Consider the following 57671-nt stretch of genomic DNA (forward strand, 5'->3'; position numbering starts at 1 on the left):
CCCCAGCCACTCTTCGCGCGGTATTCTGCGAATGGCTTGTCTCCTTTTAGCTGCTTCTCCAGGCGTAAAAGGAAGTGTTGGTCCCTGCGGTTCTGGAGCTTGCGGCATCCCGCCATTTGGGATACCCATCTCCTTGAACAAACGGCCCTGATCCCTGCCCACAGGGTTTGACTTGGGAACGTAGCGAGGGTTTTTGGCAAGCTCACTATATAGCGAAGCTAACAAGTGAACATACTCTATCAATCCTGCACCATCACTGCATAAATGATTCAATTTGATGCAAATGATATCTTTGGTCGAGGTCCGTAGAATACAAATTTTGACCATCGCATCAGCATCGATGTCTATTGGGCTCGACAGCCACTCCTGTATGGCTTTCTCTTCGGAATCGGATTCACTGAGAAGTTGCAAGGAACACCAACCGCTTGACTCCAAATCGCTGCGTCGCTCCCAATAGGGGCGGACTGGATCTTTTATAAAGCGGCAACCAATAATAGGTTCCGCAATGGTGCTTGCCTCCATCGCTTGAAGCAATCGCTGTTGCTTCACATGTCCGTCCATTTCCAGCACCATTTGAAGTTGGCAATCGGAAAGATAGCTGACCATGTAATTAAACCTGTCACTTCCGTTTGCAGGCAGTCGTTGTGGGATTGCCATATTCTGATTGACCTCACTGATATTCATTTACTACACATCCCTTCAACTACAATTTTTGAAAGAAAAACAGTCAGGAAAAAAACATCCTGACTGTCCTTTTTATCAGCAAATCTTAGGGCTTCTATCGAATGGAAACCTTGTATTCCTCTAACCACATATTTATCTGGACAAGGTATTCGATCAGCTTCGTTGATTGAGCTAGATTCATAGGTGCTTTTCCATCCAGTACAAATTGGATCACAGACTTATTAATCAATGGTAGTAGAGGCGAGCTAGGGTTCGCTAAAATTTGTTTCATATGGTCCAAAATCGCATGGTAATACTCTGGGTGATAGGTCATCGGATATGCGCTTTTGTTGCGGTACAATACTTCATGCGGCAAATATCCTTTGTACGCTCTGCGAAGCAAGCCTTTTTCGATTTGATCAATATTTTTTACTTTCCATGGAACATTCCATAAATATTCAACCAGACGGTAATCACAATAAGGAACACGTACTTCAAACCCCGTATACATGCTCATTCGATCCTTGCGATCCAATAGCAACGGAAGAAAACGCGTGATAAAGAGGTACGACATTTTGCGCTGTTGAGCTTCCAATGCTGTCTCCCCTTCCAAAGGGTGTACCTCAGCAATCCCTTCTTCATACCGCCTGCGAAGATATTCTTGTGGGCGAATCTTTTCGATGGCTTCTTCGTTTAAAAAGGAACTCCACCCGTCATGCTCCATCCAAGGGAATTTTCCTGAATTCAAGAATTTCTCCTTCTGAAACCAAGGATACCCGTTAAACACTTCGTCTGCCGATTCACCTGATAGCGAGACAGTCGCTTTTTTCTTCATTTCCCGGCAGAACAAATAGAGCGAGGTATCCGTCTCCCCTAATCCCGGTAGATCACGCGCTCTCAACGGCATATGAAAATGAGTAATCAGATCTTGAGCGTTGAAGGTAATCTCTTGATGCCTCGTTTGTACATGCTCTGAGACTGATTTTGCCCATGGCGCATCCAAGCTAATATGCAGCAACCCTTCTTCAAAATGCTGATCATTGTCAACAAAATCAACCGAATAGGTTTGCAACGTCTTCCCTTTTTTACGAAGCTCTTCAGCAGCTAAAGCCACCAAGCCACTAGAGTCCAAACCGCCAGACAGCATACTAACCAGCGGCAGGTCAGAGATTAACTGGCGTTGTACCGTGTCATGTAACAGGGCGCGTATTCTTTCTGTCGTTGTATCCATATCATCGGTATGCACCTTGCTCTCAAGTTTCCAGTATGGCCTTGTCCTGATTTGATCCTTCGTGACTGTTGCACAATGTCCAGCTCGAACCTCATTTACATTGCGGAAAATGCCAAATCCAGGCGTTCTCGCCGGACCGAGTCCGATAATATCTGCTAACCCATCCGCTTCTACTTCAGGCTTCACTTTTGGATGGGCAAGCAAGGCTTTCAGTTCGGAGCCAAATAAGAACGAGCTCCCTCGTTGGCAATAAAATAATGGTTTTACACCTAAGTGGTCACGCGCTAAAAACAAGCGATGATTTTTTTCGTCCCAAATAGCGAATGCAAAAATTCCATTGAGATGACGGACACATTCCTCTCTCCATTCCAAAAATGCGTGCAGTAATACTTCCGTGTCAGAATTGCTTTGGAAGGAGTGTCCAAGCATCTCTAACTGGCGGCGCAGTTCCAAATAATTGTAGATTTCACCATTAAACGATAAGACACACGTCTGATCTCCTTCTCGGTAGATCATTGGCTGCTTGCCGCCTTCTGGGTCGATCACGATCAGGCGCCGATGCGCAATCGCTGCACGAGGTGACAACCAATATCCCTCTTCGTCTGGCCCTCGGTGTTGGATCGCTTGAGCCATTTTGTGCAAAATAGCATGCTGGGATGACAAATCGTCATCCCAGTCAAGCCATCCCACAATTCCACACATAGTAACCTCTCCTCTTGTTCGCAAATTTAGTGTTGGGGATGAAACGTTATCGCATTGACTAACTCGCTTACCTTTTGCTCAGGGTTCGCTACCAATCCTTCTAAAAGAGCATTCAAGTGCTGCAGCATACTGCTAATCTCCTTATCGTTGAAGAAACGTCGATAGTAGTTGATATGCAGGACCAGCACTTGTTCATAGAAAAGGATTTCCACTCGTAATGGATGCTCCGTCTGAGCGATTGAATCATAAATGGTAGCGCCGAGGACATCATTAAATCCTCTAAATACGGAAGAGAAATCTGGAAGCTGTTCGCTTACCAGATAACTGTCAAATAAAAGCCGATCTCGTGGAATATCGCACCACTCGTATATATTTTTCAGCGGTGTGTATTCGTACTGACTCGTCTCTACTACCTTGGATTGCATGTTTTGGAGCCAAGACAAGAACCTCATGTTTTGCTCGATGCTCACGCGAATGGGCAGAATATTGAAGAAAAGCCCGACAGAATGCTCGACTTCCATCATCGCTATGCTGCGGCCGGAGAAGATCGTACCAAAAACAACGTCTTCCTTGCCGCTGTAATGATGGAGCAGCAATGCCCAAGCCCCTTGTACCAATGTATATGGCGTCAGATGGTACTTCTTGGACAAGGATAACAGCGCCGAGGAGACTTCTGGCGATACGATGAACCTTTCTTGAGAATAGGGAGGCTCTTCGGCAGAAATATTCTTCCTGCTCGCTTGCGCCCATTCAAGAGTGGAGCTGGTCAATCCTTTCAGATTCTTCTTCCAAAACAGCTCAGCATCCGTTAAGTCCTGCTGTTTTTGTAGCGCAACATAATCCCGATAAGGATATACAGGCACAATATCAATCGCCTTCCCTTGGGAAAACGCTTGATAATATTCGAATAGTCTTTTAACGATCAACGTATAACTCCAGCCATCCTGCAACATCAGGTTGAAGACATAAATAAAGTAGTAGACATCCTCTCCTACTTGAAGCAGAGCAAGATGCGCATGTGGTGCTTGGCCCATCTCAAATCCTTGTTGTCTCAGCTTTTGAATATAGGATTGCAATTGTTCATGTTGATTTTCTTCCGGAATGCCACGCCAATCTTCCTGTTTGATGTGGATATCCACTTTCTCATGCACGATCTGCATCGGTTCATCCAGCTCTTCCCAGATAAAGGAGGTTCGCAAGGCAGGGAATTGTTGGATGAGATGCTGCCATGCCTGCGCAAAAGCAGATACATGGAAAGGACCACCCTCTATGCGAAAAGCATGATGAACCACATTCAAACCAGGCTCTGGATGATGTTTGTATCGATAAAGCATATTCTCTTGCATAATCGTCAGCGGATATACATCCTCCATGTATGGGTTGTCTACTTTTATCCTTTCCAGCTGATGTTTCTCAAGAGTTGGTAACTCTACTACTGTTGCCGTTCGCTTCGCACTTTGCGTGGAAGCCTCACCTGCAACCTCTGCCAGTTCAGCTATGGTCTGGAATTGGAAAATTTGCTGTGGAGTCAATTCCAAACCGTGTTGTTTTGCTCTTGCAACCACTCGAATAGTATGAATGGAGTCGCCACCCAATCCGAAGAAGCTATTATGTATGCCAACCTTATCCAAGCCCAATATTTCAGCCCAGACATCGGCAAGAATTTTTTCCGTCTCCGTCTTCGGTGGTACAAAATCTCCTTCCATCTCTGGCACTTCCATAAGCGGAGCTGGAAGCGCTTTGCGATCCAATTTTCCATTCATGTTCACTGGCATTTCCCTGATAAACTCAAAGATAGACGGAACCATGTAATCTGGCAGCTTATCCCGTAAATAACTGCGCAGCTCTGGAATGAACTGGCGAGCAACTCTGTCTGTCAAAGGATCGTTCGCATACGTTTCGATCGGCTGGTTGTTTTTCGCTGGACGGTGCCACGCGGTGACCACTGTGTTACGCTGTCTTTTTTCTAGTAAATGCTCAGGTCTGAGCACAGCTTCATAGCTGCCATCCTCTCTATCACCCATCCAAGCGATATCCACACTGTATCGTAACTCAGCGCCCAACTTCCAAAGCTCCTCAGGGTCTATTCCAGTACCTGGATGGTACTGATCTGTTCTCAGTTCTTCCACCGTTTTGAGAACATCTCTGTCAGCAAGCAATGACTGGTATCGATTCGCCCTGTCCAACCGCAGATTAGGGATATTCGTAAGACCTAAGATTTGCGGTTTATACTTGGTCATGATTTGACGAAGTCCATCAATATTTTGGAATCGCTCCTCATGCCAATCCAGCCATGAAAAATCCTCAATCGGCTGCACTTTTTTGCCGAGATGAAGAATCACATCATAGCGATAGCGAGTTAATTCATTATGATGACTTCCACGCTTCAACTTGATTTCTACATGGCTGATCTGATGCAGCTGCGCTTGAAGCGCATAGAAAAAGGCAGGATCTATAACCAGCTCCTGCTCTTGTCTCATTCGCTTCTGCACGCGGCGCCGCAATTGATCGGTGGTCAACGTCGCCGGTGACTTTTCCATCTCTACCTCAGTGAGGAAGGTTTGCAGTAAAGAAAGATTACGAACATCACCGACAAAAATTGATCCTTTGTCATTCATGGAGTGTATGGCCTTTTTCAGCACATCCAACAAGTAGTTCGCATCTGGGAAATACTGCACCACAGAGTTGAGCACGATCACATCGAACTTCTGTCCCTTTAGTCCACTAAAATCATCCGCATAGCTCTTACGCAGGGTGACATTGGATAAATCCTCTCTTTGGTTGATCAGATTCGCAGTAATATAATCCAACGCCATCGACGAAAAATCCGTTCCCCAATATTGTTCACAATGAGGCGCAATTCGGGATAACAACAGGCCTGTTCCGCACCCGATTTCGAGTACCTTTTTCGGTTGCAAGGCAAGGATACGATCAACCGTCGAATTGACCCATTCACGCATTTCTTCCGCTAAAAGAGGCTGACCCGTATAACTGCTGTTCCAGCTGGTAATGTTGAAATCGGCCTCATATTTATTTTCATCATCATAGGCTTTATCAAAGACATCCTGCCATTCTGATACCTGTTCCGCAGGAAGTGCTTCTTCTTCTGGTGCCTTTTTCAGTTTTTCCTTGGACTGTGAATCTGGCACGATATAAGATACCAACTGCTTATGCCCTGGTCTCTGCTCAGATTCATGAACGATCACAGCCGCTTTTTGTACATGTGGATGTTCATCTAATACAGCTTCAATCTCACCCAGCTCGATACGGAACCCTCTTAATTTGACCATAAAATCAATGCGGCCCAAATACTCGATTGTTCCATCCGACATGTAACGTGCCAAGTCACCTGTTTTATAAAGGCGTGCTCCCTCTTTATTGCTGAATGGATCAGGGATGAATTTTTCTTCTGTCAGCTCAGGTCGGTTATAGTATCCGCGAGCCAGTTGCACACCACCGATGTGCAGTTCTCCAGCAACACCGACGGGAACAGGATTTAGGTGCTCGTCTAACAGATAAATTTGGGTGTTCGCCACAGGGCGTCCAATCGGCACGGATCTAAGCTTACTTCCTTTTTGACATGCCCAGTACGTGACATCAATCGCCGCTTCTGTAGGGCCATAGAGGTTGTGCAATTCCGCATCGAGACACTCGAAGAAGCGCTCCTGTGTTGAATAAGATAAGGCTTCCCCACTGCAAATGACTCGTCGCAGCGTATCGCAGCCGCTAATTTCCGTCTCCTCCAGGAATACTTGAAGCATCGAAGGAACAAAGTGCATGGTGGTGATTTTCTCTTTTTTAATCAGGCGTGCCAGATAGGTCGTATCTTTGTGACCTTCTGGACGAGCTACTACCATGCAGGCGCCCGTCATTAACGGCCAGAAAAATTCCCACACCGACACATCAAAGCTGAAAGGTGTCTTTTGCATTACCCGATCGGTTTCATTCAATTGATATTGTTCCTGCATCCATAAAAGTCGGTTGACGATACCGCGATGGGCATTCATCGCACCTTTTGGCTTACCAGTAGAACCTGAGGTGTAAATCATGTACGCCAAATTATCGCTGTTGACTCCACTTGCAGGCGCCACATGGCTCTCCATGCTGATTGTCTCCCAATCTGAATCGAGGCAAATTAGTTGTCCATCGTATTCAGGGAGTGTGTTCTTCAGCCCCTCCGCAGTCAAGAGGAAAGAAGGATTCGCATCCGTGATCATAAAGGCAACCCGATCTTGCGGATAGCTTGGATCTAGGGGAACGTAGGCGCCGCCTGCTTTGAGGATACCTAACAGCCCAATGATCATCTCAAAGGAGCGCTCCATATAAATGCCCACAAGCGTTTCCGCTCTTACGCCCTGTTTTCGGAGATAGTTAGCCAGTTGATTCGCCCGTTGATCCAATTCCTTGTAAGTGAGTGGCGCCTCTTCAAAAATAACGGCTGGCGCATCTGGAGTTTTTGCAGCCTGCGCTTCAATAATTTCATGAAGGCACCTATCTTGCTGTGGGTAGTACGTCTTCGTATCGTTCCATTCAACCAACAGCTTTTGCTCTTCAGCAGCGGTCAAAATCGGCAAATCTGAAATCGGCTGGTTCGGATTCGTGACAATACCTGCCAGCACGATTGTAAAGCTTTCTAACATACGACTGATTGTCGATTCATTAAAAATATCCGAATTGAACTCAACGTCTAAGTCAAGGATATCCCCTTTTTCTACGACCTGAATCCAGAGGTCAAACTTGGATGTGTTGTTACGGAACTCTTCAAATTTGACCAAGGAAAAGCCTAATGCAGACATGTCCGATTTTTTCGGCATAGGAAAGTTCTGCAATACAAAGCAGACTTCAAACAGTGGGTTTTGACTCATATTACGCTCAGGCTGCAATTCATCCACCAGTCGTTCAAACGGTACATCTTGATGCCTGTATGCGCTGTTCGCTGTTTCTCTCACACGTGACAACAGCTCTCTAAAGCTACGATTGCCGGAAACATCTGTTTTGAGGACCAACGTATTTACAAAAAAGCCGACCAGATTCTCCATTTCCACGCGGTTGCGGTTCGCTACGGGCACACCCACCCGGATATCATTTTGCCCGCTGTAACGGTGCAGCAATATCTTTAACGCGGTGATCATGACCATATACAATGTGGCATTTTCTTGCTCGCTCAGCGCTTTTATAGCATGTGAAAGGGAAGAGGGAATTTGTAGTTTTAGGCTCCCTCCTTGAAACGTTTGGATAGGCGGTCTTGTACGGTCTACTGGCAGCTCTAGCACGCTGCTATCTTTTCCAAGGGTTTCTCTCCAGTAAGAAAGCTGTTTCTCCAGCACTTCTCCTTGAAGCCACTCCCGCTGCCAGCTTGAAAAATCAGCGTACTGGATCGGAAGCTCAGGCAATGGTGAGGGCTTGTCCGCAAGATAGGCCTGATAAAGCAGAACCATTTCTCTGAAGAAAACCCCGACTGACCATCCGTCAATGATGATATGGTGAACGTTCAAAAGTAGAATATTCAAATCCTCGCCGAGTTTGAATAAAGTAACACGCAACAAGGGTCCCTTGGTTAGATCGAAAACATACATGCTTTCCTCTTTAGCGAGTCGGCGAAACTCATCCTCCCTCTCCGCCTCGGGATGTCCTGTAAGATCGACGATGGGAAAAGGAATTTGCAAGGCAGGAGCAATTAGCTGATACGGCTCTCCATTTGCGACTTGAAAGGTGGTTCGCAGGGCTTCATGGCGCTTCACTATCTCATTTACGCACCGCTCCATGATGTTTGTGTGAAGCTCACCCGATAGATGGAAGGCTGCCACCACATTATAAGCAGGACTGTTTGGTACCAACTGGTCTAAAAACCATAGTCTCTGCTGGGCAAAAGAGAGGGGCACGTAGCCCTCTCTTGAACGCGGCGGAATCCCAGTCTTTTTCGTCTCCTGTTTTGAGCCTTTCAGCTTCTCCAGCAATGCCAGTTTCTTCTCGGAAAGCTTCGATCTGCTCTCGGCAAGTATCTCATCTCTTGATTTAGCTGATTCCTTATCATTGATCATCGGATTGCTCCTTCCCACATGTTGATTCTGCTCCCTTTCTTCTAGATGAATTCATCAGCTTAATAGCTCCAAAATCGCCTCTTCTGGAAGTTCATCAATAACAGCAATCAGTTCCTCTTCAATCAACTCCGCCATTCCTGCAACGGTTGGTGCCGAAAAGAGATTGTCTAGATTCAGATCAACCGGGAAGCTATTCTTCAATCTGGAAATAATCTGAGTGGCCATGATTGAATCGCCGCCCAAGTCTTGGAAGTTTTTGTGGATATCAACCTTTTTCACGCCAAGTACCTCTTCCCAAGCAGCAGCAATTTTTCGGACTAGTTCGTTACGTGGTGTATCGTCTTCGTCAGCATGTATGACATTATGATGGTTAATGGAGTTTTGGATTTCTGTCTCCCTCACATCAGCTTCTTCCGCCTGAACAGGGGTTACCTCAGTTGGTTTGGCTATGTCTGCTACTCTCTGTTCGTGCTTTTCTGCTGTCTGTTCGGAGGTGGCTGCTGCTTCTTGATGGGTACGGCTGCCTACGACAACTTTAGGTAAACGGTATCGTTCCTTGGCAAAAGGATAGCTTGGCAGCCCTGATAGACGGCTCACGATTCCTTTTGGATAGAGAGCTCCCCACTCTATTTCGTTACCATGAACCCATAGCTCCGCCAGCTTTTTGATCTTCTTGTTCAGAGCGAGATTGCGGATAAATTCCCTTCCCTCATCGGTATCGCCGATCTTGATTCCGCCCGTTTTGTTTATTTCTCCGAAAAACAGATCAGACGTTTTCGCCCCATTACTTTGTATGAATTGCTCTAACTGCGCAATCAGCTGTTCTTTACTGTTGACCACGACTGCTACTCGATGAGACATGGATTCCTTTGCAGTCTGATAGGTATAAAGAAAATCTGCCAGTTTCACATCATGATGCCTTTCTATAAATGCCTTTGTTTTCTTGGCATAGGCCACTAATTGTTCACGTGATTCAGCTGACAGCACGAAGACTCCCGTCGCTATCTCTTGACCCTCAACAGGAGCAGCGGATCTGGCCTTGCTTCTATTAAACTCTTCGATCACCAGATGAGCATTGGTGCCGCTGAAGCCAAAAGAGCTGACCGCTGCCAAGCGAGAGCCTTTGGAATTGGTCTGCCAATCTTGCAGCTTGGTATTCACATAAACAGGACTGTTTTCAAAATCAATGTGTTCATTCTCTTTGACAAAATTGATCGACGGAGCCATTTTCTTGTTTTTCATGCTGAGTAACACCTTGATGACACTCAACACCCCAGCCGCTGCTGTGGTATGCCCGATATTGGCTTTCAAAGAACCAATTGCGCAAAATCGTTTCTTCGGTGTGAACTGGCGGAAAGATTCACTCAGTGCATGAATCTCAACAGGGTCCCCTAATTTGGTCGCGGTTCCGTGTCCCTCGATATATTGAATGTCTTCCACATCAATCTGTTTTTTTGCGTAAATGGATTTTTGCAGGTCGCTTTGCGCTTGGAAGCTAGGCACGGTAATGCCCAATGTCCGTCCATCCTGATTGGTTCCACTGCCACGGATGACACCATAGATGCTGTCGTTATCCCGTAGTGCATCTTGCAGTCTTTTTAAAATCACAACGCCAACGCCATCCCCAACGACAATGCCATTGGCTCCATTGTCAAACGGGCGGCACTCCCCTGTAGGAGATAGCATCCTTGCGTTACTCATCGAGATAAACGGAGCGGGATGGGAATAAATCGTAATTCCTCCTGCGATAGCAAGATCGACCTCTTCCGTCTTCAGCTTTTGGCTAGCAATATCGATTGCAACCAAAGAGGATGAGCAAGCTGTGTTCACAGCCAAAGCTGGTCCTTTTAGGTCAAGGAAATAAGCAATGCGCGAGGCGAGTATACTCGTATCCGATCCGAGCATGCCAAAATGAGAGAAATCTTGTTCTACTGTCATTCCCGCCATTGCGCCAATGACGGTTCCAACGGGTTGTCCCCGCAGCATGGACGGGGTATAACCTGCGTCCTCTAGCGCTTTGTAGCTCTCTTGTAAAAGGATGCGCTGTGTGACATCCATCGATTGGGCTTCGGTAGGAGAAATTTTGAAAAACGCTGGATCAAAATATTCAATATCCTCCATCGCCCCGTATTTAATCGGAATATCGCCGAGTGCATTTTCTTTGAAAAAGGCGCGCCAGTCTGGATTGGTCACTTCTCTGATGCAATCTTTGCCCTGACTGACGAGCTCCCAGAACTCATCTTGACCCTTTGCACCCGCTGTGCGGCAGGAAATCCCAATGATCGCAATATCATCGGAAGCTGCTTTAAGCGGCTCGTAGGCAATATTTCGCGTCGAGACTCTCTCTGAATAAGCAGGCTTCTCTTCAAGATTTCCATGATTTTGGATAAACGATTCTGTCTGCGCTGATTGGCGCTCTGGTAGATGAGTCGAGATGTAGTTCGCCAATGCTTCTAGCGTATTATGTTCAAACACTACACTTGTCGGTAGTTTTAGATGAAACTTGCTATTGATAGCTTCGGATAATTGAACGGCATTGAGCGAGCCGATTCCCAATTCCTTTAGGGATTCCACATCTTCCAGATCTTCTTGTTTCAAGCCTAAAACGGTCGAAAAGACCTCGATCAGGCTCGCTTTGATTTTTGTCCGATCTGGAATGGACTGATCTGTCGACAAATTGCGTTTTTGTCCAGAATATTCAGATGCTATTGGTTGATTTTGAGCATCCGACACGAATGGTTTATAGGAATGGAGCTGGCTAGGCTCGTCTTGCTGCAAATGGCTAGCAATATAGCTTGCCAAAGAATCTAACGTATTATGTTCAAACACAACGCTGGTCGGTAGCTTCAGATTAAATTTACTGTTAATCATTTCGGATAAGGCAACAGCGTTAAGAGAGCCAATTCCTATGTCCTTCAAGGTCTCTCCTTCTTCCAGTTCTTCTGGTTGAAGACCTAAAACGGCGGCAAAAGCCTCAACCAACGATTCTTTGATTGTTTCCCTATTCCAATGAAAGCTGTGGTCATGCTGATTTGGATGAGGGAGAGTTCTCATTTGCTGTTTCGGATAAGGAATATACCCGCTGTTTACCATTTCCGCTAATGCTTCTGGATAAGGTCTTTTCTTCGATATTTTGCTGGCATTCCATTCGCAACGCTTCGTGTACGAAAGATGTGGAGCCTTTTTCAGCTTAAACAAGCAATAGCTGATCCACCCTCTTTCAAGAGAGATGGATTGATTCACCGTGTTGATATACAAATCTTGAACAGCTTTAGGCAGATGCTTGATGTACTGTTCCACGTCAGGATCATGCAAGGCGTTAGCAATCTGCGGCGATACGTCAATGATTTCATCGATCACTAACTGATGCTCCGCTAAAAGCTCAATCCATTCTTGCACGGTGGGAATGCTGACTTCGACGTTCTGGTCTACGATCGGTCCTCGCGTATTGGCTATGTAATCGATCAACAGAACAGTTCCCTCTTCGTTCAGAGAAGAGGAGATATTTTGAAATAGTCCATGTTTATTTCGAATATGGAAGCTCACTTCAATCCCGACAATGATGTCGTAGTGATCGGGAAAGGCATCCTTGGAGCTGTCTTTATTGAATATTTTCGCACGAGCTCCCAGATTTTTCTGCACGATTCGTTGATTGCCCAGCTCCGCTTGCGCCTTGGTAATCGTAAATCCATGGGTTTCTATATGCGGATAGAGCTCTGCTATTTGAATCACATCTGTCCCGTGACCGCATCCGAAGTCCAACACTTTTTGCACACGAGAGAAATTTTCTTTGCAAAAAAGCACCTGGCGCATCTCTACTTGCTTCTCTCTTACCATTTCTCTTTCTAACGGATATTTTTCCGGGTTCAAAATGACACGACTCATTGAAAAGCCTGGAATCTTCCTTTCAAATGGACATACAGTCAAGTAATCCTCCGAAAACTCCGCTTCGCTGTTGTTGGCGCTATATGTGTAAATTTCAACGGCCTTGTTTTCGAATTCTGGCTGAGCGGATGTCATGCTCGTCTCCCTCCTAGAGCGATTCGTTTGATTGCGTTCTATCCAGCATGTTCTCCTCTTAAATGGATAGGTTGGGAGCTTAGCTACTCGGGATAACTCCTTCCCTTCATGCAGCTTCTGCCAAGGAATAGGATTGCCCAGAACCCACAATTTTGCCAGTTCTCCTACATCTCTTGGGCCGATTGCCTGAGCAACTCGGTCTGGCATCATTTCTTTGTTTTCCTTGAGATCTCCAAAAAAGCAATGTTCCGTCTCTGCTTGATGTTCTAACCAGCGTTCCAGTTGCTGGTAAAGTTCGGTTTGACTATTTGTGATGACAGCCAAACGGCAAGGCATTTCTTCTCTTCCGATTTGAAGGGTGTAAGCTGTATTCGCTATATCGAAATGCTGGTTCTTTTGCAAATAACCAATCCAGCGGTGAATGTATTCTTGCAATCTCTCTTTATTCTTAGCCGAAAAGACAAACAACTCAGGTTCTGAATCGTTTACTCTCCTTGATAATGATAGAGTCTGTGCTTGAGGATTGTGGTTGTATTCCTCAACGATAAGATGGGCATTCACTCCACCGCCGCCAAAGCTGGTAATGCCTGCTCGCCGGGGGACTGTCTGCCCATCTACAGTGACCTGCTTCCATTCCGATACCTCTCGCTGCAATTGAAATGGGAGTTGATCAAAATGAATATTCGGATTCAATTCGTCAGGCATCAAGGTTGGAACTAGCGTCTGATGCTGTAAGGACAATATCACTTTCATCAGCTGCGACATGCCGGAAGCCGATTCACAATGCCCGATATTCGGTTTGACCGAACCGAGTCGATAATCCCCTTCTGTTCCTTGACGGTTGTGAAAAGCTTTCGTCACCGCTGTCATTTCGACGGCATCGACTATGTCTGATCCATAGGCAGAAGCTTCCAGATAACTAATGGATCGAGGATCCAGTCCGCTTTCTTGCAACGCCTCTTCCATCACATCTGCAATTGGGATGGGGCTTGGTGTCATGTAGCTATTGGCTTTTCCCTTATGGTTGACAGCGGTTCCGCGTATCACGGCATAGATATGGTCACGATCCTGTACAGCCTGATCGTAATCCTTGAGAACGACAGCCCCTACTCCCTCGCCAGGCACAAAACCTATTCCGCCGTTCCCAAAGGCAGCACTGTCAGAAGTATGCGAGATGAGCTGTCCCACAGTCAGGCCGAAGTACGTAAGCGGATGGGTGTACAGATTCACCCCACCAGCAATCGCCATGTTTCCCTTCCCGTTTCGGATGTATTCACATGCTTCATGAATCGCAACTAACGCTGAGGAACACATCGTATCGACCGGCATACTCGGACCCTGTAAGTTTAGATAGTAGGAAGCCCGATTGACCATCGATGAATACGAGGTTGTCGGAAAGTGACGAGTGGTTTCCGTGCTATACAGATGAAATCCTTGTTTCGTAATGCCACCAAAAACCCCTGTTCGCTTGCGGAGCTCCGCAGACATTTTCGATGAGGCATATCCTGCATCTTCTAACGCCTTCCAACACTCTTCTAAATAGAGGCGCTCTTGAGGGTCTATATTTTCTGCTTCTCGCGGAGTCATCTGAAAGAATAACGGATCAAACTGATCAAATTCTTCTAAGAAGGCACCCCATTTGCTATAACTTTTTCCTTGGGAAATGGCTTCCTCCCGATTTGGATGATAATATTCTGCCCAATCCCAACGCTTTGCTGGGATTTCTGAGATAGACTTTTTCGCATGCAGTAAATTCTCCCAAAACTCGTCCAAGTTATTAGCTTGAGCAAAACGCCCGCTCATGCCAATAATCGCAATTTTACCGGAGGGCGCAGGCTTGGACACCGTCATTTGCGAATGAGAAGATGGCGCAAATGCTCTCGTTTTTCTTAGGTTTCGTTTCCCTTCGGTTTTCGGTAATGGAGCAAACTCAACATGATCTTCCGTTCGATTTAACTCCTGCTCCTGCTTATGATCATCCAATCCTGTTAGCGAAATCAGCGCTTCTCTTTGTGTCTCTAGTAAATGCTCAACTAAGTCATCTACCGTCTGATATTCAAAAAACAAAGTACCGCTGATGGTTTCGCCGAATATTTTCCGAAATTGATTGATCAGTTGTACAGATAAAATGGAATCCATACCGTATGCCTCTAAAGGCTCGGAAGCATCCATTCGGTTATTCGGCATCTTCAGTGTTTCAGCGATTAGCAGTTTGATGTATTCCGTACTTTTTTCGCGCAGGACATCCTCGATTTCCCTTCCTTTAGGAGCGGAAGGTATATTCACTCTCTTTGCTTTTGGCTGTTCAGCATGTATGTTTGGCTTCGGTTTAGGCTGTTGTCTTTGCTGTTTGCGAATCACGCCGTCGCTTTCGGTAACAATAATCTGCTGTCCTATAGCGTGCGCCTCTTCTGTTGGGAAAAAGACCGACTGAAATCCTTCTTCCTCCAATACTCTCTGCCACGTTGACGAAGATAACCCAGGGCATCCTGAAAGACGCAGCTCTGGGTCTTCGTACAGCCACCATCCCTCCAACAAACCAAAGGTAAGATGGAGGAAGATGGTGTTCTTACTCATTTCATTTAGAAGAAGCAAGCCGTTCTTCTTTAGAACGGCTTTCGCGTTACGCACGGTTTGGCGAATATTTTTAGTGGCGTGCAGGACATTTGCTGCGATGACAATATCATACGCGCCCAGATCCATTCCTTGTCCCGTCACTGACTCTTCTACGTTTAAAATCTGATAGGTCAAATAAGGATTGCTTGGGCCATACTCTTTTTCTGCATGCATGAAAAAGGCTTTGGAGAGGTCTGTGTAGCAATATTCCTGGATATGCTCTTCATACGCCTTTAGTTTTTGGAAAACGACGGCACTCGTTCCCCCCGTACCCGCACCAATCTCGAGAATGCGAATTCGGGCCGCAGAATCTTGGTTCAGCCGTTCCTCAACAAAAGCAACCACTGTATCAGCAAGCACTTCATTGAAGTAATCGGAAACCGTGTTATTTTTGTATACCTTCTCTACTAATTCCATCGACGAATTGGGAAAGATGACCTCTGTGGCCCGCACTTTTCCAGTGAGAATTTGTGGTAAAGCACGCAAGGTTGCCTCGACTAGCTTAACTTGCGCATTCGTATCCGAATTTTTTAGCCAGACTTCTTTTTCTTGCTCCCATTCTTGCCAGACAGCCGTACTGGAAATGGGAGCAGTATCAATCACGGTAGATGTTGCGCTATCGTAAACGAGATAATCATTCCGGGCCAAAACAGAAGCCGTTTCTTCGAGCCACATGTCGTATAAGTCAAGCAGACCGCTTTTTCTTTTGAGATCGCTAAGTGCTTGATTCTTTTCCGTAAAGCAGCCAAGCGACTGCATTTGACCCCACAATAACTTTAAGAGAAGCTCGTCCATTTTGTTCATTCTAGGCACTCCTTCGGCTTACACGTATAGAACCGGGTTGTCCTGTTCTCTTTCCGATTGAGATTTCAGCGTGGTATTGACTAGAAATTCAGTGATGTGCTTAAGCGTTGGATAGTCCATCATCACAGCAGGTGTCAGTTCAAGCTTGTACTTTTGATTGATTTTAGTAGAAAACTCGGTGAGCTTGACTGGATCGAATCCGTACTCCTTCAGTTCAATATCCGAATCTATTTCTTCGCTCTCTACCTTCAGGATTAGAGAGGCGAGTTGAATGATCGTTGCTTGTACGTCATCAAACAAGCTGTCCGTATCCATTTCTGATGTAAAATAGGCTGCTCTCGGCATCTCTTTTACTTTTAACTTGTTTTTAATGTTTGCCATGCTGGAGGAAATTTTGTTTGAAACGACTGCAACAGCTTCGCTTGTATTGATTCCCTCCATATCGAATGGCTTGGTCGTTTTCATCAGCGCCAATTGATTCATCGGACCTGAAAGCAAGACTTCCAATGCCTCCATCCCTTCTGAAGGTTCAATCGAGCCAATGCCGATCTGTTCCATTCGTTCCTGATAGCCCTTGGACGCAACGATTCCAACACTGCCCCAGTATCCCCAGTTCATTACCTTCACCGCACACGTCCATTCCTCGGCAAGCTGATGGGCGAAAGCATCTTTGAAGGCGCAGCCCGAAGCATAATTGCTTTGTCCAGGCGATTTCGTAAACGAGTTAATCGAGGAGAAAAACAGGACAAAATCCAACGGCTCCTCGCCAAACACTTGGCTCATCCGCACACTTACCTCTACTTTTGGTACCAGTCCAGCGCGGAAGGTTGTCTCATCCATATTCGCCAGACTTCTATCAAGGAGAACAATAGCGGAATGAATTACCCCGTTAATCTTGCCATATTCCTTCTTGATCTCTTCGTAAGCAGATTGCAGCGACACGCGATCCGTAGCATCGGCATCGATGTAGAGCGGTGCAGGTCCTAGGGCAGCAAGTTGATTTATTTTGTTCTGAATCGACTCATCTTTCTTGCGGCGACCGATCCAAATGATCTGTGCTTGATAGGTGCGGATCATGTATTCGCTCCACGCTTGTCCAATACCGCCTGCGCCTCCAATCACAACATAGACTCCATGCTGTCTGTAGACGGTTTGGTTGATGGAAGGACTCTGCACGGGCATCAACTCCTGGCGATACCACGCGTGTCCACGATATGCCCAAGCGTTTCCATGAGCATCGGCAGGCAAAGCAAAAATATCACATAGCGGCCAATCGGCATGCGCTTCCAAATCAACTAGTCTTACCTTCCAGTTCGGATATTCCTTCGCCATCGATCCGATCAATCCGTGGATGCTGGCATGCGTTGGATGGACCGTATCTTTCTTGTAGATAGCCTGCGCCTGAACAGTAATGATCGTCCAGCCCAAGTCTCTCGTCTGATACCCCAACGCAAGCAAAGCCTTGATCAAGCGGAAAACTTGAATAACACCCCGCTCCTGATCGGTCATCAAGGACTCCTCTTTTACGGATTCCACAGAGCTATCAGGAGCAACCCACATGATATGATCAATCACACCCTGCTCTTCCAGCTTACTTGCGATAACCTCAATAGAGTCATCTGACTGAAGCGGTAAAACAGTAGCTTGAGGGTAATGACGTTGTAGGAGACTTCCGTCCTTTTCTTCGCCGCAAACGATGACTACTTGCTCACTTGTTGCTGGAATGACTTCACCTTTTTCTACAGACACAGCGTTCCATACTGGAGTGAGCATCGTGGTTCCCATCAGCGGTGGAGCGGAAGTCACTGTTTCCTGAGTCTCTCTCAACGTCGCAACCCATTTTTCACTCCCAGTTGAAAAGCCTCTCATCCTCACGCCTATTCTGCCTGCCTCATCGCATAAATTAATGTCTATTGTCGCGGTCTCATTCTCCGCTTGGACATCATCACTGAATCGAATGAGAGCAAACATCACAGCAGGATGATTCTCGAAGAACTCCAGCTCTTCAAGGGTAAAAGTACCATCTGGCTGGATGGAGCTGATGTTGTCAGATGATGTAGCCTCCGTGATGAGATAAAGAGATGACTGCAACAGAGACTCTAACAAGCTAGGATGGAGCACGAATTGTCCTGCTGTCTCCATCGCAATGGAAGGCAAGGAGAGTTTTACCAGTACTTGTCCCCGCGTCCTGTATACATGGTCAATCCCTTGAAATTTCGGTAGATCAGCCATTCCACGTTCTTTTAACAGCTCGTAGCATTGTCGGGCAGTAAGCATCTCGCTGCTCTCGGCTTGCAAGGCAGTTAGATTCACAGTTGGTGCTTCCACGAGCGAAGTGAATTCGACCATACCTTGGCTATGTACCACAGACCTGGTATCATCTTCTTTCGATTCGCTGTAGATTTCATAAGCAAGCACTCCAGTGTCCTCTGGATATATACCCACGTGTACCTGAACTAGATCATCGCCCACCAATAGTGGATCATCTGTGGCAACATGAGTCATTCGGATTCCAGATAAAGTCCCCGCTCTACCTCCTGCTGCCTGTTTCACTGCCGCCCGTGCCATTTCCAGATAAGCAGTGAGTGGAAAGAGACGCTGCCCGTTTACAAGATGATCTGCCAAGAACGGCTCCTGCCCTGTAAAGCTGGAACTGTATCTCAGCTCATAGAGGTCAGAGGTGTTTTTATGAAGCAATGGATGGAGGATATCCCCACTAGCCGAAGATGCTTCGGGCATACCTGTTGCTATTGGCTTTTGAACGTCTATCCAATAACGCTCTCTGGCAAAAGGATAGGTAGGCAAACTGACGCGGCGCGGCTTATCTTCGCTATATAGCTTATTCCAGTCAAGAGAGACGCCCTTGACCCAAAGATTCATCAGTTTTGCGTATTTCCCCTTGGCAATCCATGTCTCCACTGTTTGCTTCATATCTTCATCAGCAAAAAGAGCTACCGTGTCATGGTTGCGTTTCACTCGCCCACGATACAAATCGGCGATATTATCTGCGCCTTCTGCAAAATGTGTTAGTTTTTCCGCAAGCTCATCAACTGATCTGACGATAACAGCCAAGCGTTCTTCCAGCGCTTCCCGTCCTACTTGAAGGGTAAAAGCGATATCAGCCAAATGGGCATCGGTGAATAATTCTTCTTTGATCGTCTTTAATAATTGATTCACTTGAACGAACAGTCTCTCTTCGTTCTTCGCTGAGAGCACGATCATTTTTGGTTGCTGTGACTGTATGCTGCTCCCGGGCTGTCTATCTTTTTCGAGATACTCTTCGATGACAATATGGACATTGGCCCCTCCCGCCCCGAATGACGATAGCCCAGCGATTCTCGGATACTCCTCGGTTACTCCGTTGATTTCAATGGTTGGTCGTTTCCATTCTGTCAGCTTTTGCTGAACCGCAAATGGTGTATCACTGAAATCAATGTTTGGATTCATTACCTCAGCGTGCAGAGATGGTACGATTTGACCGTATTTCATCTGAAGCAATATTTTGGTCAATCCTGCAATTCCTGCCGCGCTCTCCGTATGTCCAATGTTCGACTTCGCCGAGCCGATGGCGCAGAATTGTTTGTCTTTCGTGTATTGTCCGAATGCGCGAGTCAGTCCCGCAATCTCGATTGGATCGCCCAAAGCGGTACCTGTACCGTGCGCTTCGATATAGCTGACGGCACGAGCATCCACTCCTGCCCGCTGCAATGCCTCATCGATTACTTGCGACTGCGCAATGGGGTTTGGAACCGTATATCCATTTGTTTTGCCGCCTGCATTGAGCATGCTTCCCTTGATCACGCCATATATGTGGTCTCCGTCGGCAATCGCCTTTTGCAGAGGCTTCAATACAATAGCTCCCACACCTTCTCCATCTACAAAGCCGTCTGCTTGGTCGCCAAACGACTTGCAGCGGTCACCAGCAGATAGCATAGTCGCTCCAGACAGTCGAATATAGTGAAACGGATCAACGATTAAATTGACCCCGCCAGCGATGGCACATTCACTTGTACCGCTATACAGGCTTTCCAAGGCTAAATGGATCGCCGTCAAAGAAGAGGAGCACGCCGTATCCACTGCTAGACTTGGTCCTTGGAAATTGAAGAAGTAGGAAAGGCGATTCGCAATCGACCAGTAGCTCGTTCCTGCTGGGTAATTTCCATTCATGACACCAACAAACACACCAATTTTTCTGCTTTCTCCTAACGTGGCAGGAGTGTAGCCCGCATCTTCTAAACTGGCGTATGCCGTTTGCAAAAATAAGCGCTCCTGAGGGTCCATCTGCTCTGCTTCGTTAGGCGAAATTTGGAAAAATAGCGGGTCGAATTTATCCATATCCTTGATGAAACCGCCCCATTTGGTGTACATGTATCCTCTTTTTCCTTTTTCTTCGCTGAAATATTCTTGCCAATTCCAACGATCCTCCGGCACTTCCGTGATGCAATTCTTCCCTTCTTTCAGGCGAGTCCAAAATTCCCAGACATCCTCTGCTTGGGGATAACGACCTGAAAGACCAATGATCGCCACATCCTGTCTGGACGGCGTTGTTGGTTTTTCCGCTTCCGTATCAAGAACTTGCAGGAAACGGCGAGACTTTGCCTTTCGAAATGTCGAGCCAGCCTGCTCTCTGGCTGGCTTTGCAGCAACTGCTGAGTTGGTTATTTGCTTTTGAACAGGCTGCTGTTCATCTATTCCTACTAATGCTTGTAATTCATCCGTTTGTGTTGTCATGAAATGCCCGACCAGCGCATCAATCGTTTGATATTCAAAAAAGAGGGTCGTGCTGATCTGATGCATTTTTTTCCGTAAGACATTCGTCATCTGCACAATCATAATCGAATCAATGCCATACTCCTCCAGGGCAGCAGAAGAGTCGATCTGGTCGAATGGAATTTTCAGTGTCTCTCCGACCAATTGCTTGAAATAGGCTATGCTTTTCTCTCGAAGCATATCCTCTGTGCTCGTTTCTCTGTCTGCATGTGAAGGAATGGGTAGAGTGGAAGCTGTGGTCCCCATTGATTTCTGCTGTTGTTTCGACTTGCGGACAACGCCGTCACTTTCAGCAATTATCAACTGTGGATAGGAGACAACTCGGTAGCCCTCATCTCTCCATACTTTCTGCCAAGCTTCCAGAGGTAGTGAAAGACCTGCTGCGAGGTCTTTACGTACGTTTTGATCGGTCATCTCTTGTACTAGAAGCAGACCATTCCTTTTTAAGAGATTCTTGCAATTACGCAGGGTTTGGCGAATTTGTTGAGCTGTGTGCAGTTTATCAGCTGTGATAATCAGGTCGTATTCACCAGCATTCATTCCTTGTTCACTTAACGCCGTTTCTGGATCAAAAACTTGGAAGCTCATAAAGGATTGATAGGCATGTAATTTTTGTGAAATCAAGGAACTGGTAGATTCCGTACCTGCTCCGATTTCGAGAATCCGCATTCGCGCTGATGGATCCTGCTTCACTCTCTCCTTGATAAAGGCAGCCACCACATCAGCAAGTCCTTCATTTTCATGGGCAGACAGCTGTAGCATGGATGGATAAAGTGCAGAGTGAACATCCACCCATTCTTCTACCTTCATCCCTTCAATAACAATAGGCTTTATGATCTTCATGAAAGCAACTTGATCCATGGCTCCTGCGAGAAGTGTCTCTATAGCTTGCATGGCTTCTTGCGGCTGAATAAGACCAATGCCGATTTGCTCCAAACGACGATAGGTCTCTACCATCTCTTGATGAGATTCTTCCATTTGCCCACTGCTCCAATAGCCCCAATTGATCAGTTTCACCGCACATGGCCATGCTTGGGTCAATTGATGAGCATAGGCATCCTTAAAGGTACATCCAGCCGCGTAGTTGCTTTGCCTCGGAGCTTTCGTAACTGCCATGAGCGAAGAGAAGAATAATACGAAATCCAAAGGCTCCTTCTCAAACACCAAAGCGATGTTCACACTCACATCAACCTTAGACGATAGGACTGCTCGGAAACCTTCCTCCTGCATGTTTTCCAAGCTTTCCTCAACCAAGACCATGGCAGAATGAACAACTCCGTCAATCCGTTTATACGTTTGCTTTATCTGTTCATAAGCTTCTTGCAAAGCATTCTGCTGCGTTGCATCCGCTGCTATATAGTCTGGTGCTGGTCCAAAAGTGGCAAGCCTATCCATCTGCGCTTGAATCTCTTCATTTTTTTGACGACGACCAATCCATATGATCTGGGCTTGATAGGTACGAATCATATATTCGGTCCACGCTTCGCCGATGCCACCAGCACCGCCAATCACCAAATAAATGCCACCTTGCTTCATACGTGTCTGATCGATCGGAGGATGTTCGACGGTAAGCAACTGCTGGCGATACCATTCACCCTGACGATAAACCCACGGACGCCCTTGACGATCTCTTGGCAGCCTCAACATATGATCCAACGGCCATTCAGATTCGGCCTCTACATCCATGAGTCGAATCTTCCAGTTTGGATATTCCTTTGCCATCGAACCAATTAACCCATGAATACTGGCGTGGCAAGGATTCACAACATCTGTATGTCGAATGGGCTGGGATTGAACCGTGATGACGCTCCACCCCAACTCCTTACTTCCGTATCCCAAGCGAAGCAAGGCTTTAATCGTTCGGAAGCATAGAATCACTCCCTGATCTTGCCCCGCGATTAATCGATGATCCGCCAAGGAATCTATCGCATCAAAAGGAGCGATCCACACCAGATGATCAATGGAACCAAGCTCTTCCAGTTGGTGTACGATTTCCTCAATCGTATTCTCAGCCTGAATGGATGACACTTTTGCTAGAGGAAAGTATTGTTGAATGGAGCGTGCATTCTCTTCATTTCCCCCCACAATGACAATCTGCTCATCAGCAGTTGGGAAAAGCTGTCCCTTTTCAACTGGAGTCACATCCCACACAGCAGACAGCATGAGATTCCCCACAGGAGGCTCCAGTGAGGTTGCGGAAGAAGCTAGGCTCGAAGAAATATGGTTCGCCTGCTTCCCGTCCTCCAGCACTCGCATGGAATATCCCTTTATTCGTACACAAACGGTTCCTTGGTCATCGCATAAGTCAATATCCAGCTTCTGCACCTTGTCATCTGGGCTGCTGTTGGCACTGTAGCGAACATACGCCCACATCGAGGATGTGCACTTGTTGTGAATGTCGACCTCCTCCATGGCAAAAGGCAAGGAGGGCTTGCGACTAGAATGACCATTCGCTGATGGGTTCTCTTCCCCAACCATCATGAGCCCGATAGATGCCTGTAAGGCAGAATCCATTAGGCTTGGATGCAGTACAAAAGGATTCTCCATTTCGGAGATGGAGGCTGGCAAGGACAGCTTGGCTAATACTTTGCCCTCTCCTACATACAAAGTGTCGATCCCTTGATGAGCCGAACCATAATCCATTCCGATTGAATGAAAAATGCTGTAGCATTGTTCGGATGAAAACTCACGTTGACCGCACTCCGCTTGTAAGGACGGCAGATCCAAGGCATGTTTCTCAGCAACAGAATGAAGCATGACGCTGCCTTGACTGTGTACGACGGGTTCTGCATCCATAGCCTCCAACTCGCTATAGATTTCAAAAGTAACCTCACCATTCTCTTCGGGAACAAGACCGATATGTATCTGTGCAGGTTGGTCCCCCACAATAATTGGTCGTGTCCAAACCACGTTTTTGAGTTGAATCTTGGCTGGTTCTTCTGTCAAGGCTGCCGTTGCTTGCTCTGCTGCTGCTCTCGCCATCTCCAGATAGGCAACTCCCGGCAAGATTCTCTGCTTCTTCACGACATGGTCCGTTAGGAAAAACTCCTGACCTGTAAAGGTGGAACTAAACCTCTGTTCAGAAAAATCAGAAGTATTCTGCTGCAACAGTGGATGAATCGCAGCTTCACTCGTGAATGTGAATGGCGCTGCTGTCTTGCCGCTTACAGATTTACTTTTGCTTTCCGGAATCCAATAGCGATTCTTCGCAAATGGGTACGTTGGCAAGGGAACACGTCTAGGTTTGTTATTTAGGTAAAGCTGTTCCCAATCCATTTCATAGCCTGTCACCCATAATTCTGCAATTTTTCTGATGTTGCCTTCTGCAATCCAGCTTTGGATAAGCTGTTGAGAGACTTGATCATCGCTTAATAATCCGAATGACTCGTTGTTCGGCTTCAAGCTCCCTACCCAACAAGTATCGATCGTATTCTCGCCTTTTGAATAAGCTTCCAATTTTCTGATCAGCTCAGGAATATCCTTGACGACAAAGGCTACTCGTTCTTTCATCCCTTCTCGTCCAACTTGCAAGGTATACGCCACATTTTCCAAATCGATTTGCGTTTCTAAATCAGCAAAAGACTGAACTTCTCCCTCTATATCGTCTCGATGGTTAATCATGAGAGAAGCGATGACGGAAGCAATGGAGCTGCTTTGATCGAACTCCTTGATATCCAGCTGAATATGCAGCTCCTCTTGCAGTTTTTGCTTTAGCTGTGTGATTTGAACGATATCTACTCCATATTCATGCCACTCTTGTTCGATCTCAATGCTGTTTTCTCCCACATGAATAATACTGGATAAAATCTTGCGGAGCTTCTTCTCTAGCATTTCTTGAAGCTGATTGTCAGATGATGCCCCTTTTAGAAACTCCGCTACTTTTTGCGCATAGGCTTGCAATCTTTCCTTATTCTTGGCAGATAGCGGAATTATCACTGGAATTACTTGCGCTTTCGGCTTTGTTTCAGCTGGGATGTATTCTTCCAAAATGATATGGGCATTGGACCCCGAAGCTCCAAACGAACTTACCCCTGCTCGTCTTGGAACGGTGACTTCTTGACCGTTTTCCATGCTCACCGAATTCCATTCTTCTGTCCGTTGCTGTACATAAAAAGGAGATTGCGCAAAATCAATAAACGGATTCACTTCCTTGGCATGTAAGGAAGCAACGAGCGTTTTATGGTGGAGCTGAAGAACAGCTTTTTGCAGACCACTGATACCCGCAGCAGATTCTGCATGTCCGATATTTGATTTCACGGAGCCTATGGAACAAAACTGCTGATCCTCTGTATATGGACGAAACGCTTTTACCAATCCTTGAATTTCAATCGGATCGCCTAAAGAAGTTCCGGTCCCGTGCGCTTCCACATAACGAATCGTTCTCGCGTCCACACCGCTCTTTTCTAGGCATGCTGTAATCACCTCTGCCTGAGCAACAGGGCTTGGTACGGTAGGCCCGCTCACCGATCCGACGTGGTTCACACTGCTTCCTTTTACCACGGCATAAATATGATCTCCATCCTCAATCGCTTTGCGCAATGGCTTTAACACGACTGTGCCGACGCCTTCTCCAGAAACATACCCATCGCCATCCTTGCCAAAGGTATGACAATAACCATCACTAGCGTGCATATCCATCATGCCATATGACAAATATTTGCCAGGATGCAAGGATAAATTGACGCCGCCCGCCAATGCAACCTCACATTCTCCGCGCTTGATGCTCTCCAGCGCCAAATGAACAGCCGTCAGCGAGGATGAGCATACCGTGTCAATCGCCATGCTCGGACCATGAAAATTACAGAAATAAGAAACGCGATTGGCAATCGGTGCATAGTTCAAGGATAACGGGAACATTTCTCCCCGAGACATCGCTTCCGCTCCGATGAGGGCATAATCCTTGTGCATCACGCCAACAAAGACACCAACCTGCCGTCTGTTACTGCTCCCCCGAGCCGGAACAATCGTCTTCGGCGTATAACCCGCATCTTCCATCGCTTCCCAGCACGTTTCCAAAAACAAACGCTCCTGGGGGTCCATCGTTTCTGCTTCCCGCGGCGATATTCTGAAAAAGGGAGAATCAAAGCAATCAGGGTCTTCGATAAACCCTCCCCATTTGGACATCTGCTTTCCTGAAGGGGATTTGAGTTCCCCAAACTGCTGCCAATCCCAGCGAGATTTCGGGACTTCTTTGATGCAGTCTTTGCCCTCTTTTAAATTCATCCAGAATTCTTGGAGATTTCTTGCCTCTGGATAACGCCCTGCCATCCCGATGATCGCAATTTCTTCATTGGCATTCGTTGCATGACTCTTAGAGATTGCTGATGAATCTACAACCCTGGCAGGTTGCGGCAACTCTTGTCTACCTTCCTGTTTCATCAAGTCAAGCCCACTGAATACGAAAGCATGATTCTCGGCCAGATAGGCGGCCAACTCAGCGATATTCGTATACTCAAACAATAAAGTAGGAGCCAGCGGCGTTCCTACTTTCGTTTCGACAGCCTTCACCACTTCCAACAAGCCCGGTGAATTCAACCCCATTTCATAGTAACCAATCTGCGTATCAATCAACGCGACTGGAACTTGTAATCGATCTGCCAGCAGTTGTTGTAAAAAAGTTTGTGCTTTACTCACGAAGGCAGATTGCGATTCATTCGCCTCATGAACAGATCCTCTCGACAGAGATACCGTTTGCTTCGATGGTTGGATCAGACCAGGATCACGAACTAGCTTGCCCGCAAAATTTTGCAAATGCGCTATTTTTCTACCTGATCTATCAAAGAACTCCATCGTCATATACATCAGTTCATTTTTTCGCTGGATGGATGAAGTTTGTACTCTGGCAAAGCAATGTTGCTGTAAAAGAGCGGAGGCCCGAAAAGATTCATAAAAAAGCGGCAAAAATAGCCGCTGTTCTTCTTGGACTACCGAGGTGAACATTACCATCGAGCCGATCGCGGACCCATCGATCAATGTCGGGTGAAACATGAACCCTTCCGCACTGGGAAGGGCATGTTTACCGAGTGAAATATCCATTACCGCCGCTGAATCTGTTTCGTAAATCGTTCCTTCTGCCTTCATAAAACCTGTATGCACCAATTCCTGGCGGCAGCATTGTTCATACACATCATGCAGATTGACCTTTTTGTTTGCTGCTCGCTCTATCATGGGAAGATCCAGCGTTTCATCGAACTGCGCAGAGGCACTTTGATGCATTTCAGCAGTGACATACAGCTTTTTCTCCGAGTTTAAAATGCCGTTGCGCTGTGTCAGACCCTCCATCCGAATCTGCCACTGTCCTGCTTTGCCTTGCGTGCACTGAATGCTCAGCATGACATCATAGTCTTGTCCCACCATGATCGGATGATAGATCGTTAGATTACGAAGCTCTAGCTCGCTGTAATCATGACCATTTTCTCGAAACATTTGATACAACAGATCAATATGGGCTAATCCGGGCAACAGTTCCTGACCGTGCGCTTTATGATTTTTGAGGATTGGATGGTTGATCGTTATGAGAAACTGATCATGCACTTTTATCCCTCCACTATTTGTCGCTTCCAAATACTGGTCGTATGGTTGGGTTTCTCTTCACCGTAGACGTCAAATCGGTTTAACGTCGGAGGTGCAATCGAATGTCGTTTGTTCGGACGTGAGACTGCCTCCTCCCAGGATTGTAAAACGACGTTGGCGTTGGTTCCCCCATCTGCAAAACAATTAATCGCTGCTATTCTGGGCGAATCGTTCCATTCAGAAAGCTGTCGCTCAAAATAAAAAGGCGTTGACTCCATATGGAAATGGGTCATCGGCTCTTGCCCTGACAGGAACGGGACCAATTGTTGGTTTTTGAGCATCAGCACGACTTTTATCAAACTGGCAATCCCTTCTGCACATAATGGATGACCGATGTTTGGCTTGATCGATCCTAATCCGCAAGCGGCCGTATGTGATGAGCGATAGACAGACTGAATGGCTTTGAGCTCAAGTAAATCTGTAACCTCTGAACCCGAGCCATTCGCTTCTATATAGCTGATTTGTTCCGGCTTCACGCCAGCTTTAGCGAGTGCCGACTGCATAACCTCTTTTTGGGCCTGCAAATTCGGGGTGGCAGGACCTGCCGTTCGTCCATCATTGTTGACCGCTACGCCCTTGATGACGGCATGTATTTCATCACCATCTGCCAGTGCTTGCCCCACGGTCTTCAATAAAACCATTCCTACGCCTTCTCCCAATACGAGGCCGCCCGCACGCCTGTCAAAAATATGGAAGGCTGGCTCTTCGCTTAAAATTCCTCTTTGGTGGAACATCCGATGCGCTTCATCACCACTTAATACGTTAACCCCTCCGATGATAGCAGCCTCAATCTCTCCACTACGCAGGGAATGAATCGCCATATTCATCCCGATCAGCGCCGAAGAGCACGCGGTATCGATGACCATGCTGGGACCTCTAAGATCGAAGTACTGGGAAATATTTGTAGCCAAATAGTTTTGTCCCACGGTCATAATCGGGTTTTGTGTTTGATGAAGACGATCTTCACTTGGGCGGTGATTACTTCTTGCCCCGATGTAGACGCCTACCGATTTTCCCTTGATGTCCTTCGCTGTATATCCAGCCTCATGCCATAGATGAAGACTTTCCTCCAATACCAATAAGGCTTGCGGGTCCATGGCCTTCGCATCTTCTTTTGCTATCAGGAAGTAAGAAGGATCAAAAGCAGTAATGTTGTCCAGAAGTCCTGCATGATAGGAATTTTCATACCCCCAGCGTTCCCTGGGTACAGCACCAATAGCTGAACGGCCCTCCGCTAACAACTTCCAATATTCTTCCACGTTACGAGCACCCGGAAAACGGCAAGAGAGCCCCACTACTGCAATGTCAGATGGATTTGCCTCCCTATATGGAGTAGCCTGATTACTCACCATCTGACTTTTCACAGTCTCACTACGGATGGGCTGACTCTTCGGATCGTCATTCATTTCAGGAGAAGTCAGCGTCAGATCGTCAGCGATGGAATCGCCGTGATTGCTGGTCAGCCATTCTGCAAGCGTTTCGATGGTGGGATATTCATATAAAATCGTCGGGTCCAAGTCCTTGCCCAACCATTTACTGATCTCATTCATGACTTGAGCCAGTAACACCGAATCGATCCCATAGTCTGGAAACTCTTTGTCACTCTCCAATCTGGCAGGATCTATTTTCAACTCCTTCGCAAACAGCTCAATCAGTCTCGTTTGTGCTGTCTTCACAAGATCCACTACGCTTTGCTTCGGCTTGTCTGCTGTTGGACGATGAGACGACAGGTTCGCAGCAGAAACTTCTTGCTTTTTGTGTCGCATCAATTGATGGGGTTCCCACAGTTCTTGGTTGATTGCTGCCGGGAAAACAACGGGACCCATCTTTTTCAAAAGAATATGATCCAGTAATCGCAGTCCTTGCTCGTCAGTGATGTGTACCAGTCCTGATTGTTCATAGGCTTTGGTCGTAACTGCACCGATTCCGGTCTCCTTCCAACTCGGCCACTGAATGCTCATGATCGGGCAAGAATCAGCATGTGCGGAAGCAAAATAATCCATATAGGCATTGGCTAACGCATAATCACTCTGGCCCGAAGCCAAGGATGGAATGATTGCCGAAACAGATGAAAAGAGAACGAAGAACTGTAAAGGCTCGTCCTTGCAGATTTGATATAGCGTATGCAGCCCAGCCACTTTCGGTTGTAATACCTGCTGAATTCCATCCGTCGATTTCCGAATAAACGCAGGATTTTGATCATCGCTAAAACCAGCGCAATGAATCACCCCGCCAATCGGCCCCATCGTATGTTTCAACTCGTGCAAATGCTGTTGCCAAGCCTCTTCATCGGTTAAGGATACAGATAAGACTTGAACCTGTACGCCTTGCGCTTCCAAAGCTTGTACCGCCTGAATTTTCTTTGCTACGGAAGTGCTTTGCTGCTGATAAACTCCCCATTGCTCGCGCGGCGGCAGACTTTCTCGCCCTGTGAGCACCAGTTTTTTGACACCATAACGCTCTACAAAATGCTTGGCGCATAAATAACCAAGCCCCCGTGTACCGCCAGTGATCAATAGAACATGGTTCTCAGGGAAAACAAGCGCTGGCTCCTGACTCTCCGCTACCATCTCTTCCTGAAGATAAGCGCTATAACGCTCACCCGATCGATAGCAAACCTCTGTTTCCTGATCATCAATGAGGAACTCTGCTGCAATCTGTTGCGCAAGTTCTTCTCCATCAGCCAATGGATCTAGATCCACATGGCGTGATTGCAGATGCTTATATTCACTTTGCAGCATGCGGTACAAACCAACGCGTGAGGCACCCGACAGATTGATAGAGTCATTCTGGTAAGACTCCAAGCCTTTTGTCACACCCAATAGCTTCAAGCCTTCCTTATGACCATTCTCAATGAGCTGTTGCAGCCATGGAATCCAAACCAGCGAATCGGTTTGCTGATGTCCACAACCGACCAAATCTACGATGCCATCATAGTTTTTCCACGCCATCTCATCCTGATGGAATCGTGATTCGAGCTCGTTCAGCTCTAGGATTTCACTCTTAGCTAAATGGTTGGACAGTTGAATCGCCAAATACTTCGTTTCATCCGTTGTGAAAATACCAATCGTTCGATGAGCTTCCTTGGTTGGCATCGCTGGGGAAGCCTTCCATTGCTTTTTCACAAAACGCATGTCTGGCTGAACCGGATGCTGCTCATACGTGGCTAGGGATGCTGCACCTGTAAATGACGTATATCCACCAGGCACCCAATAAGCTTCTCTGCTAAATGGATAGGTTGGAAGACTAATCCGGTGAGGCATCCTCTCCCCATACAAGCTGCTCCAATCAATGTTCAGCCCTTTGACCCAAACGTCCAGCAATTTTCCGTATTTGCCTTTGTTCATCCAGGAATCAATCATTTGCGGCATATCATCATCTGCTGCAAAGATTGCCAAGGTCTCTTTATGACGTTTTACCTGTCCGTGGTATAGGTCTTCAATGTCCTTCTGTCTGCCTATGAATTGCTTCAATTTCTCTTCAAGTTCAATCATCGAGCCCGCGATCACAGCCAAACGTTCTTCCATCGCTTCTCGTCCCACTTGAAGGGTATACGCCATTTCAGCTAAATCCGCATCGTTCAATCCCTGTTCCGCAATGGCTCCAAGCAGTCGTTGTACCCGTTGATGTAGCTGTTCTTCATTCTTGGCTGATAAGAGTATCAAAGCAGGATTTTGCGGACTTGCCATTACCGTAGGCTGCTCTTGCATTTTGGGAATATATTCTTCAATCACCACATGAGCATTCGATCCGCCCGCACCAAAACTGCTCACACCGGCACGTCGTGGAGCTTCCCGTCCGTCAATGACAGGTCGTTTCCACTCCGCCAGCTCTTGCTGAACAACAAACGGCGTCATGCTGAAATCAATATTCGGATTGAGCACTTCAGCATGCAGGGATGGTGCTAATTGTCCATGCTTGAGCTGCAATAAGACCTTCGTCACCCCAGCAATGCCTGCTGCACTCTCACAATGCCCGATGTTGGACTTCGCCGATCCAATGGCACAAAACTGTTTGTCATTTGTATACGCTTGGAAAGCCTTCGTTAATCCCGTCATTTCAATCGGATCACCTAAAGAGGTCCCCGTACCGTGTGCTTCCAGATAGCTAATCGTCCGCGGATCGATTCCGGCTTTTTGGAAAGCACGTCCAATAACCCGAGCTTGGGCATTCGGGCTAGGTACATTGTATCCATTCGTTTTTCCTCCATGGTTAACCGCTGTTCCTTTTATCACACCATAAATTTGATCTCCATCGGCAATCGCTTTCGCCAGAGGCTTGAGCAGGACTGCTCCCACTCCCTCGCCAGGTACATACCCGTCACCGCCGATTCCAAAGCTTTCGCATCGTCCCTTGCTGGATGCGAATTTGCCCTGTCCAAGCATCAAGTATTTATTAGGGTGAATCGATACATTGACTCCACCTGCAATAGCAGCCTCACATTCGCCTTGCTGTAGACTTTGGCAAGCCAAATGAATAGTTGTCAGGGAAGAGGAACACATCGTATCGACCGCCATGCTCGGTCCATGGAAGTTGCAGAAATAAGAAACCCGATTCGCAATGGAGGCTGGACTTCCTGCCAGCGCCATCGGTCTGCCGAGCATCGTTTCCTGGGCTCCATAGAGCTGGTATTCTTCGTACATGACTCCGACATAAACCCCGACATTACCGCCTAGACCCATGCCAGATGTCGAGCCGAGCGCTTCACGAGTATACCCGGCATCCTCTAACGTTTCATAGACGCATTCCAAGAACAAACGCTCTTGCGGGTCCATGATTTCAGCCTCTCTTGGTGTGATATTGAAAAATAACGGGTCAAATTGATCTACACCGCCCAGGAAGCCTCCCCACTTGCTGTAGGTTTTTCCTTGCTTTTTCTTATCTGCATCAAAAAACAGACTGTGATCCCAACGCTCCTCGGGAATTTCAGTGACACAATCTTTGCCATCACGCAGGTTACGCCAGAACTCATTCATGTTTCTCGCTTTCGGATAACGACCGGAGACTCCAATGATTGCAATATCGAAGGCATCGTTTGCTGGTTTGGTTTCTCTCGTCGTTTCCTTCAACGCGTTGCCTCTGCTCCTGCGGTTGTTGATGATCGGTGCAACGCTCGACTTTTTAACAGGGGATGCCGTTGGTGCTTCTTTCTCTTCCATACCAAGGATGCTCATCATTTGCTCCCGGTGTGATGCCAGGAAGTATTTCGCAATTTCTTCGATAGTCTGAAATTCGAAAAATAAGGTTTTCGACAACGAACCAAACGTTTTTTCTAATTCATTTGTTAATTGCATGACCATAATCGAGTCAATTCCGTACTTTTCCAACAAGGCATCTGCTTCGATGCGGTCTATTGGCAGCTTGATCACGGAAGAGACCAGCTTTTTGAAATAATAGATCGCTTTTTCCTTTGGCAAATGATGACTTGATGGTTGTATGACGGGAGAAGCTTTGACTTCTTGTTCTATTGTCTTTGGTCTTCCCACCACTGCTGCGTGGAGGCGTTGTAAATCTCCTTCCATTACCATCACCTGATCTTTTCGAGAAGCTACGGCTTCATAAAAAGCACGAATACCCGTCGCGGTCTGCAAAGCGATCATTCCTACCCTTTGTTTCACCATCTCCTCAACCGCTTCATCTACTTGCATTCCGCCCTCTTTCCAGAGCGGCCAGTTGATGGAGACTGTTTGACCTTGACGTTGCTTTGCCTGCACCCGTTCATTCCGGTATTTCGCATAGCCGTCCATAAAGGCATTCGCGCAAGCATAGTCTGCCTGACCACTATTTCCAATACTTCCTGCTATCGAAGAAAAGAGGACGAAGAAATCGAGAGGCTGATCTTTACTTGCCTCATCCAAATTCGTAAGACCGGCAACTTTTGGCGCTATCACTTGGTTCCATTCCTCTGTCGTTTTCTTGAGGATGAAGTTATCTTGAACGACACCCGCGCTATGGATGATGCCGTGAAGACCTCCGAATTCCTGTTGAATACTTTGGATGAGCTGGTTTACTTCCTGCTTGTCCGTCACATCAACTTGACGATAGACAACGCTTGCCCCTGACCTTTGCAAATCATGAAGCATCGCTTGTTTATCTTCACGAATAGGAGAACGACCTGTAAGAATTAAGGTTGCTTGTTTCGCTTGACTCGCGATTTCCCCTGCGAAAATCAATCCTAAGCCGCCTGCTCCACCCGTAATCAGATAGGTTCCTTGATCTCTCCACGGAATGGTGACCTCATCATGTAATGGCTTGGTTTCGCACCAGCCCAGTACATAACGTTTACCCGCTTGATAGCGAATTCGGTCGTCCATAGGATGGCAGGCATTCTCTTGCAGCTTGTTAACGATTTCAGCCGCATGTTCACCTGGGTTTAATTCAATGAATTGGCCGATTACATTTGGATTCTCCTGCTGAGCTGTTTTCAGCAAGCCAGAAAGTCCGCTTACGTATGATTGCTCCGCTTTGTCGGGAACGACGACCTGCAATAACACCTTGCCAAGTATCTTTTGTTGAAAGATGCTTTGGATTTCCAAAAATACTTGGGAAGCATAGGCCTCGAACCTGTCCGCAATGCCATCCTGGTGGGATTGCAAAGGAATCAAGCGCACTTCATTCATCTGTGCTGATAGACTTGCAAGCGACGATTCAAAACCTTCGGCAATCATCACGATATGCTGTGCATAGGTAGGAGGCACCGTTTCCTGAACACCTGCTTGTTCCTCCCAGCAAGGATGAACCATTAACATCTCTTGTGCCCCTGTAGCTTCTAAGTCTTCCACTTTGCCATCCAGCTTACGAGACGAAAATCGCTTCATTCTGACACAAACATTTCCTTGCTCGTCACATAAGTCAATATCCAGCTTTTGCACATGATCAGAAGCGTTGCTGCCATCACTGTAGCGAATATACGCCCACATCTGCGACATGCACGAACTGAAGATTTCCAGTTCATCCAGCGCAAAAGGCAAGATTGGCTTGAGCGAATCAAGCTGGTGAGTGACGCTTCTGTCATTTGCCCCCATAAATAAACCAATCGCCGCCTGTAAAGCAGAATCCATCATACTTGGGTGCAGCACAAACTGTTCTTCTGTCCCCAAAACAGCGAAAGGTAAGGACAGCTTTGCCAACACCTGCTCCGTGCCCTTATGCACTTGCTCCATTCCTTGCAGCGCTGGACCATAATGGATTCCCATTGCTTTATAACCGTCATAGCATTGGCTGCCACTCAAGATACTATGGCTACACGCGGCTTGTAACATAGCGAGATCAAGCATAGGCGTCTCGGCAAGCGTATGGAATACGGCACTTCCCTGACTGTGCACAATCTCTTCTGCTTCATTTCCGGTATGCTGACTGTAGATTCGATAGCCAATCTCTCCACTGTCTTCCAGTTGAAGACCAATGTGAACATCGACAGGCTGATCATCGACAGTAATTGGCTTGGCCCACACAATATTTTTGAGCGTTATGCCATTCTGTCCTTCTTTCAAGGCTCCCGCTGACTGCTCGATTGCTTCGCGTGCCATTTCGAGATAGGCAACACCCGGTAAGAGCTGCTGTCCATTCACAACATGATCTGCCAAGAAAAACTCCTGTCCACGGAAGGTGGAACTATACCGCTGTTCCAACAATTCAGACGTGTTTTTCTGGAGCAATGGGTGAAGGAAGAGCGTCCCTTCTGATGCGGCTGCAACTTCTCTCGCGAATTGCGTCTCCATCTGAGGAATCCAATAACGTTCCCTTGCAAACGGATACGTAGGCAAGCTAATACGACGAGGTTTCTTCACCCCGTAGAGCTTTTGCCAATCAACCACGCCTCCACTTACCCACAGATCAAGCAACTTGGCGTATTTTCTTTTGCTTATCCACGCATCGATTGCCTGTTTCAAATCTTCATCCGCTTCAAACACCGCAATCGTCTTTTTGTTGCCTTTCACCTGTCCTCGGAATACGTCACTGACGCCTTCCTGTCCATCTACAAATTGCATCAGCTTTTCCTGAAGGTCTTGAATGGAGCTGGTCATCACAGCCAGACGCTCTTCCATGGCTTCTCGCCCAATTTGAAGCGTGTAAGCAATAGCTGCTAAGTCCATGTCAGAAATGGACTGATCCTTGATCGCAGCTAACAAACGATGTGCCTGTTCGTGGAGCTGGCTTTCATTCTTCGCTGAAAGGAGAATGATCGCTAGATTCGTGTGACTTACTTGGATAACTGGACGTTTCTCATCGTCCGGAATGTACTCTTCCAAAACGATATGAGCATTCGAGCCACCCGCACCAAAACTGCTCACACCGGAGCGTCTTGGAAATTCCTGACCGTCAATGACAGGACGTTTCCACTCCGTCAGCTCTTGCTGTACGACAAACGGAGTCGTGCTGAAATCAATATTCGGGTTTAGCACCTCCGCATGCAAGGATGGCGCTAGTTGTCCGTGTTTGAGCTGTAACAGGATTTTCGTAATTCCGGCAATTCCCGCTGCACTCTCACAATGCCCGATATTGGACTTCGCTGATCCGATTGAGCAGAACTGCTTGTCTGTTGTGTACGCTTGGAAGGCTTTAGTCAATCCTGCGATCTCGATGGGATCTCCTAAAGAAGTACCTGTACCGTGCGCTTCCAAATAACTAATCGTCCGTGGATCAATTCCAGCCTCCTTCAAGGCACGCCCGATTACGCTCGCTTGTGCATTCGGGTTAGGTACGGTATAGCCATTTGTTTTGCCGCCATGGTTAATGGCACTTCCTTTAATCACACCGTAAATTTGATCTCCATCTGCGATTGCTTTCGTCAGAGGTTTTAGCAGCACCGCTCCGACACCCTCTCCAGGCACATAGCCGTCGCCGCCAAGCCCAAAGCTTTCGCATCGTCCCTTGCTGGAAGCAAATTTTCCCTGTCCGAGCATCAAATATTTATTCGGATGAATGGAAACATTGACACCACCCGCAATCGCAACCTCGCATTCACCGCGCAGCAAGCTTTGGCAGGCAAAATGGATGCCCGTTAGCGAGGAGGAACACATGGTATCAACCGCTACGCTAGGACCATGGAAATCAAAGAAATAAGAAACACGGTTCGCTACAGATGAGAAGCTTCCGCCAAGGGCCATTGGTCTGCCCATCATGGTTTCTTGTGCGCCATACAGTTGATACTCTTCATACATGATGCCCACATAAACACCGACATTACCGCCAATCCCGAAGCCTTGGGACGATCCGAGAGATTCACGGGTATAGCCTGCATCCTCTAAGGTTTCATACACACACTCCAGGAATAAACGTTCCTGCGGGTCCATGATTTCTGCTTCCAGAGGCGAAATGTTGAAGAACAGCGGATCGAATTGATCAACACCGTCTATGAATCCGCCCCATTTGCTATAGGTTTTCCCCCGTTTGTTCTTATCCTCATCAAAATATAGACTGTGGTTCCAGCGCTCTTTGGGGATCTCCGTAATGCAATCCTTGCCCTCGCGCAGATTGTTCCAGAACTCTTGCGTATTCTGCGCTTTCGGATAACGTCCAGAAACCCCAATGATCGCAATATCCAAAGCTCCTTTGGCTGGTTGGGTTTCCTTCTGTGTCGAAATGAAGCGCGAGCCTTTGCGACTTCTTCCGCGATGGCTGTTCCTTTGCCTTTTCGACGTGTTTTCTTCTTTTGTAACGGATACTGTTTCTTGGATAACAACTGTTTCCTGCTGTTCCTTCAGACCCAAGATTTCAATGAATTTGTCTCGATAGGAGTCCAAGAAATATCCAATCAATTCTTGAATCGTTTGATACTCAAAAAATAACGTTTTCGGCAGTGAGCCAAAGCTTTTCTCTAATTGGTTGGTTAATTTCATGGATAGAATTGAATCAATTCCGTATGTCTCCATCGAGGCATCTTCTTCGATTCGATTTACGGGCAGTTGCAGAACCTCGGCAAATTCCTTTTTAACAAAATGAGTCGCTTTCTCGTGGAGGACATTTTGTTCCAGAGAGATGGTCGCTTGTTTTTCATTTTGCTCTACCTTGGTTGGTGTGATCGATACCACTGGCTGCATTTGTTTGACCAGCATGTCTTCAAATTCCTCAAGTAAATAGGACGCAAGCTGCTGAAGCGTCGGACACTCCACGAATACAGTCGGAGTCAGCCCAATGTGATATTGCTGACTAAGCTTGTTCGTGAATTCAGTCAGGAGAACCTGATTGAATCCGAGTTCAGACAGCTCTACTTTGACATCAATATCCGTGGTAGGAACCTGAAGCAGCTCTGACACGGTCTGCATCAAAGCAAGCTCCACTTTTTGCAACAAGTTGCTGGCATCCACCGTTACCGAAGCTTCCGATCGGACAGGAACATGCTTGGATTGAGAACTGTTGGCTGGTGTTTGCAAAAACAGTGTTTGCTTGAGCTTAGCCAGATCGCCTTCCATCACCATAACCTGAGCTTTTCCGGAGGCTAAGCCTTGGTACATAGCTGTAATACCCGTTGAAGTCTGCATAGCGACTACTCCCATGCTATGCTTCAACATGTCACCAGCCTCTGCGTCAGCCTGCATTCCGCCCTCTTTCCACAACGGCCAATTCATGGACAATGTCTGTCCGTGTCGTTGCTTTAATGCAACCAGTCCATTGCGATAGTGGGCGAATCTGTCCATAAAGGCGTTGGCACAAGCATAGTCAGCTTGTCCGATATTCCCCAAGCTGCCTGCCACCGAGGAAAACAGCACCAGGAAATCCAGTTCTACATCTTTGCTGGCTTCATCCAGATTGATGAGACCCGTAACCTTCGGACCCTGAACCGCTTGGACTTCCTCCCTGTTTTTCTTGAGGATATAACTGTCACGAAGTACGCCAGCACTATGAATAATGCCATGAAGACGTCCATAGTCCTGTTGAATCGTGCGAATCAAATCTGCCATTTCTTGTTTCTGCGTCACATCAACTTGGCGGTATTCAACTCTTGCTCCCGATTCTTTCAATTGCCGGAGTTTACCTTGTTTCTCTTGATCCAATGGGGAACGTCCTGTCAGAATCAGGTTCGCATGTTGAACCTTTTGTACAATTTCGTTGGCAAAAATATAACCCAGTCCGCCAGCCCCGCCAGTGATGAGATAAACCCCACCGTCTTTCCACGGAATGCTCGCTTCTTGTGGAGTATCCAGTTCTACCCACTCAGCCACAACTCTCTTTCCAGATTGATATCGAATCTGAACGTCCAATGGGCAGCGTACATTCTCATTAATTTTTTCAGCAATCTCGAATTCGTCGTCGCCTGATTCTATCTCTATTACCTGTCCAATCAGGTTGGGATTCTCCAATTTCGCCGTTTTCAGCAATCCAGAGAAAGCGGTGAAAAACGGCTGTTCTGCTTGCAAGGGAACGACAATCTGAACCAATACCTTGCCGCGTACTTTTTGCTTGAAAATCTCTTGAATTTCCTCAAATAACTGCGTCGTATAATCAACGAAACGCTCGGCAATGCCTTCTTGTGCGGTTCGCAAAGGAATGCAATGGACTCCATTTAAATAGGCTTGGAGATTGTTCCAAGCAACGCGATCCGGTTCAATCATCACCACGACTCGCTGTGTATAGTCAGGGGCCTCGGCATTGCTCACAACCGCTTGTTCCATCCACTCAGGATGAACCAGCAGTGTTCCGAGTTTCCCTTTGGAATCCAGCGTCTCTACTTCGCCTTCCAGCACTCGTGCGCAGAAGCCCTTCATACGCACACAAACCGTTCCTTGGCCGTCACACAAATCAATATCTACTTTCTGTACCTTGTCTCCCATTCTATTGCCGTCAGCCTGTCGAATCCATACCCACATCTGGGAGGAAGTCTGGCTAAAAATGCTCAGCTTCTCCAGTGCAAAAGGCAGGATTGGTTTTTGAATCGCTGTATCGCCTGCGCCAATCAGTAATCCGATAGAAGATTGTAAGGCCGAATCTAGCATGCTCGGATGCAAGACGAATTCTCCTTGCGTCTCGGCAACCTTGGAAGGCATAGCTAACTTGGCCAATACTTGTCCTTCTCCCACGTACACTTGCTCCATTCCTTGATGGGCTGGACCATAGACAAGTCCCATTGTTTGAAAGGCTTCATAGCACTGACTTGCATGAAGCGTGCGATAGCTGCATTGGGCTTTGATCGCATCGAGATTATGCGTGGGTGCAGCAGTGAGCTCCGCAAACACTACGCTTCCTTGGCTGTGTACTACCGATTCAGCCTGTTCTGCTTGCGGTTCGCTGTATATTTCATAGCGAAGGTCGCCGTTATCCTCAGGATAAATGCCGATGTGTACCTGAACAGGCTTGTCTTCCACCACTATCGGTTGCGCCCATACAACATTTTTCAGCTCCATCACGTATTGCTCGTCTTCCAACGCTCCCACTGCTAGATCCGCAGCAGCTCGAGCCATCTCAAGATAAGCAACCCCTGGCAGGATTCTCTTTCCTTTTACAACATGATCCGATAAAAAGAATTCCTGACCATCAAAAGTAGAGCTGAATCTTTGCTCATGGAGATCTGAAGTATTTTGATGCAGCAAAGGATGAAGGGAAGCAGTCAGACCAAGCGTACCTTGTGTGTTAGTTGACGGCTGTGTCTTCGCTTTTGGCAGCCAGTAATGCTCTCTGGCAAAAGGATACGCAGGCAAGCTGATCCGACGAGGCTTGTTTTCGTCATAAAGCTTATTCCAGTCAAAATTCAAGCCCTTCACCCAGAAATCGAGAAGCTTAGAGAATTTTTTACGCTGTATCCATTTTTCAATCGCTTCTTGCAATTCCTCATCGGCTGCGAAGATGTCTGTTGTTTCTCTGCCGCGTTTTACCTGACCGCGATAGAGGTCGGCGATGCTATCATCACATGCAAGAAAGCTACGCAACTTCTCTACCAATTCTGTAAGCGAACTCGTCAGCAGGGCCAGACGTTCTTCCATTGCCTCGCGTCCCACTTGAAGCGTATACGCAATCTCTGCCAGATCTACATCTGTAAATGATTGCTCCTCAATCGACGCTAAAAGTCTTTGCACTTGTTCGATGAGACGCTCCTTATTTTTTGCCGACAGGACGATGATCGCCGGATTTTGCGGACTGACCGTGATCGACGGGCGTTCCTTGACCTCTGGAATGTATTCCTCAATCACGACGTGTGCATTAGCCCCTCCTGCACCGAAAGAAGAAATCCCGGCAATTCTCGGAAATTCTCTCCTTTCCCCATTCACTTCCATTAACGGTCGCTTCCATTCAGCCAAATCCTGCTGAACGACAAAAGGCGTTTTCGAAAAAGGAATATTCGGATTCAACTCTTGTGCATGCAGACTTGGGACCAGCTGTTGATGCTTCATTTGCAGCAAAATTTTTGCCACTCCTGCTATTCCAGCCGCCGCTTCTAAGTGACCAATATTGGATTTAACGGAACCAATCGCACAGTATCCCGTATCCTGCGTATCCTTGCGGAAGGCCTGGATGAGACCCGTAATTTCAATCGGATCACCGAGCTCCGTGCCTGTTCCGTGCGCTTCTATATAGCTTACGGTTTTGGCATGGACGCCTGCCTTATCCAGTGCCTGGCGAATCAGCTCTCCTTGAGCGGTTGGATTCGGTACGGTATAGCCATTGGTTTTTCCGCCGTGATTCACGCTGGTTCCACGAATCAACCCATAGATATGGTCGCCATCCGCAATTGCTTTTGACAGTGGTTTGAGCAGCACTGTCCCTACGCCTTCCCCCGGTACAAAACCGTTTCCTCCTTGCCCAAAGCTTTTGCATTGTCCATCTACAGAAAGCATATGCAGTGCTGACAAAAAGACATAGCTGGATGGATGCAGGTATAGGTTGACTCCGCCGGCAATCGCCAGTTCACAATCCCCGTTATACAGATGCTCGCACGCTTCATGAATCGCTGTGAGCGAAGCGGAGCACATCGTATCAATCGGCATACTCGGACCTTGGAGGTTGAGGAAATAGGAAACACGATTCGTCAGTGAGCTAAACGATGTGTGCGGGTAAATTAATTCACCCTGCTTCCATAAATCAGGTCCATACAGGCTGAAGCCGGTTTTCGTGATCCCTCCAAAAACCCCGACTCGTCGATTGTACTTTTCTGCAAGCTGTTGTCTCGTATAACCTGCGTCCTCCAACACTTCCCAGCAAGACTCCATGAACAACCGTTCCTGTGGATCAAAATGCATCGCTTCCCACGGTGACATATTGAAAAAGAGGGGATCAAAGTCAGCGAATCCGTCTACAAAGCCGCCCCATTTGCCATAGCTTTTTCCTTCTGCCACAGCTTTGTCTGGATCAGGTTCGAAAAAGCCATCTAATGACCAGCGTTCTTGCGGGATTTCTGTAATGCAATCCTTTCCGGACTTCAGATTCTCCCAGTACTCGTTCAACGATCGCGCTTTTGGATAACGGCCGCTCATGCCGATAATGGCAATCGGCTCCCGCGCTATTTGATTTCCAGATTGCACGGCTACACTGCGAGTCGGTTTATGGCTGGCTGTTTCACGTTCGTTAAGCGCCAGTGGTGTTGATGATCTGCGATTGACCGCACCCTGACGATGAAGCCCCGTCCACTTCATGCATTCTGGCATGTAATCAGCGACGAGATAATCTACAAGGGTGTTAAGAGTCTGGTATTCATACAGGATGGTCTTGGACAATTCGCTAAAGACATCACTTAGCTTTTTATTCAGCTGGATCACCATAATCGAATCGATTCCGTACGTTTCGAACGGTTCATCGACAGAGATTTTACCTGCTCCAAGCCTCGTCTCTTGTCCGAACATCACTTTTAGTTGATAGAGCGTTTTCTCTTTTAACACACCTGCATCGACCGATAGCTTCGCATCCTGTATCGGTGTGGAATCGAGCTGCGACACGGTAGGAGTACCTAGCAAGTGTTCCTTGAGTGTAGGCAGATTGCCTTCGATAACCAGCATCTGTACAGAGCCGGAAGCCACCCCTTGATACAGCGCTTGTATGCCACTTGCAGTCGGCATCGCTACCATGCCTCTGGCCTCCATGATCTTCTCTGTCGCTTCATTAACACGCATACCGCCATCTTTCCACAGCGGCCAATTGATGGAGAGTGTTTGGCCCTGGCGTTCGCCTGCTTTCACCAAACCACGGCGATACTTGGCGTATTGATCCATAAAGGCATTGGCAGCAGCATAATCGGCTTGCCCTGCATTCCCGAAGCATCCTACGCCAGATGAGAAGAGAATAAAGAAGTCAAGCGCCATATCCTTGCTTGCCTCATCGAGATGCACCAGTCCAGAAACTTTTGGCGCAAGCACTTGCTCCAGTTCATCTGCTGTTTTTCTAATGATAAAACTGTCACGAATGACACCCGCACCATGAATGATGCCTGTGAGGCTCCCAAACTCTTGCTTGATAGCTTGGAATAAGTCTTCTACCGCCTGCTTTTGTGTAATATCAGCTTGACGATATTGAATATTGGCTCCTAGTGCTTTCAATTCTTTGCATTTGGCTGTCTTTTCTTCATCCAAGGAAGAACGACCCGTGATAATCACTGTCGCTCCCTTCGTTCTCAGAGCGATTTCCTTGGCAAAAATCAAGCCTAATCCGCCAGCACCGCCCGTAATTAGATAAACCCCATCATCTTTCCATACATGCTGCGCTTGCCCAGAAAAATTCATTTCTGTCCAACCGCTCACCCATCGTTTGCCATCCTGATAACGAATGTGCTTACTTTTCTCATCGGTGCTGTTTTGTTGCAGCTTATGGACCAATCCCGCCGGATTGTCCTCTGCATGCACTTCAATGAGCTGTCCAATCAGCTTGGGATTCTCCAATTGAGCCGTTTTCAGCAAACCAGCGAGAGCAGAGAAGCATTGCAGTTCCTCTTTGTCAGGGACAACAAGTTGAAGCAGAACTTTTCCCTTTGGTTTATTGGCAAGGATTCGCTGGATTTCCGTGAATACCTGGACGGTGTAGGCATGGAACCGTTCTGCGATACTTTCCTGCTGTGATTGTGGTTGTAAAACCAGGCAGCGCACTCCGTTCATTTCGGATTCGATACGCTCTTGGAATTCCTCTGCCCATTCACAAAGGATCACGAGATGCTCTGCAAAAGCAGGTGAACCAGCTTTTTGGCTAATCTCCTGTTCGTTCCAGCACGGTTGGAGAAGAAGCGTTTCTGGCGTTGGAGTTGCTGAAGAGATTGGTGAAATCTGTACAGAAGCCGCTACCGACTCCTTGTACACATTCTCAGGAACCCCATAGGACTCCTCAGCAAATGGATAGGTAGGCAGGCTGATACGACGCGGTTTTGCATCGCTGTACAGGACTTCCCACTCGATATCTAGACCCTGGCTCCACAACTCGACTGCTTTTTCTCCATTGCCTTCTGCAAACAGCTTGGTGAATAACTCACGATTAGACCCATTCTTTTTCAATAGAGAAACTTCGTGGCTTGCTTGCCTTACGCTCCCTTTAAAGCTACCCGCTGTTTGTTCGGCACCACTCAAAAAGTCATCCAGCTTTTGAATGAGTTCCCCTGTACCTTTGACAATAAAAATAGCCCTGCTCTCCATCGCTTCTCTTCCTACTTGGAGAGTATAGGCCAAATCTGCTATATGGACTCGTTCCTGATTATCTCTAAGGAAATCAACGAGTTGCTGGGCATACGCTAGAACACGATCATCGTTCTTGGCTGATAACGGCACGAAATAAACGCGATGGTTGTTATCATCACTCACGCTGACACGCTTAGCTTCTTCTGCCCCGACCTTCCATTGTTCAAAAATGGCATGAGCATTCGTCCCGCCAAGACCAAATGAACTTAACGCCGCTCTGTGGGGAACAGGCGCATCCTCCCATTTTTTGAGCGTATCAACGACATAAAATGGTGATTGATCCAAATTGATATTCGGATTCGGCTTTTCATAGTTTAGTGATGGAGGAATTTCATTATGGTATAAGCTTAGTGCTACTTTGATGCAACCGGCTAACCCTGCGGCTGTGTCGAGATGTCCAATATTGGTTTTCACCGATCCAAGTCCGCAGTACTGTTTATTGGTTGTGTATTTTGTATACACTTCATTGAGCGCCGCAAATTCTATCGGATCTCCTAAATAAGTGCCCGTTCCATGCGCTTCGATATAGCTAATTGTTTCAGGATGAACCTTGGTGTCATCTAATACTTGCTGAATCACCTCAGCCTGACCTTTTATACTTGGCGCATAAAATCCGACTTTATCTGCCCCATCGTTGTTGATGCGAATTCCCCTCATGAGGGCATAAATATGATCGCCGTCCTTGATAGCATCGGAAGCTTTTTTGAGGACAACCACGCCGACTCCTTCTCCACCGACCATGCCGTCTGCTGACGCGTCGAATGTCTTACAATGACCATCACTGGAAAAGTTTAATCCAGCTTGATAGACATACCCTGTATAAGTCGTAGGGAAAATCGTTGCGCCCCCTACTAAAGCCACTTTCGATTCTCCCGATTGCAGGCTGCGATAAGCCAGATGCAAGCCAACCAGCGAAGAAGAGCAATTGGAATGGACGGCAAAGCTCGGTCCCTTCAGCCCCATTTTATGAGAAATCATCGTTGGAATAGTTCCACCTTGTGCTAAAACCCACGAGACATATTCATTGGGGTCTTTCATGACATTCGGTGATTCCTTGGTGAAATGCGGCAAGAGTGCTTGATAATAACTATTGCTCGCCGACATAAATACACCCGTCTGCGGAACCTGTTTCGGTGTATACCCTGCATCCTCCAATGCTTTCCATGAATGGGACAATAACAGTCGAAACTGCGGGTCCATAAATTCTGCGTCTCTAGCTGAAAGGTGAAAGAATCCTGGATCGAAGTGATCCTTTCCTTCTATGGTGGACTGCACCGGAATAAAGTTTGGATTCTGTAAGTATTCATCAGGCAGGTGTAATTGATCTATTTCCTCATCAGAAAAGAAACGTACACTTTCTACGCCGTTTCGTAGATTCTCCCAAAACTCTCTATGATTTTTCGCTCCCGGGAAGTGGCAGGAGATTCCAATAATCGCGATACTATCCTCATAGTAATCAGGATATGACTCCCCCACTTGTCCTTCGCTATACGCCGTTGCTTGGCTCGGATTGATAAAATCCGCTTGTTCATCCGATTCATTCTCTTTCCTTGTTGCGATATATTCGCTAATCTCTCGAATATTGACGTACTTAAATAGAGTAGTCACATTTAGATTGCACTGAAACTCTTCCGTCATTTTAGCTACAACCATGGTAGCGAGAATCGAGTCTCCGCCCACATCGAAAAAGCCATCTTCTGTACTGATCCCCTCTACATTCAGGACATCCTGCCAAATTTTCAAAGTTCTTTGCTCAATATCAGATTGCGGCAGGCTCTGCCTCTTTGCCTGTGTTACCACAAGCTTTTGATTCAGCAGCTCTGTGCGATCCACTTTTCCATTAGCGGTTAACGGGATTTTATCCATGGAAACAAAAAATGCCGGGAGCATATACTCTGGCAAATTCTTTCTCAAATAATCCCGTAATTTTGACGGCTCAAGCCGTTCATGGTTCGCACCTGCTTTTGGAACATAATAAGCAACCAACCGTTTATGATCTCCCTCTTCTTTCACCAACACGACAACGCTTTGGATCTGTGGATGAGCCATTAGTTGGCTCTCGATCTCACCCAATTCCATCCGAAAGCCTCGAATTTTCACTTGATGATCGATTCGGCCTAAATACTCAATCGTTCCATCAGACAGCCAACGTGTTAAATCACCTGTTTTATACAGCTTGGTTCCCGGTGTAAACGGGTTATCTACAAACTTCTCTGCGGTGAGCTCTGGGCGATTCAAATACCCGCGAGCCAAGCCCTTTCCTGCAATACAAAGCTCTCCTGGAACACCAACTGGCACGGGATTCATATGGCGATCAACGATGTAGAGTTGTGTATTTGAAACAGGTTTACCAATCGGTGTATTGCTGCTGACCAGTTCATTTTCAGAGCAGGAGAACCATGCTGCATAAATAGAGGCTTCTGTTGGACCGTAAATATTTTCGATCTTCGCCTTTTGAAAAGTGGCAACCGTCTTTTTCACCAACTCTTTTGGAAAGGCTTCACCTGCAACCATCACATATTTTAGCGGACAATGCTGTAGGAATGGCTGATTCGCTACAACGCCGTTTACGAAGACATTCAGCATCGCTGGAACAAAATTGACATGAGTCACGCGATGCTTCACGATAGATTCCGCTAACATTTCTGGAGACTTCTCCCCATGTGGCGGAAGAATGACCAGACGTCCTTTACCAATGAACCAACCAAACAGCTCGGACAACGACACATCAAACACATAGTTGGTTTTCAACAGATAAACATCGTTCTCCATAACCGGATAACGAGATTCAAGGAAAAAGAGGGTGTTGATGATACTTTCATGACTCACCATGACCCCTTTTGGTTTCCCTGTGCTTCCAGATGTATAAATCACATAAGCCAGATTGGTTGAGTTTACTATCCGATTGAGCGTTTTTTGGCGCTGGGCTGTCTGCTCAACCGCTTCCCAATCCCTGTCTAACACGATGCATTTCGTATTTTCTCCTGCGGCTGAAGATACCTTGTCCAAAAGGCGAGCTTGGGTAAGCACCAAAATGCTCTTGCTGTCTTCCACCATGTATGCCAACCGCTCTGTAGAGTAGGTTGGGTCCAATGGAACATAAGCGGCGCCAGCTTTCAGAATGCCTAAAATGCCGATGACCATTTCCAAGGAGCGTTCGACACAAATCCCTACCGTAACTTCAGGACCTGCTCCCATGGCCTGCAAATAGATCGCCAGCTTGGTAATCTGTTCATCCAGTTCGCGGAAGGTTAACGACTGCTTATCATAAACAACAGCCACTGCATCTGGCGTTTGCTGGACTCTCTTCTCGAACAAGTCAGGGATGCATAAAGCCTGTGGAAATGCCGCATCAGTCGCATTCCACTCAACAAGCAGCATGTTTCGTTCTTCAGTAGAGATAAGTGGTATCTCATCCAAAGCGAGGTCAGGATTTTTGATGACTTCGTTTGCGATATTCTGATAATGCTCTGCCATCCGCTGTATCGTCGCTTGTTCAAATACATGTGGATTGTATTTGAGATTCAATACAAACTCGGCTTCCTGCTCAAAAACCTCTAACTCAAATTCATACTCACCCTCTTGATAAACACCCTCAATCAATTCGATGGCAAGCTTGTTTTGCCATTCATCATAAAATCGCTGCAGGTTTTGCGATTGCAGAAAATTTTGGTACGTAAAGATGATATCGAATACAGGTGAATTTCCATGAAGGCGAGGAATATTTGCCTCGCGAACCATCGCTGGAAAAGGATATACAGCGTGATCTATCCCGTCAATCAGCGTAAGCTGCAATTCCCGAATGAACTGGGAGAAAGACTTTTCCCCTGTTACCTGACTGCGAATGGGAATCATATTGACAAAATAACCGATCAGAGAATCGAATCTCTCTTCTGGACGCCCCATCGTCGGCATGCCGACAATCACATCGGTTTGACCTGTATAGCGATACAATAAGGCTTTAAAAATCCCTAACAAGAGAACAGATGGGTTCATGCGGTAATGCTTGGAGAGCTGCTTCACCTGCTGACTCAAATTCCGTGAAAATACGTGCGTAAAAACTTGTCCCTCAAAGCTTGGTGCAGAAGAACGCGGGCGATCAGCAGGAAGCTCCAGTTGTGGAAGCGTCCCTGACAATTGCTCCAGCCAGTAAGAACGATGTTCCCCACCTTCTGTGCTTGCCATCATGTCCTGTTCCCACTTTACGAAGTCAGCGTAATCGGTTGAATTCGGTGTTACTTTTGGCTGCTTTCCTTCGACCAGCTCGATATAGTTATGGACCAATGCTTGTAGTAATAGCAAGGAGGAATGCCCGTCAAATATCATATGATGAATCGTAATCAGGACAAAATGCTCTTCTTCCGAACACGACAATAGATGAATGCGAAGCAAAGAACCCTTTTCCAATGAAAAGGGTTCTTTTACTTTTTGCCTGAGATACGGCAATACATCCTGGGACGTTAGGTGTGAGATGTCCTCCTGCTCAATGGCAAGTGATTGCTCCAGATGTTGAAGCAGATACGGAACACCATGCTTTTCTATAATCGAACGCTGTAAAATCGGATGCTGTTTACGTACAAGGTGGCAAGCCTGTTTAAATAAGGCTACGTCCCATTTCTGACGGATGCAAAAGCATAACGGAACATTATAAGCACTCATCGTAGGAGACATTTTTTGCAACATCCACAATCCTTGCTGCCCGACGGACAGAGGACTTGTAAACGATGGGTCTTCCAGCTCCAGAAGCTTCTCTTTGACTTCCGCAGCAGACAGCTTACCTTCTTTGTAAGCCATGAGAATTTCCCGTCGCATCATATCATCCCTCCTTTGTCGATTAACTGTTCGATCTCTTCTAAGCTTAGCAGGCCTTCTTTGAATTTTTGCAACATATCGACTGCGGGATTCTCCGTCCGTTCACCGCTATCCTGAGACATTGTTTCGAAATCTGTAGTGGAAGCGATCTCTTTATGACTCCACTCTTTTATTTTTATCGCAAGTAGATGGGCCAAGGACTTCATCGTCGGGTTCTCCAGCACTTCTCGCCCTCTGATCTTGATGTTCCAGCGCTGCTCTAAATGACGAATCAGCTTGGTAACCATGATCGAATCCATGCCATAGTCCAAGAAATATTTGTTTGGCTTGATTTGCCCTTCCGAAAGGTGCAATTCCCGTGAGAGAAATTGTGCCATATCCCGCTGGATGTTTTCCTCTGTTGGGCTATCCGGGTTGATATCAATCGCTAACGTCGCTTTTTCTATAGGTTGACGGATCGTTTCAGTTCCAAGCTGCTCCTCCTCACCCTCGGAAGTGGTGAGCCAGTAGCGTTCTCTAGCAAAAGGATAGGTAGGCAGAGAGAGCATGCGACGCTCTTGTGGATGCAAGGATTCCCAAGGAATTTTACCTCCCTGCGTCCAATGAAGGGCAAGCTTTTCCAGACTGTTTTCTGCTAAAAGAACCTGCAATACGGTATCTCCTACCTTGCCTGAAAGAAGATTTCTCACTCCTGCATGCTCTTCTTCGAGATCTCCTGTATAGATAGGAATCGATGCAGTTGGCTCACTGCCATGTTCGACCGCTTCCAAATATGTCTGTAATCCATGAAGCAGTTCATCTCGATCTTGAACCACCATAGCCAATCTGCATTCCATGGCTTCTCGTTTCAATTGAAGCGTATAGGCAAAATCCGCCAAGGAAATCGCTTGCTGCTTGGCAAATACAAGCATCTGCTGGGCAACGGCACGCAATCGCTCAGCATTTTTTGCCGAGAAAACCACGATCTGGGGTGAAGTGGCAGAAGAAATGGATTTCATCTCTGTCTGCGGCGGAATATATTCTTCGAGGATCAAATGAGCATTTGACCCACCTGCTCCAAACGAACTGATCGTCGCCCGGCGTGGAACCTCTCGTTCTTCTCCATTGATTCTCACCACTGGTCGATCCCACTTTTGTCGATCTTTTTGCAAATAAAAAGGCGTTTCTGCAAAATGGACATGCGGGTTCAACGGCTCCGCTTTTATAGAGGGAACCAACTCCTGGTGCTGTAGTTGCAAGATCACCTTTGTCAGCTGGGAAATACCAGACGCTGCTTCGGCGTGACCGATATTCGATTTCACCGACCCAATTCCACAAAACTGAACATCGTCCGTCTGCTTCGAAAAAGCATTCGTTAACGCCTTCAACTCAATCGGATCTCCCAACAGCGAGCCATTTGCGGCGGCTTCCACATAACTGATCGTCCGTGGATCAATGCCCGCTCTAGCAAAATTTTCTTCTATTAATTGCGCTTGTGCTTGGGGATTAGGCACGGAAAATCCATTGGTACGTCCACCATGATTGGTCGCGGCTGATTTAATAACGGCTAAGATGGAATCTCCATCTTCCATCGCTTTTGCTAAAGGCTTCAATAGTACAGCTCCTACGCCTTCTGCTGGTAAATATCCGTCTCCATCTCCAAAGCTTCTACTGTCCGCGTGGCTTCCAATCATTTGGGCCTGACTTAAGCCTAGGTATTTCTTAGGATGGATCGAAACATTCACGCCACCAGCGATAGCAAGCGAGCTTTCTCCCTTCATCAAGCTTTCGCAGGCGTGATAAATGGCAATAGCAGATGAAGAACACGCTGTATCAATCGCCATGCTTGGACCTTGTAGATTAAAGAAGTAAGAGACTCTGTTGGCAATCGAATGGTAGGAAGAGAGGGAAATGATAGCGCCCTTTTCCATATCCGTATCAAATGCGTGATACGGCTGATACATCGCCCCTACATAGACGCCGACTCTATTATCATATTGACGTTGTAATACCTCTCGCGTGTGTCCTGCCTCTTCGAGCAGATTCCACACAGTTTCCAGGAAAAGGCGCTCTTGGGGGTCCATCATTTCCGCTTCCCGCGGAGAAATATGGAAGAACAGCGGATCAAATTGATCGACGCTGTCTATGAATCCGCCCCATTTGCTGTATGCTTTTCCTTGTCTGTTCTTATCCTCGTCAAAATACAAGCTGTGATCCCAGCGCTCTTGCGGAATCTCTGTAATGCAATCCTTGCCGTCCCGCAAATTGTTCCAGAACTCTTGTATATTGGAAGCCTGTGGATAGCGACCCGAAACACCAATAATGGCAATGTCTAGGTCAGATGGTGTTTGTTTATTTGCCTCCTCACGCGTAACAAACCGTGAGAAACGACGGCGATGGTCTGTTATGGATTCAGTAGGGGCCAGCGCGGTAGCGACATTCTCTGCTGTACTTATCTCTACGGTTTTCCCAGCCCCCATGATTTCGATGATTTTGTCTCCATGATGTGCCAAAAGATAGCCTGTCAAATCCTCTATGTTTTGGTATTCATAGAGTAACGTTTTCGACAGCGAACCGAATGCTTTCTCCATTTGATTGGTCAATTGCATCGCCATGACCGAGTCGATTCCGTATTTCTCCAACGGAGCATCCTCATCGATTTTATAAGCTGGGAGCTTGATAACAGCAGAAATTTCCTTTTTCAGAAACTCCCTTACTTTTGTCCGAAGCACATCTTGTTGCCCAACGGAAACAGGCTGTTCTTTCTCCGTTTTTGCAGGGGTACTTGCGCTCTCTGCTGGATGAAACTGTTGTATGAACCGATTCTGGTATGCATCCATCAAGTGTTGCGAGACAGCAAAAAGCGTCGGGTACTCCACCAATACAGTTGGAGTAAGTTCAAGCTCATAGGCTTGATTCAGCTTGTTTGTAAATTCGGTCAGCTTAATCTGGTCAAAGCCGTACTCATGGAGCTCAGCGTGGATTTCTATATCCTCTCTATCAACCTTGAGCAAATCAGCGACCATTTTCAGCAAAGATGCCTGAACTTCGCTTTGCGTCAATGATGTCACAGAGACCCCCATCAGCCTTTGCTTCATCCGTACAAGATCGCCTTCCATGACCATCAACTGATCTTGTTCCGAAGCTAACCCCCGATACAAGCAGTTGATACCCGAAGCCGTCTGCATAGCAACCATGCCGAGGTCGTCCCACAATCTCTTTTCTGTCTCTTCATCTACCTGCATTCCGCCCTCTTTCCACAGAGGCCAATTGATGGAGATAGTCTGACCCTGCCGTTCGCCTAGCGCGATCTGTTCGTTGCGGTAAGCGGAGTAGGCATCCATAAAGGCGTTGGCCGTCGCATAATCTGCTTGGCCCATATTGCCCAAGCTTCCAGCCGCTGAAGAAAAGAGCACAAAGAAATCCAGATTCAGTCCCTTAGTCGCTTCGTCTAAATGAATGAGTCCCGCAACCTTAGGCGCGAGAACTGCTTGTACTTCTTCTTTGGTTTTCTTCAAGATAAAGTTGTCGCGAGTCACGCCCGCTCCATGAATGATCCCGTGAAGATCGCCAAACTCTGCTTGGATACTTTGGATCAAATCCTCCACGGCCTGTTTCTGCGTGACATCCACTTGGCGATATTCGATTCTTGCCCCGTTGTCCGCAAGCTTACGAAGCTTTGCTTGCTTCTCCTCAGTCAGCGCAGAGCGTCCCGTCAGAATCAAGGTGATGCCATACGCTTTCGCTGCCATTTCTTCAGCAAAAAGAAGTCCCAAGCCACCTGCTCCGCCTGTGATTAAATAAATCCCGTTGTCTTTCCACGGCATACTGACTTCAACCTGAGGAGCAACCTCACTCCATCCCACTATATATCTTTTCCCTAACTGATAGCGAATCTGGCAGTCTGTAGGGCAAAGGCTGTTTGCTTTCAGCTTTTCCGCCAATCCCGCTGAATCTTCTGTTGAATCGATTTCGATCAACTGTCCGACTACTTTCGGGTTTTCGATCTGTGCGGTTTTCAACAGACCAGCTAATCCAGCAAACAGTCGTTGTTCCGATCGGAGAGGAACAACGATCTGAATCAGTACCTTCCCCTTTGGTTTTGCTTGAAGAAGAGCTTTTATTTCTTCGAAAACCCGAACAGCATACGCTTGGAATCGTTCCGCTATGCCTTGCTGATCGGATTGCAATGCAAGGAATCTCGCATCGTTTATCTGAGATGAAATGCTATCCCATGAAAGCTGCCCTGGTTCGCAGAGCATCACCACATGCTGTTCATATTCAGGAGCTTTGGCTTCCTTAGGAATGGCTTTTTCGATCCAAGCAGGCTGCAGCATCAACGTACTAGTGATTTTGCTTGATTCCCCTGTACCTTTACTTTTTGCAACTCCGGCAGCTTTTTCACCTTCGAGCACCCTTGTTGTGAATCCCTTCATGCTTACGCAAATCTGGCCTTGCTCATCACACAAGTCAATGTCGAGCTTCTGCACTTTTTGCGTAGCTGCATGGCCGTCACTGTATCGAACCAACGCCCATACAGCAGTTGTAGAAGCACTGTAAATGTTCAATTGTTCTAAGGCAAAAGGCAGGGACGGCTGAAGGTCGGTAGTGCCCATCATAAAACCGAGCGATGCCTGTAACGCAGCGTCCATGATACTCGGATGAAGGACAAATTTTCCTGCTGTATCCGTAACTAAGGAAGGCAAGATCAGCTTCGCTAGCACTTGGTCTGGCCCGACAAACAGCTTCTCAATCCCTTGGTGCGATGGACCGTATGTCAGTCCTATCGCATGAAACGTTTCGTAGCATTGGCTAAAGCTATAACTACTCGCTGTGCATTGTGCTTGAATGGCAGAAAGGTCGAGCGTTGGCGCTTCCATAACTGATCGTAGTACTGCTCTTCCCTGGCTATGTACTACTAGATTCTCCTGAGCTTTCCTTGACTGGCTGTAGATTTCAAAAGCGATTTCACCATTCTCTTCCGGATATAGTCCCGTGTGTACTTGGATCGGTGCATCTTCCACGATAACCGGTTTCGCCCACACGATATTTTTCAATTGAATCGCCGACTGGTTATCAGATCGAACACCTGCTGCCAAATCCACAGCTACTCGTGCCATCTCTAGATAAGCTACCCCAGGCAAGACCTTTTGCCCCTTCACGACATGATCTCTAAGGAAAAACTCCTGTCCTGTAAACGTCGAACTGTGCCGTTGTTCCGAAAGTGTAGACGTATTTTGATGCAGCATGGGATGAAGGGTAGCCAGCGCTCCTGCTGCGATAAGACCAGTATCTTGTGACTCCACCTTTGGCAGCCAATAGCGCTCTCTTGCAAAAGGATACGCAGGTAAGCTGATTCGACGAGGCTTCGTATCCCCGTAGAGTCTGTTCCAGTCAAAAATCAGTCCCTGTACCCACATCTGCAAGATCTTTGCGTATTTCCCTTTGGTGATCCATGTATCGATTGCCTGTTGTAAATCCTCATCTGCGGCAAAAACATCCATCGTTTCTTTATTCCGCTTTACCTGACCCAAGAACAGGTCTTGTCTATCATCCTCATCTTCCAGATAACTCGTTAGCTTTGCTTCAATCTCGGAGATCGACGTGACGGTCACAGCAAACCGCTCTTCCATCGCCTCGCGTCCTACTTGGAGAGTATAGGCAATCTCTGCTAGTTCGTTGTCCGTTAGCACTTGCTCCCGAATAGCAGACAACAACCGCTGCGCCTGCTCCCGAAGACGGTTTTTGTTCTTCGCTGACAATACGATGACAACTGGATTTTTTGCCGAGATGCTGATTGGTGGGCGGTGTTCCTCTTCGATGTATTCTTCCATGACGAGATGAGCATTAGCCCCTCCCGCACCAAAGGAGGATATCCCCGCAATCCTCGGATATTCTTTCGTTACTCCATTGATTTCAATCACGGGTCGCTTCCATTCTGCCAGCTCTTGCTGCACCACAAATGGAGTCTTGCTGAAATCAATGTTCGGGTTAATTGTGCTGGAATGCAGGGACGGAACTAGCCTCTTGTATTTCATTTGCAGCAATATCTTGGTCACGCCTGCTATCCCTGCCGCACTTTCACCATGCCCGATATTTGACTTGGCCGAACCAATCGCGCAGAACTGTTTCTCCTTCGTGTATTCCTGAAAGGTCTTCGTCAATCCGGCAATTTCAATGGGGTCTCCTAAAGAAGTCCCTGTACCGTGTGCCTCTATATAGCTGACTGTTCGCGGGTGAATTCCTGCTTCTTCAAAAGCTCGACGAATCACTCTTGATTGAGAATGAGGATTGGGAACCGTATAACCGTTCGTTTTTCCACCATGATTAATGGCGCTTCCTTTGATCACACCATAGATGTGGTCTCCATCAGCGATTGCTCTTGCCAGAGGTTTGAGCAATACCGCTCCGACTCCTTCGCCAGGTACATAGCCGTCGCCGCCTTCCCCAAAGCTTTCGCATCGTCCTTTGCTGGAGGCGAACTTGCCCTGCGACAAATACAAATATTTGTTTGGATGAATAGAAACATTCACACCACCTGCGATCGCAACCTCACATTCACCGCGTTGCAAGCTGTGACACGCTAAATGAATTCCCGTCAACGAAGAAGAACACATCGTATCGACCGCCATGCTCGGACCGTGGAAATTGCAAAAATAGGAGACGCGGTTCGCGATGGAAGCTGGACTTCCCGCAATCGTAAGCGCTCTGCCCAACGCCTGTTCAGCGGACGCATAGAGCTGATATTCCTCGTACATAACGCCTACGTAAACCCCTACATTGCCTCCCAAGCCTTCGTGCTTGCCAAGAGCATCGCGCGTATACCCTGCATCCTCTATCGTTTCATAGACGCACTGTAAAAATAACCGCTCCTGCGGGTCCATCAGCTCCGCTTCCCGTGGGGAGATATGGAAGAACAACGGATCAAATTGATCGACACCGTCTATGAAGCCGCCCCATTTGGAATACGTCTTACCGATCTTGTCCTTCGCTTCATCAAAGTACAGACTGTGATCCCAACGGTCTTTTGGGATTTCGGTAATACAATCCTTGCCGTCACGCAGATTTTTCCAAAAGTCTTGTATATTCCAAGCTTGCGGATAGCGTCCAGAAACACCAATAATGGCGATGTCCAACGCTCCTTTTTCTCGTTGTTTTTCCATGCGCAGGGACGCGAATCGCTGAGACTTGCGTTTTTTGCTCCTGCGCTCTGTCTGTGCTGTCCTTTCGTCCACAAACGTTGCTTCTGGTTCTTGCGTGAGGGGGGCTTCCGCATGTTCCCCCATCCCCAGAATATGCATCAGATTTTCACGGTAGTTTTCAAGGAAATACCCTGTTAATTCTTTAATCGTTTGGTATTCAAAAAATAGCGTTTTTGGTAACGAACCAAATCGTTTTTCTAACTCCTTGGTCATCTGCATAGCCACAATGGAATCGACACCGTATTTTTCCAACGAGGCGTCTGCTTCCATTTTAGTTGCTGGCAATTTGATGACGGAGGAAAGCAGCTTTTTAAAATAAGGGGTTGCCTGTTCCATCAGTGAGGAGGAATCTACTGCCTTCTCCTCTTTGAAAGTAACGGCAGCTTTTGGCGCTTCTACTCCTGATCCAACAGATTCATTTGCGATCTTGCGCGTAGAAAAGCCCTTCATCCGCACACGGACATTCCCGTTCTCGTCACACAAGTCGATATCAAACTTCTCCACTTTATCTCCAGCTTTACTGCCCTCACTGTAACGAATGAGTGCCCACATGGAAGCGGAGCAAGCACCTACGATCTCCAATTCCTCAAGAGCAAAGGGAAGTATGAGCGAAAAATCACTCGTTGCTATCATCAAGCCAAGTGACGCCTGTAGAGCTGCGTCGAGCAAACTCGGATGCAGACCAAATTGCCCTTGGGTCTTCACCACCGAAGAAGGGAGCGACAGCTTCGCCAGCACCTGCCCCTGACCGATCAAAATTTGCTCTATCCCACGATGTGCAGGCCCATAGTCGACTCCCATCTTTTTGAAAGCCTCATAGCATTGTTCCGCGCTGAGTGTGCTTATCTTGCACTGTTCCTGCAATACGGTGAGATCGAATGATGGAATATCTGGAATCGAGCACAACATGGCACTTCCCTGACTGTGTACAATCTCCGTCGTTTGATTCTGATCTTCCTTGCTATCGCTGTAAATTTCAAAAACAATCTCACCATTCGCCTCAGGATAGAGTTCGATATGTGCCTGAACGGGTTCTGCCCCAACAGCCAAAGGTTGAGTCCAGACCACATTTTTGAAACGAAGTCCTTCCTGTTCTTGCTCCGAATCAAGACCTCCCGTCGCCAGCTGTATTGCTGCCCGTGCCATCTCCAGATAAGCCGCACTTGGCAAGACACGTTGCCCCTTAATAACATGGTCAGTCAGGAAAAACTCCTGTCCCGTAAACGTGGAGCTAAACCGCTGCTCCATGAAATGAGATGTATTTTGGTGCAATAAAGGATGAATCGAGCCCGCCCCTGCGCTACTGCTAACAGACTTGGCTTTGATCCAATAAGATTCCTTGGCAAAAGGATACGTCGGCAAGCTGATACGACTTGGTTGCTCTTCCTGATAAAGCTGGTTCCAATCGATAGGTAAGCCCTTCACCCACAGGTCGAGAAGCTTGCTGTATTTACCGCGTTCCATCCATCTCGCAATCGTTTCTTCCCATTCATCATCGGACGTCAAAATATCCAGCATTTCCTGATTTCGGTTTACCTGCCCACGATACAAATCAGCAATATGCTCTTGCCCTTCTACATAAGCTGTTAGTTTTTGTTGCAACTCCTTCACAGAGCCAGCAAGGACAGCAAGACGCTCTTCCATAGCTACACGTCCTACCTGAAGCGTGTAC

General features: G+C 47.1%; 7 protein-coding genes (1 of these 7 running past the window's edge). All 7 read right to left on the bottom strand.

Annotated features, from left to right (window positions below; genetic code table 11):
• Positions 1–684, bottom strand: a 684-nt coding sequence (locus PMI05_RS02510) for a condensation domain-containing protein (protein WP_007716789.1), incomplete at its 3' end; no start/stop codon positions are given.
• Positions 685–778: 94 nt separating this feature from the next.
• Positions 779–2596, bottom strand: a complete 1818-nt coding sequence (gene asnB, locus PMI05_RS02515; protein WP_007716791.1) for an asparagine synthase (glutamine-hydrolyzing) — start codon at positions 2594–2596, stop codon at positions 779–781.
• 26 nt (positions 2597–2622) lie between these two features.
• Positions 2623–8637 (bottom strand): non-ribosomal peptide synthetase, encoded by a 6015-nt coding sequence (locus PMI05_RS02520; protein ID WP_007716792.1) that lies wholly within the window; start codon positions 8635–8637, stop codon positions 2623–2625.
• 54 nt (positions 8638–8691) lie between these two features.
• Positions 8692–16077, bottom strand: coding sequence for a beta-ketoacyl synthase N-terminal-like domain-containing protein (locus PMI05_RS02525; RefSeq protein ID WP_007716794.1), 7386 nt, complete (start codon positions 16075–16077; stop codon positions 8692–8694).
• 18 nt (positions 16078–16095) lie between these two features.
• Complete coding sequence (locus PMI05_RS02530; protein WP_007716796.1) at positions 16096–27381, bottom strand: SDR family NAD(P)-dependent oxidoreductase; 11286 nt, start codon at positions 27379–27381, stop codon at positions 16096–16098.
• Between the two features lie 2 nt (positions 27382–27383).
• Positions 27384–48821 (bottom strand): non-ribosomal peptide synthetase, encoded by a 21438-nt coding sequence (locus tag PMI05_RS02535; protein WP_039960092.1) that lies wholly within the window; start codon positions 48819–48821, stop codon positions 27384–27386.
• A protein-coding gene (locus PMI05_RS02540; protein WP_369751182.1) for an SDR family NAD(P)-dependent oxidoreductase crosses the window boundary here: on the bottom strand, positions 48818–57671 show its 3' portion. The gene runs 2597 nt beyond the window's last position; the window shows 8854 of its 11451 coding nt (coding positions 2598–11451); the start codon falls outside the window, past its right edge; its stop codon occupies positions 48818–48820. Before PMI05_RS02540 ends, PMI05_RS02535 begins: the two co-directional genes overlap by 4 nt.

The organism is Brevibacillus sp. BC25, from assembly GCF_000282075.1.
In the GTDB taxonomy this organism is placed as follows: domain Bacteria; phylum Bacillota; class Bacilli; order Brevibacillales; family Brevibacillaceae; genus Brevibacillus.

Coding starts and splice junctions, on each gene's coding strand:
- asnB (WP_007716791.1), bottom strand. CDS start 2,596: ATGTGTGGAATTGTGGGATGGCTTGACTGGGATGACGATTTGTCATCC.
- PMI05_RS02520 (WP_007716792.1), bottom strand. CDS start 8,637: ATGATCAATGATAAGGAATCAGCTAAATCAAGAGATGAGATACTTGCC.
- PMI05_RS02525 (WP_007716794.1), bottom strand. CDS start 16,077: ATGAACAAAATGGACGAGCTTCTCTTAAAGTTATTGTGGGGTCAAATG.
- PMI05_RS02535 (WP_039960092.1), bottom strand. CDS start 48,821: ATGATGCGACGGGAAATTCTCATGGCTTACAAAGAAGGTAAGCTGTCT.